Consider the following 56,308-nt stretch of genomic DNA (forward strand, 5'->3'; position numbering starts at 1 on the left):
GCCACACCGAGGATTGAACGCTCGAGACCCAGATATATGCCCCGGAAGCATATACTTTCCTGAAACCTACAGGTCAATCCCTAAAAATCCGCGATTCTGGACACACTTTTTGACCCTTAACCCGGAATAGCGACCGCCCCGTTCAACGTTCTTACCGTTGTTCAGAGACAACGATGTAAGGAGTAATGCGTTGACTACAGCCAAGCAATGGGTTCTCGCTTCTCGCCCGGAGGGCGCGCCGACCGCCGAGAACTTCCGCATGGAAGAGGTGGAGCTGCCAGAGCTTTCTGAGGGCCAGATCCTGGTCGAGAACACCTTCGCCAGCGTGGACCCGTACATGCGCGGGCGGATGAACGACGTGAAGTCCTACATCGAGCCGTTCCAGATCGATGAGCCGCTGACCGGCACTGCGGTCGGCACGGTCACGGAGTCCCGCTCGGACAAGTTCAAGGCGGGCGACACGGTCAGGCACTTCGCCGGGTGGCGCACCCACGCCATCCTGAGGGAGGACGAGGTGGAGCAGATTGACGCCTCCATCGCCCCGGCAGAGGCGTACTTGGGCATTCTCGGGCTGACGGGTCTCACCGCCTACGTCGGGCTTACAGCCGTCGGCGAGATGAAGGAGGGCGACGTCGTGTTCATCTCGGGTGCGGCTGGCGCTGTGGGGTCGGCGGCGGGGCAGATCGCCAAGCATCTCGGCGCGTCGAAGGTGATCGGGTCTGCTGGTTCCGCCGAGAAGATCGACTACATCACCGGGATCGGCTTCGACGAAGCCTTCAATTACAAGGACGGCGACGTCAACGGCCAGCTCGCCAAGGCGGCGCCGGAGGGCATCGACGTCTATTTCGACAACGTCGGCGGGGACCACCTCGAGGCCGCAATCCAGAACGCGAACACGTTCGGACGCATTGCCATGTGCGGTGCGATCGCCCAGTACAACGACACTGAGCCGGCACCCGGGCCGCGGAACCTGGGACTGTCCATCGGCAAGTGCCTCACCCTCCGCGGGTTCGTGGTGGGCAAGTACTCGCACCTGGCCAAGGAGTTCCAGGAGAAAATCGCGCCGCTCGTGGTCGATGGCTCAATCAAGTACGAATCCACGGTGCGCGAGGGCATCGACAACATGCCGGCCGCGTTCCTCGAGCTGTTCGAGGGCGGCAACACCGGCAAGATGATCGTCAAGTTTTAGGAGGACACAATGACCAAGGTACTCATGATCGTTTCGGCGGCGGATCACTGGACGCTTAACGACGGCACACTGCACCCCACCGGCTTCTGGGCCGAAGAACTGGTGACCCCGTACTCGGTCTTTACCGACGCTGGCTGGGACGTCGATGTGGCGACACCCGGCGGCAAGGCGCCAGTCGTCGATAAGGCGAGCCTCGACGAGAGCGCGGGCGACGCCGACACTCTGGCCGCGGTGAAGGCGAAGCTCGATGAGCTTGCGCCTGTTCTGGCGGAGCCGCTCAACCTCGCGGACGTCAAGGCCGCGGATTACGACCTTGTCTTCTACCCCGGCGGGCACGGCCCGATGGAAGACCTCGCAGTGGACGAGACTTCCGGGCACATCCTTACCGAGCGCATGGCGGACAACGCGCCTGTGGCTTTGCTTTGCCACGCGCCGGCCGCGGTCCTCGCAACGGAGAACGCCCCGGGCGGCTCCCCGTTTGCCGGCCGGAAGATGACCGGGTTCTCGAACGACGAAGAGAGCGCGGCGGGTCTCGCCGACAAGGCGCCGTGGTTGCTTGAGAGCCGGCTTGTCGCCCTCGGCGCCGAGTACGACAAGGCGCCGGATCCGTGGGCGTCCCACGTCATCGTCGACGGCAACCTCTACACCGGGCAGAACCCGTCCTCGTCCAAGGAGCTCGCGGAGCGCCTGGTAAAGGACCTCGCCTAGGGCTCACTTCAACGCCGCTGGGGCCTGGCTGGCAACAACCCGCGCCACCGCCAGGTCCTCCCACGGCATCCCGACGGTCTTAAACACCACCCGCCGCGCCGGACCCAGCGCCACCTCCCCGCGCACAACCTCAGCCATCGTCACCACGTCGTCCCACGCAAGAGCCCCCTTCTCCACCGCGATCGCCACATCGCCAGCCTCCCGCCGCGCAGCCCCCACATCCTCCACAATCACCTGCGCACCACGCAGCACATCCTCATGCAACTCCCGCGTATCCACGGTGTGCGCCCCCACAGCAAGCACGGTCGCATCAGGGCGCAACTGCCTATCGACGACCACAGGTTCCCCCGCAGAAGTCGCCACCACAACCAACCCGGCACGCCCCAACACCTCATCAGCCGCAGCACTCCCCGACTCCACCCACGGGTACGGCAAATCCGCCGGCTCACTCCGCGAAATGAACGTCAACGACACCTCCCGCACCCCTGCAAGCACGTCCTCAACCGTGCGCGCGTGCGCCCGCCCCTGCACACCCGCACCCACAATCACACACTCCAGCGGCTCGCTCGACGCCCGCAACCGGTCCAGCACTCCCGCCACTGCGACCGCAGGCGTGCGGATCTCCGTCAGCGCCGCAGCATCCATCACGACCTCCGGGGTGAGCGTCTCCCCGCCCATGAGCAGGTAGGACCCCTGCACCAGCGGCACGTCAATCTCGGAGCCCGCCGGCTGAATCCCCAACACCTTCACCCCGACCGCCCCATCAAGTGCAGACGGCAACAGGTGCATCTCCCCGTGCGGCAGCGCCACCTTCTGACGGTGCGGGTCGGTGGCGGGGTCGAACCCGCCCTTCAGTACCTCCCGCAACGTATCAACCGCCGCACGTGGAGCGACCGCGGACAAAACCTCGCCAGAAGATAGGTAACGCATGGCGCCAGTTTAGGCTGACACCAGCGGAGCTATTTGCGACCCGGCTCGTTACGGAAGTACTCCACTGTGCGCGCCACGCCCTCATCCAAGGACACCAGAGGAGTCCACCCCAGCACTCGCTCTGCCTTCTCATAGCTCAGCGACGAACGAGCGACATCGCCCAGACGAGCGGGCTCATTGTTTGGCGTATCCGGCGCGCCGACAGCCTTCGCCACCGCGGTATGAAGCGCCCTGTCAGTCGTCTCCACACCCGTGCCGATGTTGAAACGTTCACCGTCACCTGCCTCCGCGGAAGCGAGGTAAAACGCGCGTGCGACATCTCCCACGTACACGTAGTCGCGGGTATTCGTGCCGCCATCGAACACACAGGTCGGGTTACCGTCCAGCAGGTTGCGGGAGAAGATAGCCACCACGCCGGCCTCTCCAAACGGGTTCTGGCGCGGACCATAAACGTTCGCGGGGGCGATGAAGCTCGTCTCTAGCCCGTAGAGCTGGCGGTACACATTCAAGTACAGCTCGCCGGCAACCTTCGATGCCGCGTACGGCGACTTCGGGTCAACGTGCAGTTGCTCCGTCGCCGGCAGCAGCTCCGGCTCGCCGTAAATAGAGCCACCGGAAGACGTGTGCACCACTCGACGCACACCTGTACGCCGAGCTGCTTCAGCAAGTCGAATCGTCGCGGTGATGTTCATCTCGGCGTCAAGGAGCGGATCCTCAACCGAGCGACGCACGTCAATCTGGGCTGCCAGGTGGAACACCACCTCAGGTTCGACGCGACGGAAGATCGCTTCGAAATCGGCTTCGCGAATATCTTGCTCGAGGAGCTCAACCGCACCAGATTCAAGGTGGCTAGCGATGTTTTCGGTGCGCCCCGAGCTCAGATTGTCGATCACCGTGACTTGGTGGCCGTCCCCCACCAGCACGTCCACAAGATGAGAGCCGATAAACCCGGCACCGCCGGTGACAACCGCATGCATTGAAAGTCCTCCTGGAGCTGTAAGAGTCTAGCTTGTGCTGAGCTTAGTCCTGCGTCTTTGCGACAACCTCGGGGTGTTCTTCCTCGAAGTCTGCGATGATCTTCTTCACCGCGGTGTACAGCGCCGGGCCATACTTTTCATCCCGCAGACCGAAGTCCACATTCGCCGGGATGTACCCGCCCGGGTTGCCAAGGTCGTGGCGCTTGCCCTCGTGCACCACCACATGCACCGGGTGACCTTCAGAGATCATCAACTCAATCGCATCCGTCAGCTGCAGCTCACCGCCCTTACCCGGCTCAATACGGCGCAGCGCATCAAAAATCCCGCGGTCCAACAAGTACCGGCCGGTGGCCACCAGCGTCGACGGCGCGTCCTCCACAGCAGGTTTTTCCACCATGCCGCGCACCTTGAGCACCTCAACGCCGTCGATCTCAGCCTGGGCATCCTCGACGTCGAACACGCCGTAGTTGAACACCTCCTCACGCGAGACGTTAAACGCGCACAGCACCGAACCACCGAGTCGTTCACGCACCGCGACCATCTTCTCCATCACGCCAGCCGGCAACACCAAATCATCCGGCAGCATCACAGCAACCGCGTCCTCGTCGTCGTCCAACGCTTCCTCCGCACAACCAACCGCGTGCCCCAAACCAAGCGGCTCGTCCTGGGTGACCGCCACAGCCTCAATCAAACCGTTGGCGCGCGCCACCTTGTCCGCCTGGGCCTGCTTGCCACGGGCGACCATCAGCTCCTGCAAGTCCGAAAACTCGCCGAAATGCCGCATGATCTCTTCCTTATTCGGCGCGACCACCACAGCCAAACGCTGCGCCCCACAAGCAGCCGCCTCCTCAGCAATCAGCTCAATGCCCGGAGTATCCACCACCGGCAAAAGCTCCTTCGGCACCGTCTTAGTCGCCGGCAAAAAACGAGTCCCCATACCCGCCGCCGGAACCACAACAGTCTTCACGCAGGAAAGCGTAGTGCTGTGATTTTTCTTATCGCCTGTATTCACGGTTAAACAACCTTCATTTTCAAACCAGTAAGTTCAGTGAAAGCGGTGGAACGCCGTGCTCGCTACGCACCCAGCGTGGCGTAAACAACGGTTCAACGACGCTCAGGCAACAACCGCTAGCTAGGGAAAAGACTAACCATGAAGTTCTTTCGCCCACCGCAGAGCCTCAACGATTGCCCCGTCAAATTCTTGCGGCGTCGGGGGGAAGTGGCCGATTCGCTCCCCGTACTCATGCACGCGAACACGCGCCAGATTATCTCCTTTAGCACAAGCTGCGAGAAAAGGTAGGTAGTGCTGCTCATAGTGCCAGTCGGTTGGGGTTTGACAAAAAAGCACAAAATTTTCGCGCGGAGTGGCATAGCGTTCGAGCGCCGAAACTTTGTCGCCGACTTCGGAAGCCCAATCAATGTCGAACTGGTACTGTGTGGCGGGGACTGGCAATACCTCAGGACGAACTACTTCCAGATACTTTCTTTCAGTCCCATGCCCTCCTTCTTTCCCGTCAACGAGGTACCCTTGCACATACACTGACGGGTTAAAAACAACGGCCACGCTTTCTGGGATAAGAGCCGAAACTTGCAGAGCCGCGAAGCCCCCTCCCGAAGATCCACTTACGATTACCTTATTCGCGCCTGCAGCAATCTTCGCCTTCACGATAAGTGCAGCGATATCAGCCTGAACATCGACTTCCCCCCATCCTGTATACCAAGCGAGCTGCAGGCTATCGTCGAGCCACAATGTAGGGTCGCTGAAGTAAATCGAGCTGGTCCCGAATTTTGAGATGGACTTGAGTCGCTCATACCGCGGAAGTGAAAAACGCTTCCGGTTCAACGCACCATGAAACGATACGATTAAAGTATCTGATTCTTCTTTCAGAAATAGGCAGTCCAACGGCTTACCGTCATAGTCGTATCGGTACTGAGCTGCACCCTCTCTTTGAGAGAATTCGAACTCTTTTAAATTTGGGATGCCGTAGCGAGGAGCATTCAAGCCTCCCTCTCCCAGATCTTCAAACGGAAGTGCGCTGAACATACAATCTTTTCCAATCACTGCTTTGTAGCCTTTTTTGCTTCAGCGAATCGCTTTAATTCGTCCATCCATTTGTCACCTAGCGCATGATCATAATCCTCAGTGAATTTGAAATAGTGACCGTTGAACGGCGAACCAGGGGTCGGGGTAATTTCACCAAGACGGATTCCATTCGGAGTTAGGTAGAGATCTACTCGGCAAAAGGTCGCCCCTACTTTATCGGCAACCATGCTGGCAAACTCAAGCATTCGTTTACGCCACTCAACGGGGACATTTGGGTGGATCATCGGACGCGCATCCTTTTGATTCAACTGGAACATCGCGTTATGGACGGGCACATCGTTGAACTCTGAATCGTAAAAACAGATATCAATAGTGTCGTAGTCCCCACCCTCATTTGCGCGAATATATTCGACAGAGTTGCCGATCATCCAAAACTTGTAATCTGTTACAGGACCACCGGTGCCTCCCAGATCCACCACTCTCTCTTGAGCCATTACTCGATACTTTGGCAAACGGTGGGGCTCATGCTCCTTAATCCAATCAAGATGACGCGTTTGTTCCGCTACTACATCGTGCAAGGATGCGGTTCCACCGTTGTAATGGTCGTAGAACATGCCGTCTTCCTGGCGCTCCAGGACCATAACACCTTTAGAAGAATTAAGATTTGCTGGCTTGATCACAAACTCATTGGGCAATCCGTTGAGGTCAATTTCCGAAGGTTCTGACCAAGTCTGATAGACCTCTGGTCTAGGGATATCATTTTCGATGCAGAACTTTTCCAGCCCCAATTTGTCAACTGCCCAGTAAGGCACCTTAACTGGGACACCATCGACTACAAGCTGGTTACGGCGATAAATCTGAAAAATTTCACTGAATTTTTGACCCACTATGTATATCTCCTCTGTACCGATGCATCCTCAATTAAATGGGGTGCCCTTCCACTTCCTAATCACAATGCAAAGCTGCATGCATTAAGGCGTTTACGGCAGACTGCGAATTACCGTTCTTTGCCACAGAACGAGCAGTTGCGACACATTCATCGTAAGCATCTGAATTAGATATTCGACCCAGGTCCACCCCCACCTCAGTCGGAGTAAATCTGAAAATGCCGTGATCCCCAAAGTTGCTCCAAAGTCCCGCACGCAGATTATTTCCAGTTTGAATGCCAACCGAGGCTCGAGCGCCAGTCCCAAGCAACAGCGAACCAGAAGCGAGCGCCCGCATGCCGGCCATACCGGCAGCCACGGTTAAGTACGCGCGATTCATCATCAGAGGAATCTCTGCAGGTTCAACCCAACCATGCATAGTGTGAGAAACGTTAGGGACAGACATCTCCAACAAGTTGTAACGCTGGTCGAAGTAGTCCCGTAGCGGCCCATCACCACACACGTTAATTTCCCATTGCACGTCAGGGTACAACGCAGCTAGGGAACGCACTGCCTCTTCCACCGAATCAATCTGCACGACTTTGTCCTTGGACAAGCGCGAAGCCGTGACGATGTGCCCCACGCCCCCCTCAATTTTTTCATCGTGACTCATTATGGGCAGATCGAACACTTCATCAGGCGCAGCATTAGGCAAATTGGTCACTTTCCACGGAGCCACACGACCAAATTGCTGAACGAAATGCACCAGGGAAGGGCTCGCAGCTACAAATGCGTCCACCTGGTCCGACCACTCGTACACATAGTCGTGATAGGCGCCGTGCACCATCACGACATGTTCCTTCTTCGCCTGCTCATTCGCCAGCAAGCCGAACTGCCTGCCAGCTGGTGCATGCGAGAAAATGAGATCGAAATCAGCTTCCTCCCCTACCGATCGCGCAACAGATTCCCAACCCTTGCGCCAGTTCACGACACGGAAAGAGGCACCTGTAGCCTCAGCTCTCTCTTTAAAGACCACGCCACTGCCGACAAACGTGACTTCGTGCCCCGCTTGAATTAGCGCCGATGCCGCATCCACGGTCCATTCGTGCACGCCTCCCCATTCGGCAACGGTGCGAACGGGCATGAGAATCCTACGCTTGGCCATCTTGCAACATCCCTTCCATCTCGTGCCCGTCGACGAACAGAAGACGCACACCGATCGCGGCGCACAGCTCCTGCATCATGGCGGTTGAGAACAGGCCTTCCTCAGCGCCGGCTTCCTCGACGATGAGAGTCGAGGATTTCCAATCGCCTGCTAGCAAAAGACCAAGCGCGACCCTAAAGGCGGTCGGGCTCAGCTTTGTCTCGTTGAACGCTGAGACGTTTGACGCGACGACAACCCTATCTACAGAAAAGAGTTTTCCAGTCCATCGTGCACTGTCTAAGTATTGCACAAGAACATTGCGCCCCTTGCCATCTGGTTGAACTGCCACCTTGCCTTCACGGTATTCCCCTACCAGCAGCTGCGTGTGACTCTCCGGCGTCACCGATAACAAGGGGTCCACAGTGAGTTGAGGTGAATGCTCCGCGAGAACACGCCGTAGCGTGCGATCGAACTGCGTAGTCGAAGGAGGGGTAGTCAGCACGCCGTTACCCTCAGAAATTTGAAACAGAATCATCGCGGCCAAAAGAGCGTTCGCTGACTGTGTCTCGAGAAGCGTGACGTCCGCTAGAAATTCACGAGGAAAGCTAACAATGTCGCCTGTGGATTCAGTCTCCTGGCGAAGCGAAAATTTTCCGTTCGGTTTGTTCTCAAAAACAATGCGCATATCTACTCCCCGGCCAAACCGGAATCGTCTTCCGAATCAACCACTGCAGCGTGGAATTGCTCCAGTCGCAGTGCTGGAACGAATACGTGTGGATCTTCGTCCATCAATAGCACGTCGGCACTATCGCAACGTTCAGTCAACGTATCCATAGCCTGGATGGCGCGGGTCAGTGAAGAGTACCCGAGAAGATACGCAGTCGTGTTGAATCCAAATTGACCGGTGCAGATAACCCTTCGGACGACCTGTGGGTTCCCCTCGACCAAATCGCCCTCAGACCCCTTCAAACCGTCTTCAAAGAAGACCAGCACAAAATGCAGCCTCGATTCTTCAGTGATGTTGATCCTCGCAACCGTCACGTCGATACGTTTCATCACCATATCCCGTACGCGTGAGCGGATCGCACCCTCATCGGTGATGGAATTGCCATCGCTCTCGGGAGGCTTTGCTTCGCCGTCATTCCGAAGGTGCGACTTAACGGTGAAATCCGCCACGCCGAGCTGCCGGAACGTGACGAAGTCCTCAAATGTCACATCTTCAATCGAACCTTCTTCCGCCAAGGCCTTCCCGGTCAGAAGGTCACGCTCAGTCAGGATCGTTGAAACTCGATGCGGCGTGTCAGCCACACGAGACTTGTTCACCGTATCGCCGCTGAAGACGATGTCACGCTTTACCAAGTGGTCCGGAAGGTACCCCGAAAACGTGCTGCTAAGGGATTTCGATCCCGGTGTTCTGGGATAAGGAAGATCGCGCCCAAGCTGCACCATAGCTTCAAACCCTCGGGATGATGTTAGAAACCTATTGGCTAGCTTCGAAAGGGTATGACCAGCCTTTTGGTTATCTGTGTCCTGCGCTGTGATCTGGAGGTCATGCACCCTGCGGAGATACATGAATTTCTCTACATGCAGCCAGCGGACTCCTGCGTTCATTAGCCGTGACGCCAATTCGTGGTCGACGGACGAAGTCAGACGCTCGTCGTACTTGAACTTTTGAACCAGCCGAGTTGGCACAGTCCAAGTGCTATGCCCCGGGCCCGCGCCATTGAAGGCGATCATGTTTTCGTTAAAGCCAGTTTTGGTGAGAAAGCCTCGCAGCTCACCTGTGTCATGATCAAAGTTGATCCAGCTACCGTAAGTAGCGTCAACCTCACTGCTCAACGGCCTGAGTCCGTCGAGCAGACGATCCGGAAGCATAATGTCGTCATCGTCGTGCACTGCGGTGTATAGACAACGCGAGTACTCCGCAGCAGTGTTTCTCGCTGCGGCAACCCCACGACTCTCTGTGTGCTCGAAAAACTTGATTCTCGGATCGCCCAAATCTTCTACCGAGCGTTTCACTGCAGCTTGATCCGCCGACCCATCATCTACGACGATGATTTCAAACTCCTGAAAGCTTTGATAGCGAACCGAGTTAATGCTCTCGATCAGCATCGGTCCCCGGTCCTTCGTCGCGATAGCAACTGTGATCAACGGCTTTCGCTGTTCAGCCGGAACCGACCAGGACTCTAAGTTCCTGAAGAGGGTCAAATCCTGAAGGACCGCGCGTTTAATTTCCGTCTCATTGTCGAGCTGTATCGGCGCGTCACCACTTACTGCAACTGGCCCTCCGCCAAGAGACGGAACTTCAACCCCTAAACCACAACGACGTTGCCGCAACAGGAAGTCAAACCCCAGCGCACCACTGACCTCGTCACGTTCGTCGTAGCCACGCATTTCCAGGAAATGATCTCTCCCGACGATGAACGCTGCCCCTAAAGCATCATCACCAATAGGCAGTGTGTTTGAAAGAGCAACAGACTGACCTGTGTGCAATGAATTCGAGACGCGTCTTGCTAGAGAGCGGACGGTTCTCGGCGATCGGAGATCGTACCAGTCATTACCAAACTCACCGGTGATCCAATACGGACCTTCGAGCAACAGGAGTGACTGACCGGTAGCTGAAGCGGCGGATTGGTTGAGCCTCTCCGCATCGTTAAGCGGCTCGGCGAAGTATTCAAACCTAAAAAAATCGTCAGCAAAGGGGAAGATTCGTGAAGGGTCTACATCAGACGCATCAGTTAAGACGAGTCGGCACTCAGACACCCCCGGAATCTGACGGAAGTGGTCAATATAGGGACCCCACGTGTCGCTATCGCCAGGAAGCGAATGCAGAATTACCGAGACACTCATTTACTGCCAATCCTTCTTGTCCACACTTTGTCCTTTTCGGTAGATTTCACGCACACAAAAACACGCTTCTGCATATCTCTCGCTACATCAGTGCTTTTGTTCTTCCAGGGGCGAATCTCCACGCGTGCACTCGCCGCCGGGCGGCTTAGTCGAATTGGTATAACCGCATCGCTTCCAAGCTTGCCCAAGCTCGGCTTGAGGTATCGGTAGTAACCACCAAGGCCCTCAGAATAGGACGCATCAATCGCCGAGCTAGGTAGCTCACAACCCGTATCGTCAAAAAAGCTGAAAGAAACCGCGAAATCGCGATCTCCGAAAGATAACTCCTCATCGAAGATAAGTGTCATCTCGTCGAACTGACTCAGAAAAGCCAGATTAGGTTCTGCGCCAAGCATCTTTCAATAACCTTCTGGTATCGCAAGGTAGGCTACGACCGAATTCGCAGCCAGGTTTCATTGAAAAGGTAGTCTATTAGCAGTTCTTTTGCTGCACTACCCTCCCCCATTCAACGCTCGCTGCACTGAAGCCGACGCTGACAATGGCCAAAGACCGTACTGTTTGCGCACAAGTAATTCCTAATGTCGCCCAAGTTGTAGACTTGATTGCTATGCGGATGACTGTGATTGGCACTGGTTATCTCGGCGCGACGCATGCGGCGTGCATGGCTGAATTGGGCCACGAGGTGCTGGGTGTGGACGTTGACGAATCCAAAATCGAGGCACTGAAAAACTCCAAGGTGCCGTTCTACGAGCCGGGCTTGCCCGAGGTGCTTGAGCGCAACATCGAAGCAGGACGCCTTGGCTTTACGACGAGCTACGCCGAGGCCGCCGCCTTCGCGAACGCCCACTTCATCGGGGTCGGCACCCCGCAGCAGCGCGGTTCCTACGCGGCCGATACCCGCTACGTCGAGGCCGTCATCGACGATCTGGTGCCCCAGCTCGAGGGCGAGCACCTGATCCTGGGCAAGTCCACCGTCCCGGTCGGCACTGCTGCTGCCCTGCAGCAGCGCGCCGACAAGCTCGCTGCCGAGGACGGCAGCAAAGCCAGCGTCGAGATTGCGTGGAACCCGGAGTTCCTCCGCGAGGGCTACGCCGTGAAGGACACCATCGAGCCGGACCGCATCGTGCTAGGCCACCGCGCCGAGAACTCCCGCGCGGAGGAGATCGCCCGCGAGGTCTACGCCACCCCGCTGGAAAACAACACCCCGTTCATCGTGACGGATTTGCAGACCGCGGAGCTGGTGAAGGTCTCCGCCAACGCATTCTTGGCCACGAAGATCTCGTTTATCAACGCCGTGAGTGAGGTGTGCGAGAACGTTGGCGCGGACGTGACCCAGCTGGCGGACGCCATCGGCTACGACGACCGTTTCGGCCGCAAATTCCTCGGCGCGGGTCTCGGTTTCGGCGGCGGGTGCTTGCCCAAGGACATCCGCGCGTTCATGGCGCGCGCCGGCGAGGTCGGCGCCGACCAGGCGCTGACCTTCCTGCGTGAGGTCGACGCGATCAACATGCGCCGCCGCCAGCGCGTGATCGATCTCGCGCGCGAGGAGCTCGGCAGCGTTATCGGCCGCAACATCACCGTGCTCGGTGCCGCGTTCAAGCCGAATTCGGACGACGTGCGCGACTCGCCCGCGCTCGCCGTGGCCGGCCAGCTCTCGCTCGCCGGCGCAAGCGTGCGCGTCTACGACCCGCAGGGCATGGACAACGCCCGCAAGGTGTTCCCCACCCTCGACTACGCCGTCAGCCTCGAAGACGCTCTGCGCGGCGCGGAGCTGGTCATCCTGGCCACCGAGTGGAACGAGTTCGAGCAGATGGACCCGAAGTGGGCGGCAACACTCGTCGCCAAGCAACTGCTTATCGACGGCCGAAACGTCCTCAACGTCAACACCTGGCGCGACGCAGGCTGGTCCGTGCATGCGCTTGGCAGAGGGGTCTAGCATCAACCACTGCCGTTGGCATGTGTTGTGGGGCCAGCGGGGCTCGAACCCGCGACCAGCGGATTATGAGTCCGCGGCTCTAACCGACTGAGCTATAGCCCCAAGCGAATCGCCCCGACAGTATACCCAGGGGTCTCGCTACGCTTGAATTAGACCACCTAGCGGGAAGCTACGGAACCCAGATTGTCCGCAACCCACAGGTAGAAATCGTCCACATAGTGGTACTGCGCGATTCCCCACTGGTGTCCTTCCGTAGTCACACACAGCTCTGCGGGCACCTCAAGCAGAGCTATGCCGGCGTCCTCAGCCGCCGCGTAGTAGCGCTCGTACTGCTCATCCCACCAAGCTCCAGGTTTTCCTCGGGTTTCAGGAACCTGCAGCCCTTCAATCGACTCTGCCGCGAATTTAAACTTCAGCAAAACCGCATTGGTGCTCTCGAGTTTGTCCGCCACCTGTTGAGTTGCTTGTTCAAACAAAGCGAAATGTTCATCCGAACCAAACTCAATCATCGGGCCATGCGGTGTAAGAGGGAGCCAACCAGAGTGATTTAGCTCGTTCAACCACGTGACATAGCCAGCTGGCTGCACGGGGTAGACACCGAGGCGTTCATCCACGAGATCCAGCAATACTACGTCACCAGTCGAAGAAGCAGCTCCACGCAAGGCACGCGATTGATAGTCATACTCCACCATCCGCTGCTGGAATGCGCTCGATAGTTTAGAAGGCTGACTCGGTAAAGCAACCGGCTCAGTCGTGGACGAGATCCATGAACTCCGCGCGTAGTAGCTCTTCAGTTCAAGAGCCGATTCCGCAACCCTTACAACGTCCCGAGAAACGCAGCTTCCGTAAACCGAAACTTCAAGCTTTTTCACTTAAGTCCTCTCTATAGGGCCCTCAACTATTACGCAGATGCGGTGAGTTTTGGTGCCGCAACCCCTGGGAGACCAGCCGCATCTAGGAATTCGTTGAATCGACGAAAATTCTCCGGAACAGTGTCAAGGAACCGATCAAAATCAGCTTCCTCTAAGAGCTCCTCGACCGGTTTCTTCTCCACTTGGTCAATAGAGACCGCCGGCAGAGCAAGCGTTTCAGTCAGCTCGACTGTTCGTTCGTCATGGGTAATCCACACCGCTGGAACCCCGGAAAGCAACGACGCCATATTGACGTGAAACCGCGTACCAATAGTCTGGTCAACCATCTCACGGTTGAAATCAAGCCACGGTTCCATGTGCCTAAAGAGCCGGTATTTGGTGGCGAAGAACTGCCTCAATTCCTTCTTCCTCTGGTCTTCAGAGGTATCGGGGTGAACGAAATCTAGGATTCTCGGAACAGGCTTCTCGCTGTCGCCACGCACGACGTCGACGTAGTACCCATGAATATTTCTATTTTCAGGCTCCACCAGGAAGTAGCCCTTCTCAACTGCTTGTCGAACCAGGCTCTGGTCTGCGGACCTCGCGTAGTTGGTGACGTTAACCGCCGTTGTCGAAGGCGATACTCCCGAGTGAAGGTTCTGCGCGATCCGTTCAAACGCATCCGGCTTGCTGAAATAGCTCGGACAACCGGTAACGAAAACTTGACCCGAAGTATCGCCGACCACCGATTCCATGATACGTTTAGTAAACGGCCCACGCACGGAAACCGCCGCAGCTTTGTCCATGATGGTTTCGAGGCAGTTCTTGCCCTCGGGGGGCAGTGAGTCTGCCGTAATTTCGACGCCAGTTTTGGCCTGAGAACCGAGACCGAATAGCACGATCGGTTTCTCGTACCCCTCCAACGCTCGAGAGAAATAGTCATAACGCTGGCGCATAGTCGGTGAATGATCACCGAGTCTGAAAAAGTTGGCCATCGTAATCACAAGGTGAGAGCAATGTTGGTTTACGAAGTCTCGAAAGCTTCCCGACGGAGTAACTTTGCGCCAGGATGTCTCCAGGGTCGAGACGGTCGTACCAAAAAGATTTCGGGGAGCATTACCGTGAATGATGTTCCCAGAGTTCTCTGCAACCTGCGAAGGAAACTCGGTGGGGAGATCCAAACGAATACCGTTGGTCGCTATCATGGCTTCCATCTAATACTTCCTGCTCTTTAGGCTGTTTAAGTCAACGCGCCGAGTGTTGTAAATGTACGCTGGATCCTTTTCGCCAGCAGGCCTTTCAAACACCCTAAACACTAATTCTCCGGAAGAAATGTTCTTCCAGTTCCAAACGTTCGAGGCTTGGTACCAGTCCATCGAAAACTCCTTGCCGTCCTGATAGACGCGGACCGCCATCACCGAGCCTTCAGCAAGCGGCGAAGTGCTCAACCTGACTCCCTCGTCGTTTGCAGACAGGGCGTAGAAGAATCGATTCTCCGCATCATTTTGAAGTGAGAATGACCGCAGCATCGAAGCGTAAATCATCCCAGTCTCGCCGTGATTCGCATCCAAAACCGGCATTGTGATGGCATCCACACCACCACTCTTCAAAAACTTAATCAGCTCTGGAACGTGGGAATCCTTATGGGGATCATTGTCCCCGACCAATACTCGAACTTTGCCTTGGAACGTTGCCGGATCCAAAGTACGAGGAAAAACATGGTTCAACCAATCAATGTCTTCTTGACTGCGCCGCCCTGCCATATACTCCAAGACTCCGGGGTGCGGCTTCCTCAGAAAATCACCTACAAGAAACTGCGGTGCCGCAACAACAATGTTGCCAAAGCCAAGCTTCAGCCCATGCCACACTGCAGCGGTGCCGCCTTTAGATGAGCCAAAGAAGTAGACCCTGTCTTCGCTCACATTGAGCTGAGACACCTTTGCCTGAATGAATTTCTGGACCGATCTAGCAATCTGGAAATCTCGGTTCTCGCAGAGGTAATACGTTCCTTGCTCGCGAGAATCATCCAATATGAAATATTGTGTACCTTTGAATTCAGCGAGTGATGATTTGTAGTTGAAAGTCAAGTCACCGACAGCTGACATCGCCGAAAAGATGAATGCAACCTCATCTGTGGTGCCCTCGACCTTGAGGTATCGCACAGGTGTAGGAGCATCAAACTGGTCGACCTGCGTAAGAAGCTCGAAAGAACGGTCGTTCACGACAAACTCATTGTCTCGGAACCTAATACTTACTTCTATATCTAGGCTCTCTCCGAGGTGATAGGCAACCCACTCGGACGAGTGTGACTGCTCTTGAGAGAGGCGAGCTGAGCCTACCCCGATCAGTTCCAATTCACCGGCGCGTGCTCCGCCCTCGTCAACGAGGTGTATGAACCGCCCCTGACGCATCTGTTTGAATCCCGGAACAGATATGAGAATTGCAAGGTCGAGCGGCACCGCACTTGAAACAAAAACGTGCTTGAGACTTTTCCGTGCATCCCACTCTGTAATTCCCCCACGCAGTTGACCGTAACTAAACGGCCGGAACTCACCGTAAAGGTTGTCCCACCGCAGATCCTGCGGATCTACCGGTCCTTCTCGGTGCGCATCCTGCTCAATAACGCTATATCCGCCCGTCTCACCGGTACTATCAGCACGGCCAAGTCGCACTCGGACATCCATGGGCGTCAAGTTTGTGGGCTTTTGGTTCACTGCTCTACCTCCACCTGGAGTGACGCGATTCGTAATGGTGTGTGCGGCTTCTTCCATTCCCGGATCTCTATACCGTGGCACTCCAGTCCTGGTGGCAGGTCTACTGCTACACGTCCGCTTCCGCGTCCACGACGAAGTGGCAAGTACTTAAAGAATCCCACATCTGGGTTCGGCGAACGGGAAATGCCTTCAATCTTGGGCAAATCGCCTATATTTCTCGACGCGTCGTTCAAAACGCCGTTCCGCCCTCGCAGATCAAACTTGAGTAGGTAGTGACGATGATCAACGACACTGTCGCACCGATAGCTGTACCTAATCGCGAACTTCCGCGCAGGACTGTCGAAGTCGAACTGCTCAGGCTCCCCGGTGACGGTACGCCCCTTTTTAAACTCCAGTACGCGAGGAAACTTCACCTGAGTTACTTGAGGAAACAACGCCTTGAATTCTGTTTCATCGGCAAAATCATATTCTTTTAATTGATCAAGAACCGTCTGTTCCCGCTCACCCACCGGGACATTCACCAGCGAATCCTGGCCAGCAGAGCGCAGCCACAAAAAGCTTGGTTCACGAGAATCCAAGATAACTGGACTATTTTGATCCACCCGATTGTGCCCACCGCGCAAGCTGGGACCTGAAAATGTCTGATCGGGGTCTTTGCGGTAGATCCCGGTTAACCCAATTGCGATTTTCGGCCAAGTCAGCTGCCGCGGGTTCACCACTACACCGTCGCTGAGTACCGCGGTGTACCCATTAGCGAATGACACCCACATACCCGCAAAAGCAGGATCCAAATATTGGGACATCCTATCGAAGAAATCGCTCGCGAGAAGATCGTCGTCATCTAAGCGGTACGCACCTACAATGTCGCCAATCGCAAGGTTGGAGGGAACCAGCTCCATCCAACTCGACGCTTGCTCTCCCGGTTCTTTTTCATCCAGCACGATAAACGGATGAGCTAGCGCGGCAGACTTCAGTTGATCACGATACTTTTCAGGCAAATTGCTTGAATAGCTAATTATGTGCAGGAGCCTGTGGCGTTCGGCTGCTTGAGCCAACATAGGCAATGAATAGTTGAAGAAGATTTCTGCACGAGGGGCCAACCGCGAATCGCTGTATAGATACTCGGCAAAATCGTCTTCGGTATTGCTATCTGTCTTGGAGCTAGACTTCCAAGCACCAGATCCGGGGTTGTAAATGCTAAATCTTGTTTGGCCGACAAACATGCTAGCTCCTAAGCTTTTCGTAGTAGTGCAGTTTCGAATACTCTCAACAGAGCCGAATTGAATTGGCGCCAGCTTACTAACATGCCTTTCAATTTTACTGGTGCACGGTCAACGGTTCGTCTGCTCCGCCGTAAACAATGCGGAGCAGATGTTTACCAACGACGGCATCAGAATCTGGCTCGGTGAAAAGCGGAACTTCAAATTCAAGCAAGTAGGTTGGCTCAGAAGAGTAGTTCTTCGGTGCCAGGAATCCACGGGACGAACCCTCTCTGTCTGAAACACCTTTGGCCAGATTGACGTTTACGCGGCCGTCATTTGCGGCGATTGTCATCCAGGCGTGGTCTGTGTGAACAGCCACTACACCACTATCGAGAAAACGAACTTCTGCCTGCGGGTCAAGAAGGAACCTCGAAACTGCACGTCCGGACCCTCTGTCGGCACGAACAAGGTCGCGGAGCATAAAGGATCGCTCTCCTGTCCAGGTTACGCAGCGCTCTACCGCAACATTGCGAAATGCATAGCGCCCTACCGCTTGGAAAGAGTCCGCAGAACCATCCTTTCGCATCTCCATGCTCGCTGAAATCAATCGCGTACCCGATCCGTACGCAACAACCTTCTCCGCTCTCACTGAATCGAAGCTAGGAAAGAATAGGCCCGAGTGACCCAGTTGACCTCGGATACCGACGGCCACGGGATCGTTTCCGTCATACGATTTCAGACCAGCATCTTGAATGAGAGCATCTCCTTTGTGCCAAAGGAAAATGGAGGAATCGTCCAATTGCTTATGAAACACACCTCGGTAGCCACAAACAAACGAGAAGAAGGAGTCCGGGGTAGATCGAATCAAAAGCCCGTTTTCAACTGTGGCCCAAAGACCGGGCAAAGCTTTGAATTGACGCTGCATTGAGACGGAAGCGTCGCCCAATGGGGGAACCGCTCCGTTCGGAAGCAGCATGTGCCGATACGCAGTTGTAGCTCTGGAGTTCATCTCGGCAAACTCAGTATGAGCCGAGCCATAGGCCCATGTTTGAAAATCGGTTATGCCACTGAGCAGTTTCAGGTAGAACCCCTGGTAGATCGGCGTATTTTCATTTGCTACACCGTCTGTGCCCAATACCGAAAAGAGAGACTCCAACAAAAATTCTTCGACTTCATTCCGTCCAGACTCGCTAGACTGACCGGACGGATTCCACGGGACATCCTCAAACATGTAAAAGCTGTGCAGCAGGCTTATCCCCAGCATGATTCCATGGTTATTCGGACGAAGAAGACCTATGGATTGAACGTGGCCATAGATTAGCGCCACCGTTTTCTTCAATTCCGAGTCCATCTCCGCATTGTCGTCAGACTGAGGCCTCTTGAGCAGCCACGCCCTCATTTCACACAGCGTTCTTAATTGAAGGGCGAACTGGTGATCTAGGCTTCCGCTGAATCTCCCATGTGGGTCTTTCAAGTCCTGCGCCAAAATATCGTTTAGTTGTGCGAGGAGAGTCCAAGCGGTTTCATGGTCTCCCTCACCGAGCATCGGAACGATATAGCGCAGCGAATTTGCCCAAAGCCTCGACGAATCACGATCTTGAGGAAAATCGGCATCGTAGTGCAGTTTAGGTGCCTCAATGTCCACATCAATAGCTGCACCGTTCGGCATGGCAATATTCCAGTGCCTGTCGCGTTTTTCAACATGCCAGCGCTGGGGGGATCCGTCAGGGAATTTTTCCCAGTATTCCGATTTATTACTCATCAAGCACCTAGCATTCGATCCTTAAAGTTGATTCGGCCGGAGGCAACGCCCAGATCGAACCTCGACTCGGTACAGCTCGGCCCTGAAGAAAGGAGTTGCGCTGGCCAGCGCATATCTTCAGAAACTCCGTGCCAGCGATACCCTCCGTTTGCTATGCCCTAATAGCCTTCATCATTTCTTCGATTTGCTCCCCGACTTTGTCAGCCGAGTACAGTTCCTTGATCAAAGAAAATGCTTCCGCAGATTCCGCTTCGAGATCGATCTCTCCGTCAATGACGGAAGCGAGAGCTGTCCCCATATCCTCCGGAGTCTCGAAAACCCATTTACGTGGGTACCCCTCCAACGCCCCACGCCAGTTCAGGGTCATTCCCAAACCGCCTGAGCAGAACCCCTCAACCACAGCGACTTGCATCCCCTCGAAATCGCTCATGGAGATCACAGCAGCGTTCTTGCACAGCTCTTCTTTGGTGTCTACCCAGCCGTGGTAGTGAATGGATTCATTGAGACCTAACGAGTCAATTAGCTCATCGCATTCCGCATAATATTCCGCTTCGGCAGGCTTCGAAAGGACCCATTCTAAATCCTCCGGGCGTTTACCATAGACGTGCAATTCGACATTAGGATGCGTCTTTTTCAGCTCTCCGATCATACGGATTGCTTTCTTAAAGCCCTTGAGCCGGGGAACGATTCCCACCATCGCGATTCTCTTTAGGCGATCAGAAGTATAGGCTCCGCGGTCGTATTGATCGACATCCAATGCATTCGGAATCAACCAAAGCTTCTCACGCGGAATATCAAACTTATCGGCGACATCTCCAAGTACGTGCGGCGCAATGGAAACAATCGCACTTACTCGATCTAGGTTGAGTTCCGAACCGTAATCGACGGTTACCTCTGACCTGTGAACTCGGATCACCATCCGCTGATCCCCGCGCAGATGCTTCGAGTACCACACAGACGCCCCTAGCATCCATTCGACCCAAACGAAATCTGCCCATTGCAGGAGCCGCTTTGATTCGTTCTGGTCATGCTGCACATGCCCAGACCATTTATCCACCTTTACCGGATAGTTCTGTCGGAGACCTTCTTCGATAGCCCCCATGAACTTCAAGTCATGCCCAGCAATGAGAACTCGGAGCTTCACCGCTTCACAAAATTGCTCATAGTCGCCGGCCATTACATGGTCGACAATCTCGCGGTAGCGCGGTTGGAAGGGCGCTGCGCGAAGTGTGGCTTTGTGGCGTAGACAAAAATCGCTGAAAAGGGAAAAAGTCTCTGCAGTCAGATCCTCCGAGCCAAACCACACAAACTGACGCAGCGCGTATTGGACAGCAGCGAATCCATGTTCCGCGACGAACGAGATTCCGATCTCCGACAAGTTGCTTTCAACTTCGTTCCATGATTTGACAAAATCTGCGAACTGATCGGAATTGATTTTTTGTGTAACCGACTCCTCGCCCACCGCATTACGAACGTAGGTGCGAGACGGTAGGGCGCGATATCCGATTCTCTGGCAGTTCAGCAAAACCTCGGAGGTGAACTTAATGTCCTCACCGATGCGCCGATTTTCATCAAACCGAATGTCGTTTTCCAGCAAAATCGACCGCTTCATAAAAAAGCTGCAGGTGAGACTCTGATGGCGAGTGATCGCACGAATTCGGTCTTCTGGGGAGCGGAAACCATCCCATTTGGGAATCAAGTCCCCAGTTCTCTCTGTTCCATCGCCCATTCTCACCCGGAGTGACGTTCGTACAGCGTCGTACCGGTAGTTCTTTGCTGTACGAAGCGCATCCTCCACGCCGCGCGGTTCAAGGACGTCATCGGAATCAAGGAAGTAAATCCACTCACCCCTAGCACGCTCGATTGCGAAATTGCGCGGAGCAGCGGCCGACCCCGAGTTCTCTTCTAGCCTAAAAACCTGCCAGTTTTCATTTTTGTCGCACCAATCAGCTAGCTGATTGAAGGTCTCATCCTTAGAGCAGTCGTCGACAAAAACAACCTCACAGTTGACCAGACCGCAGACCTTCTCCAAAGATTTCAGCGTTTCAGACATCTTCGCGATTGAATTGTAGGTCGGAATCGCGATAGTTAGGTCAAAATTCGACATTTTTTACCTCTAAATACCAAGGGTTGGAAGGGTCAGGCCTTTGAGAGCGTCCTTGAAAAATTCGGTCGACACCAGAGAAGAGGACTTCAATACTTCATCCGAAGTCGAGTAACGCTCGCTCACATCATTCGCGAACATAATCTGCCCTTTGAAGTATGCAGTGTGCAGCAAAAGTTCTTCCAGTTCCTCCGAGGAGAAACTTTCTGTATCAGTTCCTCCTACCACGAAATGGCTACTGCTAATAAAGCTTCGTGTGCGGAACTCATCCTGATCCAGGCTTCGTTGATTGATGACCGTCACGTTCGGATGACGCTTTTGAAGAAGCTTGAATTCAAGACTTTGCTCAGCGGACGGTGCCACCACGACAATGAGTTGGTCGTAAGCAGCACTGTTCTGGAAGTGCTCTAAAGTTTCTTCATACTCCCGTAGACTCTCAATTTTCCGAACCAGCGCTGGCTTTTGCATGCGCGACTGGAAATGCACGCCCACAGCCTCGAGTACCTTCTCCGCCCTGTGACGATATGTATTGCGCAGCGCGATGTTCAATGCGCGTCGCTGCAGATCACGGTATTGGCTTTCCGTAAGGTTCGCGAGTGCCTTGGGATCTGTGTCTGCGTAAATCACCGAGTCGCCAAAGAATGCGCGCACTCCTTCGGCTTCGTTCGAGAGGACAACAGTTCCGGATCCGGCGAGTTCGAATGCTCGACGTGCAAACATCGTTTTGGAGTCCGCAACGGTATTGAGCGTGATACCGAACTTGGACTCTCGATACGCTTTGGCCGTCTCTTCATACTTAATGGGTTCGTGGGTATACGCCTCGAACCGAGCAGGATAGCGATAGATCGGATTCGGGCTGGACTTCATTCGATCAAAAATGACCAAGTCTAAGCCAGCATCGAGGGCCTGATCCATGATCTCCGCCTGCGCCGAGCAGCGTTCTGGATACATGCCGTACCAGGTGCCAGCAAAATTCACCGCATTTGTGGCATTGTCCCTACCGAGCGGATTGAAGAGTTTCGGCTGCACGGCAAAGGGAAGCACGTCAACATAGTTGCAACCAGCGTACTTCTTGTAATCTTCAACACATTCCTCGGCGGTCGTGAACACATAATCAAAAAGACCTGCGGTCCGAACAAAATCGTTGATGCGATCGGAAAAGTGCGTTGGATCTTCCTTGTTCCAAAAGACCGTAGGAATCTTGTTCTTATGGCAATAGTCGAGAATTTCAAGGAGTTCTTTGCGGTTCTCCCTCGGCCATCGAATGGACGCATAGATACGCCCTTGCCATGGATGCTCTTCAGGGCTGCCACCTTGCCATGCAGATTCACAGAAGAACACAGCCGGCTTGTGTTTCTCAAAGACCGTACGCCAGTTGGAAGGCGTAAGACGCAGTGTTTGAAACTCAGTTTGGAACGAGTAGTAGGTGAAGTCATCGGCGATCATCGCCACTGGCACTTCATCAGCAAAAGGAACAGGTGCCGCTCTGTAGACTGGGTCGGACTCACCCGGCTGATACGGTGTTCCGCCCGTCCTTGAGTCTACCCAGCTTTTAGCCTCAGCCCCTGTAAGCGCCATCCGAGCTCGCCCCTTGACGGCGGGGGGCAAGACGTTACTCGCAGGAGCGCCTGTGCGCCGGGTCTTCGGATCTGCAGCAGGGAAGCTTTCTACAGTGGCTTTTTGAACGGCTTTTTTAACCGCCTGGGTCGGCTTAGCTTGAATCTGACGCACCGCCCCTTGCAGCGCTTTCAGTTGGGTCTCAATCCCTGCGGCCGCATTCCAGTTACGAGCATCTCGAGCAACCCCCTCGGACACCAAACGCGCCTTACTTACTGCGCGTCCAAGGTGCACGTCGCCAATAAAAGATGATGCTTGGGCTGCCAATACCGCCGTTCCGGTAAGCGCGGCTGTGCTGAGCTTCTTCGTAGACACCCCCGCCGCCGTCGCCGCGAGAACAGAAGACCCTGTGGCTGCTGCCACTCTGATGAGACTGTTTTTAGATGGCCGGATCAATGCCTTGACTTTCACTCCGAGGTCAATCGAACTCCCGTAACCTTACCTTAGGGTCACACACCACACCGTCCTGACCGCTAAACACAAGTTTTAACTTGGTCCCCGCAGGTGTAATATCTACAAATCATTTCGTTGACCCCTGAGGAGCTTGTAATGGATCTGCCCGACCATCCAGATCAAGGCGCGCCAGCTGTGATCTTGATAGACGATGCAGACCTTACCCATACCCATCCTCGCCCCCCGTTGCACCACTACCTCAAAGCGCTTTGGCAGCGACGCTTCTTCATTTGGGAAGATTCAAAGAGCAAATCATTCAATGATGGCCGCGATACCTTCCTGGGTGGGGTGTGGATTTTCCTGAATCCGCTCCTCCAGGTCGCCATCTACGCGTTGGTATTCGGTCTTATTCTTAAGACATCCCGTGGCATGGACAATTTTCTCGGATTCCTTGTCATCGGAGTTATCTTCTTCGGATTCTTCTCCAAGGGCATCAATGGTGGTTCAGCTCTCATACAAAGCCAACGGAGCATGATCACATCATTTCACTTTCCTAAGGCAGCCTTAGTTGTTTCTTCGGTAACTAAGCAGTTTCTAGACAATCTCGTGCCCGCTCTTATGGCAGTAATTTTGGCACTTGCGTTTCAACCAAACGTGCCGCCGAGCTGGACTGTTTTGCTAGTGGTGCCCCTGTATCTCTTGACTCATGTCTTTATCGCCGGTTTTGAGTTTTTCATAGCGCGCGCCACTGCATTCGTTCCTGATCTAAAAGGCCTGGTAAATTTACTGGTTAGAGGGCTCTTCTTCATTTCCGGCGTTTTCTTCACCATTGACCGATTCGATACCGCTCCATCGCTGAGAGCTTTCGTTGAGCTCAATCCCATCTATCAGTTTTTGTCTGCGGTAAGGTCCTGCGTAATCGACGGACAAGCCCCTTCAATAGAAGTTTGGCTGTACCTTTCGCTTTGGTCCCTCCTGACATTTGTGGTCGGGTTCGTTTATTTCTGGAAGGCAGAGGCGAGATATGCAAGCGTCCGCTAATCCCACGGTCGTGGTCAGGAATGTTCGCAAGACCTACGCCATTTATCCTGGTGGATCGAATAGGTCCCTGTTTCGGCGCAAGAAAAGAATTGATGTCGAAGCTCTGAAGGGAATTAGCTTCGTAGCTTCGGAGGGTGAGGCAATCGGTGTACTGGGCAGAAATGGCTCGGGAAAGTCGACACTTCTCTCCATTATTGCGGGAAATGAATCCCCTACTACCGGCGAGGTATTGGTATCTGCTCAGCCAGCGCTTCTTGGGGTTTCCGCCGCACTGCAGGCTCATCTGCCCGGTCGTAGCAATATTCGCCTCGGTCTTCTAGCAATGGGACTAAGCCCCGAGGAGGTTGACGAACTAGAACAACCCGTTGCGGATTGGGCGGATATCGGCGATGCCATTGACCGTCCCCTGAAGACCTACTCTTCCGGTATGCGCGCCAGGCTGCGTTTTGCTATCTCCACGGCTGTGCAAAGAGAGATCTTGCTTGTCGACGAGGCACTTTCGACCGGTGATGCCACCTTCGCCGCGCGTGCGGAAGAACGAATGAATGACTTTCTCAGTCAGTCCGGGACCATCTTCTTGGTGTCACACGGCCCGACAGCAATTAAGAATTATTGTTCTCGTGCCTTGTGGATCCACGACGGAACCTTTATCGCCGACGGACCATCCGACGAAGTAGCAGATGCTTACAGGGCTTGGAGCCATTTTGCTGCGGAAAAGCGTCCTGACAAGATGGACAAGATTATGGACCGAGTTCAGAAAAAGTTCGAGCCGAACACAGAAATCGTTCTGCTATCTGAAAGAACTTAACCGCACAAGTTGCTTGTAAATGTGGCGATAGGTTTCTGACACGAAGCCCCAACTGTGCTGCTCAGCAAAGTCCTCCGTGCTTCGCTGATCGGGCGGGTCGGCAAGCTCTTCTGAAATCGCATCCGCGAGAGCCCCTGAATCGCCCGGAGCAACATAACGTGCGAGGCCCCCTGTTATCTCACGCAGTGGCGGCAAATCGCTTGCAATTACCGGGCAGCCGATAGCCAGCGCCATCACTGGTTTGATCGGTGTTACGGACCTCGTCACATCTGTATCTTTCCGGGGGACGACAAAAAGGTCCAAGGCCGCATACCATTTCCCTATTTCTTCTGCCGGCTTCCGCCCTACAAAAGTCACATTAGAACCTAGACGGAGATCTTTCGCTTTCTTCTCCAGCTCAACGCGTGCTTCACCATCCCCCACAACAACCAGACTCACGTCTGTCGGGAGCTTTTCAAATGCCTCCAGGAGCACGTCAACTCCCTCGTAACCCACCAACGACGAAATGATGCCGACTAGTTTGCGTTCTCGCGGTAGACCGAGCTCTTCACGGATCGAAGTCTTGGAGCGAGTGGCGCTCAGCTTCTGCAGATCTGCCAATTCTCGGTCGTCCACGGCGTTGGGAGCCACAAAAATCTTGTTTTCTTTGATCCCCCTGCGTATCAAACCTTCCTTCTGCACTTTGCTCAGAACGATAACCGCATCTGCGGATTGCATCGCAGCAGTCTCTTGATTGCGAGAATGCAGGTAGAACGCTGAGTTCCTCGCATCCTTCTGGCCTTCTTCCTCCCGCTTGGACAACCACGTGTCTTCTGGCTGGCCTCGCACCTCATAGATCCACGGGATACCCCAATGATCGGCAACCTCGGCAACAACGAGAGCATTGCGAAACGGTGTCGTAGTATGGAGGACGTCAACAGGGGTGTGTGCGATCTGCTCATTCAGCATCTCGACGGCTTTCGACCGGATTCTTGATGGATAGAACGGCATAACTCTCGGAATAAGACGCCGATAGTTTAATCCTTGCGAAGATTCAAGCGGCGACGAGGCAAGTCGACCAACTGAAGCCGGGTATCCCAATCGCGTAACTGGGTATATCTCTAAACCACCACAGTCTAGACTCTTCAGAAGCCCACTGGACCTCACGGTGTAGCCCGATTTGGTATGTGGCTCGCTGTTATTGAGATAGTAAAGAACGCGAATTTCACCATCTGAACCCCGCGGTGAGTATGTCTTTCTAGACCTGTACTGAGGGAAGTCAGCGTCAAACTCTCTGCGTGAATCTTCGTAGTATTTCTTTCGAAGAACACCGACATTAGAGTCGGACGGTGCCGCCCAAAGCAAATCTTCGCGGTTCTGGTTGTCCAAGCCTTTCGAACTCCACGCGACAATGGAGGCGATTCTTCCAGAAAGTGGAATGTTGGACTGACGTATCCGTTCGCTCAAAAGCGACATGAATTGGGCCGGATCAATTGCAACCCTCTGTATCGAGACAGCCACCATCACGCCAATCTGCCGCATTCTGAACCGAAAGTCAGCCACTGCACGTCTCCTTATGGATGCTTCTTTTCCCTGGCTGTTGCGATCGAGTCGATTAACAAGGGCGGCACCACTTCGTTTCTTTCACGCCGCACCCAGCTTGCACCATCCCCGCTGACAATTAGCCGGTCGGGGTTCATAGCTAGGGCACACCACAAATCGGCAAGAGCTGATGGGGACTCAGGCTCGACAACATCTCCGGCACCCAGCCTTTCAATAATCTCGGCGGTCTCTCCAGCTACGACACCTGAAATATGGATGCCCAATTCCATTAGCTCATATGTCTTGGATGGAACGGCGCGAGATAGAGGCTCCCAATCCGTGAGATGAACAAGTGCTGTATCAGCCCACTGATAGCAATCCCCCAATGCGTCAGCGTCCCGACGGTCCTCGATCGAGATATGCGCTCGCGATTCGGCAATCAATCCGGAGAGGGTCTTGCGCGCCACGCCTGCGCCAACCAGGCGAAGGTTGATTTCGATGCCCCGCTCAGCCACCAGGTTAGCTGCAGTGATCGCGTTTCCGAGGTTTTGCGCTCGACCGAGCGTCCCTGCGTACAGAACATTGATGCGCCCCCCTTGAGGCGCACTCCATCCATCACGAACTAATGGAGTTTCGGGTGGGAATACGTTCCTAATCGTTGTTACATCTCGTCGGCCCGAACCAAGCTGCTGCAACAGTTGCTCTCTAAGAAACTCGGAAGTTACAAAGATCCCCTGAGCGCGCTCCAGAACACGATTAATTACATTTCGAGCAAGCCAAAGCATGGCCTGCAGGGGTCCCTGGCTCAGAACCTTTTCATGGAGGGAACGCTTGCCTAGATCACGATTCCAGTTGGTCGCTTCCTCCAAAAGGTCAGGCCAAGCGTCGCGCAAATCTATCAGATAAGGAGCGTCAAAAAGCCTAGCCACCGTTGCAGCCACCGCAGCCGTAGGTAGGGCGGGCACAGTACCTATAACCACGTCAATGTCCCGAAGATCTCGCGACGATCGGATTGCCACCCATATCATTCCGAACGCCACAAACGCCTGATTGAACACCCTCGAAATCAACGACTGACCTTCGGGCAAGAACGCACTGCGATAGATAGACTCGCCTGACGCTCCCTTGCCAAGGAGAGGGGTGAGTGAGTGCTTCCGTCTCGCCCAGTCTCTGAAAGTGACTTTCCTCTGATAGTGGGGTGGCGGCGCAATCACCACAACGTCATGGCCAGCCTCAGTCAGTATTTGGCTCAACCATTGCCAACGGCGTTGCGGCACGCCGTTCTCGGGGAACCAGTACTGCGAAACTATCAGAATCTTCAAGCCAAACTACTTACTTTTCTCTTCCAAAGACGAGTCAACCACTAGTTCCCTATGGTGGTGGACCCGCTCTTGGACCTACCGCCAGAGGCCTCGAGTATCAATTACGGTTTTGCCCTCAAGCAACTTGCGATCGATAGATGCAAACTCTGTGTGATCGACCAGAAGTAGTACAACGCCGGCAGCTGAGATCGCCTCTACCAGGGATTCTTTCTTAACGTTCTCAAGCTCCTTCAGCGAGGCAGGCAGCTCCGCAACGTTCGGCTCGACCACGCGAATGTCCAGGTTAGAGTTGCGGGACCCAAGCTGTTTCACAATGTCCAAGGAAGGCGATTCGCGAAGGTCATCGATATCCCGCTTGAAAGCGATACCCAGCGCCGCGACAACGCCGTGCGACTTGTCCCCGAGAGCTGCCTCAACTTGTTCGAGAACCCAGTCGGGCTTCCCATCATTGATTTCGCGGGCTGCACGAATAATTCTGGCTTCTTCAGGCACCGAGGAAACAATGAACCAGGGGTCGACAGCAATGCAGTGGCCACCAACCCCAGGCCCTGGCTGAAGAATATTTACTCGAGGATGGTGGTTCGCGAGCTCAATAAGCTCCCAGACGTCAATGTCCAAACGATCAGCGATGAGCGACAACTCATTCGCGAAAGCAATATTGACATCGCGGAACGAGTTCTCTGTTAGTTTTGCCATCTCCGCGGTGGTTGCGTCCGTTAACAGCAATTCCGCAGTACAGAAAGTCGAGTAAAGATCTCGGGCAAGCTCAGTAGCTTTAGGGGTCAAACCGCCGATGACCCGGTCATTGTTCTCCATCTCCTCCATAATCTGACCAGGGAGAACTCGCTCTGGGCAATGAGCGACAAAAATGGCGTTTTCATCGCCCTCATCGAGAGAAAGGTCGGGTCGCTTCTCGATGATGTATTCAGCCATGGCTCGAGTTGTGCCCGGAGGAGAGGTAGATTCTAAAACCACGAGAGCACCCGGTCGTAAGTGCTCCGCCATGGCGTCAACCGCTGAATTGATGAATTTGGTGTCAACCTCGTGGTTCTCACCCTTGAACGGCGTAGGCACACAGACGATATAAGCGTCTGCCTCAATTTGGTCGAATCGTGCGGTGAGTAAGCCTTTTTCCACTACGTCGCGAAGCAGCTCATCAAACCCCGGCTCCACGAAGGGGACCTCACCCCGGTTGATGGAATCAACGTAAGCAGGGTTGACATCAATGCCGGTTACTTTAATCCCCTTCGATGCGATGAAAGCTGCGGTTGGTAGCCCGATATAGCCCAAGCCGACTACACAGACATCCTTGAACTGGTGCTGTTGGACAACACTCACAAGTCTTTCCTTTCGTAGAGGTGATTTGAAACCTGTTGTACCCGCTACCGAGTACCGACGTCGATGTTTAGAGACTACCTTGCGCCCCATTGCTGTAGTTAAAACAGGGCGTAAATTAGGCCTTATTGATATCCGGTTCAAATTCGGCGATGCGCTCGCCTACCCCAGTTAGTTCAGCGATTGCCTCAACAGCTCGGTTAGCCGCCTTTCCATCTCCATATGGATTTACAGCGTTTGCCATCGCTGCGTACGCGGCATCCTGGTCGAGTAGATTCTTTGCTTCCGCAACGATGCGATTGCGATCTGTGCCAACGAGCTTCACTGTGCCTGCTACGACTGCTTCGGGCCTTTCAGTATTCTCACGCATCACCAAAACGGGCTTACCGAGCGACGGCGCTTCTTCTTGCACTCCACCCGAGTCAGTCAGGACCAGATAGGCCCGGCTCATTAAAGCCGTGAACTGGTCATACGGCAACGGGTCAGTGATTATGACGTTCGAGAGATTTTCTACTTCAGGAAGCACAGCATCTCGTACCTTCGGATTGAGATGCAGCGGAAGCGCGAAGATGTGATCTGGGTAAGTCTTGGCTAAGTCCTGGACTGCTCCGCCAATTTCCTTCATCGCGTCGAGGTTTTCGCGACGGTGTGTGGTGACAAGGACAACCTTTTCACCGCTGTTCCGGAGCTTTTCAAGTCGTGGATCGTCAAACTCGACGTCCCACTCTGAAGCTGCAAGCAGGGCATCGATGACGGTGTTACCGGTGACCACGATATCCTTGGACCGAAAATTTTCTCGGCGCAGATTTTCCCGCGATTCATCGGTCGGCGATAGGTGAAGACTCGCGATCTGCCCGATGATCTTACGGTTCGCCTCCTCCGGGAACGGAGAGAAGATATTGCCGGTTCGAAGGCCGGCTTCTAGGTGAACAATCTTCACCCCCTTATGAAAGCCGGCCAAGGCAGCCACCATCGCAGTCGAAGTGTCACCCTGGGAGATGATTACGTCAGGCTGTTCCTCTTCGATGATCGGATCGAGGCCCTGGATCGCGCGAGCTACCAGCTCGTTCAGCGTCTGGCCCGGCTTCATCAACGCCATGTCATAATCCGGGGTAATACCGAAACGTTTGTTTACCTGCTCCAGCATCTCCCGGTGCTGGCCGGTCGACACCACCACGGATTCAAAACGATCGTCATTCTGAAGTGTGCTGACAACAGGGGCGACCTTGATCGCTTCTGGGCGAGTGCCGTAGACGGTCATGATTTTCGGCTTACCCGGCATGATTTCCTTATTGGGTCGACAAACACAGGGATACTCACTACAACTTAATACAACTCGCCGAGCTCTGGAGCGTGAGGGCATCAAGCTCCGCAACACTTCTCGCTGTACCCTAGCCACCATGTACCAATACGTTGTCGGGGCCGCCGCCGGGTACGTGCTCGGCACGAAAGCCGGCCGTAAGCGCTACCACCAGATTGTCAACGCTGCGCAGGCAGTGGCTAACTCGCCGGTAACCAAGCAGGTGACCACCTCGGCGCGTCGCGCGATCGCGAACAAGATCGATCCGGAACCGCGCATGCGCGAGGTGAAAGACCTTCGCAAAGGAAAAAAGCTGCGCGGCAAGTCCGCCAAAGAAATCGAGGACACCATCTACGAGCCGGATCAGGACTAGCGTCCCGCGACGCTAGTCCTGGGGCACGTCCGGCTCCTGGACAAGTCCGGTGACAATGCCGTCGAGGATGTCCTTTTCGCTGATGATGAAGCTGGTGGCGCCGGCTTCGCACTCGAAGGCGTCCATGAGCTGCTCGACCACGGTCGAGCCCGAGCCGATGACATCTGCGCGCCCTGGGTGCACCACGGGGTTCTCGCGACGCTGAGCGGCGGTCTTTGAGCGCAGGTCCGCAGTCACCTCACGCAGCCGCTCGAAGGGGATCTCGGACATGTGGATGCGGGTGGGGTCGTAAGACTCCAGCCCCTGCGCCAGTGCCGAGAGCGTGGTGAAGGTGCCGGCACAGCCGACAAAGGTTTTTGCGTCTGCGAATGGCACGGTGGCGGAGGCGGCGGTGACGTTGTCGTCGATAAGCTTTCGCGCCTCGGCGGTCTCCTCCGCCGTGGGCGGGTCGGTGCGCATGATGCGCTCGGTGATGCGCACGCACCCCATTTGGGTGGACACGGCGTGGTCCTCCATGACGAACTCGGTGGAGCCGCCACCGAGATCGATCACGCAGAACGGCCCGCGGGCGGGGTCAATGTCCGCGGTGGCGCCGGCGAACGAGAGCGCTGCCTCCTCCTCACCGGAAATCACCTCCGCGACTGCACCAGGCTGGATCTGGCCGAGCAGGTCGCGGGTCATGGCGAAGAAGTCCTCACGGTTGGCGGCGTCGCGGGTGGCAGAGGTGGCCACCATACGCACACGGGTGACGTGCTCGCGTTGCATCTCTTCGACGTAGTCGGCAAGCGCTGCACGGGTGCGCTCGATGGCCGCAGGCGCGAACTGGCCAGTCTCGTCGACACCTTGCCCAAGACGGACGATCGTGTTGCGGCGGGAGACCTCGCCAGTGTCCGTGTCGTGGATGAGCAGGCGGATGGAGTTTGTGCCGCAGTCCACGGCAGCGACGCGCGTCATGCCAGCCCCTCCCCTGCTTCAGCGAGGGTGATGCCGAGGTCGTCGAGCGTGGGCCAGTCGGCCGGAATCGCGGTTCCGCGAAGATCACCATGCTCGGCGGCGAGAGCGACCGCCTCGGTGCCGAAACGGACGCGCTCCGGACCTTCGGCAAGCGCGTAGGCGATGAGCACGTGGAGGCACTTCACGCGCTCCGGCATCCCACCGCCGGAGAAGTCGGTGCCCAGGTCCTCGATGGCATTACGCTCGGCGAGGAAGTGCTCGTGAGCGGCGAGGTAGTCCGCACGCAGGTCTTCGCCTTCGTCGCTGTCGGCATTGAGGCGGTTTTCCATCCACTTCATCACCTGGGCTACTTCGAGACGGGAGGCCTCGGCGGTCAGGCGCGGGTCGGTGAGGTAGTAGAGAGTGGGAAAAGGGGTGCCGTCGTCGAGCTTGGGCGCGGTTTTCACCACTGCGGGCTGATTGTCCGGGGTGGTGTACGCGATGGCGAGCACGCCGCGCGGGGTGCGGCCGAGCTGCTCGGCGACGATGGCGAGTTGGTCGTCTGATGGCTTCATGCGTCTATTGTCCCATGACATCTCGCCCGTTCGAGCATCATGTAGTTGCTTGCCAAACCAGCTAGAATCCTTGAATGCGTGGCCGACGGTTGACGCTGCTGCCCCACAATCGAGTCGAAGGGCACCATCTTTGGGTTCCACACAAGCCCCACCCGTCGGCCACGCCTTTCGCGTATCAGGGCGCATCCGGAGCATCTAGCGCAGGGGCAGGCGTTTCCGGTGCCGGTGCTTCGGGCGCGCCAGGCTCGGGCGCAGGCCCCTCCGGAGCCGGAACTTCTGGCGCTGGGGCTTCGGGCACGGGGGCGGGTGGAGCGTCGTCGATAGGCGGAAGCTCCTCCCCCGGAACTTCGCGCAGGGAATCCCACATCACCTGCGGCCAGGTGCGGGTGTCGGGGATGTCGTCCTTGCCGGTGGTGATGGCCTCGGGGGCGGTCATGCGGGGGTCGATGATGCGCCAGGCGGTCTCGCCCTCTTCCATGACGCCGAGGCGGCGGCGGGCTTCCTGTTTGAGGAAGGCGTCGTCGTCGTACATGGCGATGTCGTCCTCGAGTGCCTTTTTCTGGGCCTCCAGGCGCGCGATGGATTCGTTGGCGCGGGCGATCTCGGCGCGGCCCTCGTAGAAGTTGCGCAGCGGGGCCGCAATCGCCAGCAGCACGAGGATGAGCACGGCGATGAGGATGACCACGCTGGCCATGTCCTGCTTCGGAAAGGCGATGGCCCTGCCGCGCTGCTTGCGGCGCGCGGCGCGCTCGGCGTTTTCCCGGTCGCGGCTGGCAACGGGGACCGTGCTGGGGCGGCGGGTGCGGGAGCGCTTCGTCATAATCAGCAGATGATACGCCAGAGGTGAGATACGTTCGGGGACCTCACCGACACGACGGCGGCCCCGCGCTGGAAACGGGCGGGGCCGGAGGTGCGTCGATAGGCAGGTGCTTACTTGAAGCGCGGGAACGCGGAGCGGCCCGCGTACTCGGCGGCCGGGCCGAGCTCCTCCTCGATGCGCAGAAGGCGGTTGTACTTGGCCACGCGCTCGGAGCGGGCCGGCGCACCGGTCTTGATCTGGCCGCAGGACAGGGCCACGGCCAGGTCGGCGATGGTGGTGTCCTCGGTCTCGCCGGAGCGGTGCGACATCATGGTGCGGTAGCCGTTGCGGTGGGCCAGCTCCACGGCGTCGAAGGTCTCGGTCAGGGTGCCAATCTGGTTGACTTTGACCAACAGCGCGTTGGCAGCGTTTTTCTCAATGCCCTCGGCCAGGCGCTTCGGGTTGGTGACGAAGAAGTCGTCGCCGACGATCTGCACCTTGTCGCCCAGCTGCTCGGTCAGTGTCACGTAGCCGTCCCAGTCGTTTTCATCCAGCGGATCCTCGATGGAGACGATCGGGTACTGCTCCACCAGCTCGGTGTAGACCTTGGTCATCTCCTCGGCGGAGTGCTTGCCGCCCTCGAAGTTGTAGGCGCCGTCCTCGAAGAACTCGGAGGAGGCGACGTCCAGGGCGAGCGCGACATCGTCGCCGAGCTTGTATCCGGCCTTCTCAATGGCCTCCACGATCAGGTCCAGGGCCTCCTTGGTGGAGCCGACGGACGGGGCGAAGCCGCCCTCGTCGCCAAGGCCCGTGGACAGGTCCTTGGACTTCAGCACGCTCTTGAGCGCGTGGTAGACCTCAGCGCCCATGCGCAGCGCCTCGGTGAACGTCTCCGCGCCGACCGGGGCGATCATGAACTCCTGGACGTCCACACCCGAATCCGCGTGCGCGCCGCCGTTGAGGATGTTCATCATCGGCACCGGCAGCAGGTGCGCGTTCGGGCCGCCGATGTAGCGGTACAGCGGCAGCGCAGCCGAATCCGCCGCGGCCTTGGCCACAGCCATGGACACGCCCAGAAGGGCGTTCGCGCCCAGCTTCTTCTTGTTGTCGGTACCGTCGAGCTCGAGCATAAGCGTATCGACGATCCGCTGGTCGTCCGCCTCAATCCCCGCCAACTCGTCCGCAATGGTCTCGTTGACGTTCTCGACAGCCTTCAGCACACCCTTGCCGGCGTAGCGCTCGTCGCCGTCGCGAAGCTCGTGCGCCTCGTGCTCGCCCGTGGACGCGCCGGACGGCACGCCAGCGCGGCCGTGGGAGCCGTCCGCGAGCAGCGCCTCCACCTCCACAGTCGGGTTGCCGCGGGAATCCAGGATCTCGCGGGCGAAGATGTGCATGATGTCGGCCATGGTGACTCCTTGCGTGGGTCGAGTGCTGTCTTACCGCGTACCAGCTTAGCCCGGGTTTGGCTAGCGGTGTGCCGGCTGGTTCAGCGCGTAGTTCGCCGCGGCGTCGCGGACTCGGGCCACGTAGTCGTTGGACTGGTTGTAGGCGAAAATCGCCTGGCGCCAGCCCTCCTCCGTGGCCAGGTCGCGCGTGGCGCCGCCGGAGTTGCACAGCAGGTTGGCGGCGCCGAGAGCGGCGTCGTCGATCTGCTGCGGGTCCGGGTGGCCGTCGCCGTTGGCGTCGCGTCCGTATCGCGCCCAGGACTCGGGGATGAACTGCATCGGGCCGACGGCGCGGTCGAACTCGGGGTCGTTGTCGAAGGCGCCTTGATCGGTGTCGGTGACGTGGGCGAAGCCGTCGCCGTCGAGCTTCGGGCCGATGATCGGCGGCTCCGGGTAGCCGTCTTGGTTTAACTGGGAGTTGTTGAAGTGGCCCGTGTAGGTGCCGTGGCGCGTTTCCACCCAGCCGATGCCGGCGAGCGTGTTCCACTGCAGGTTGCAGGCCGGCCAGGATTCGTTGGCGATCAGCGCAGCGTTGGCGTAGGCGCGGATGGCTTGGCCGGAGACGTTGGTGGCGTTGCCGATGTCCTGCGACCAGTCAAAGAGCAGGTCGGAGGTGCGGCCGGGGCCGTGGACGTCGATAGGCGGGGGCGCTTGGGCGGCTGGCGGCGGCATGGTGGTGGGCACCGGCTGCAGCGGCTCGTGGCGGTCGGGGGCGGAAAATGCGGCGATGAGCCACGCCACCAGCGCGACCACCATCACCACGGCGGCGGCCGCGACGAGGACACCCGCGCAGCCGCACCCGCGCGCTACTCGCCTGGCTGCTGACATGACCGGAGAGTGTACCGCGCGGGTGGTGGCGAATGGTGAACGCGCCGGTCGCACATACCCGCGTTGGGTTTTGTCACTTTCACCACTTTCGCCACACGTGTCACTTGTTTAACATGTATGATTCTCCGCGACCTAGTTCCTTCCCCGAAAGGACCCCTCCCAATGCGCCGTATCGCAACCCTTGCCGCCGCTGGCCTGATGGCCGCGGCCGCCATCGCCTCCCCCGCCACCGCTCAGGCTCAGACGCAGTCGCTCGAGCTGATCAAGCTTCTCAACGGCAACATCGCCACCGCCAACTGCGACGCCCTGCGCGTCGGCCTGACCTCCACCAACATGGTCGGCCCGGACACCACCCGCTCCCAGCTGGTGTCCAACGTGAACAACGTTGTGGGCAAGGACGCCACCCTGCGCCTCGCCTCCGCCTCCACGGTCGGCGCGCTTGCGGACCGCGCGCTGGAGTGCGGCATCGTCAAGCCGGACCCTGCCACCCCGCTGGACCAGTTCTTCGCCATGAGCTCCCAGATGTCTTCGCAGGCCAACCTGCCGGACATCCGCAACTACATCGGCGCGCTGCGCTAGCGCTTCTCGGCTAGCTCTTCTCGGCGGTTTTGCCTTCCTCCCACAACCGGTCCTGGGTGGCTTTGTCCACGGGGCCGGTTGAGCCGTCGAAAAGGTAGGGCGCGCGGCGGCGCATCTTCTGCACGAACGCGTCGGCCACGTCGCCGAAATCGAATGCTCCAGTCTCCTGCGCGATTTCGGCGTGGAACAGGATTTGGAGGAGGAGGTCGGACAGTTCGGACTTTAGATCGTCGATAGGCAGCTTGCGCTCGATTGCCTGCGCGACCTCCTCCGCCTCCTCCCGCAGAAACGGCAGGAGGCTTTCGTGCGTCATCGCCTGCTCCCACTCGCCGCGGCGGCGCGCGGCGTGCATCGTGCGGGTGGCCTGGAAGACCGGGTCGTCGAGGCTATCGACTTTTTCTGTTGCGGCGCCCTCCTGCTGCCAGCGCAGGACCTCCGGGTCGTCCGGATCGGTGGAAATCAGCCAGCTGTCCATGCCGCCTTCGACGTTGAGGGCCCAGCGGACGTCGACAGGCACCTCAGGTGTGAAGGCGACATCGCCGCTGATGCGGCTGGCGAGGTGGAGGGGGATGAGGGAGGGCCAGCGGGGGTCGAGAAGCAGGACGGTTGCGGTCATGGTGGGCAAGTCTAAGGGCTCTAAGATGGAGCGCATGACTCAGATTGCTGAAGCCCTCGAGACCGTCAAACCCACCGCGCAGGACGCGCTCGGCGACTCCGTGACCTTCTCCCCCATCCGCTGGAAAACCGGGTGGCCGCACCACCTGCGCCGCGTGCCGCCGTTCCGCGACGACGCCACCGCCTCCATCACCCGCTCCGAAGTGTTCGCGTTCGGCGAGGACGTGCGCGAGTCCGGTTTCGCGCGCGAGCAGATCATCGACTTTCTGGGAGCCTGCTTCGCCTACGTTGCCGGCCAGTCCAACCAGGTGATGCAGATGCAGGCGTTCCTGCGGAACAAGGGAAAGGCGTCTCAGCTCCTGGCGGCGGTGCGGAAGCTTGACGGTGTGGGTGCCGTTGACGCTTACGGCGCTCTGGTTGCGACTGGCCTGCCACCGAAGTTCGCGTCCGCCGTGGCGTACTTCCTGGCCGGGGAGCAGAAGTCTGGTGAGGCTTCGAAACCGGTGATCATTTGCTCCAACCGCGCTCGTTTGGCCGGGCTGGCGTCGGAGGGCGACTGGTCTGCTGAGGAGTACGGCGAGTACCTCGAGGCGTTGAAGGCCGCGCGCGACGCTTACGACGCATCGCTGCCGTTGGACGCCGTCGAGTGGGCGCTTCGGGAGTTCGCCCGCCGCTCCGAGTAGGAAGAATGTGTGCGATCCGGCGAGCTCAGGGAAAACCTGAATTCGCCGGGTTTTGTTTTAGTGGTCAGTGGCAGGTAGCACATCACCAACCCCTTCCGTTTAGCCCCCTACACTTGATTAAGTCAATCCCGCTAAACTAGCATCGTGACCAAACGCAAGGACATCCTCAAAGCGATTTCCCACTACGCAAAGACAACCGAGCAGGAACTCACCATCAAAGAAGGCGGAAACCACACACGCATATGGGTCGGTGACCGCTACACGACTGTTCCCCGGCATCGAGAAATTCCCGATCTCGCCGCCCAAAAGATTTACAAGCAGATTGGACTGAAATGACGATGAACTGTTTTACCGCGACTGTCGAACGTGACTCCGGCTGGTGGGTCGGCCAACTCGATCAAGACCCTGGTGTCATTGTCCAAGCGCGTCGCCTTGATCAGATTGAAAACGAGTTCAAAGACGCCCTTGGACTTTTTCCCGAGCTGACCCACGATGCAGAGTCCGCCCAGATCGAACTCGCCATCGGTGGCGAAGCGGAAAAGGCGGCGCTTTCGGCACGAGACGAGCTCGAAGAGCTGCGTCGGCGAGAACACGATCAACTGGGGAAGATCGCCCAGCACGCGAAAGACCTCTCTGAACGCGGTTACAACTACCGTGACATCGCCTACCTCCTGGGCATCAGCTACGGCCGAGTCGGGCAGATTCTCAAACAGCACTCCGCAGCGTAAAGCCAATGATTGACCCGGTTTCGGGGGTTTCGCCCGACCTGCCGCGGCCGCACGCAAACCGGCTACCTACAACCGGCTACCAGCAGTTTTTCTGCATGGTAGCCGGTTGTAGGTAACCGGTTTCCTCATGTGTGCCGGCTCCTTGCGAAGGGCCCACCCAATTTTTCGTCCGGCACCACTCGCACACGGATGGTGTGTTTTTGGAATGTGGCAAATATTTGCCACATTCCAATTTCGGTATAACCGCGCCCCTACCGGTTGCCGCGGAAAGCGCGGTCGTTGAGGTCGCGGCGGGCCTGCTCGAGGGCAACGAGGTCGGAGAAGAGGGCGTTGTAGGCCTCCTCGTCGTCGGAAGGCCGCATGCGCTGGAGCTGCGACTTCAGCTGCGCGATCTGCTGGCCCACGCGGGTTTCCTGCAGGCGCGAGAGCACGGAGTCGGCGTATTCGTACAGGTCGTCGGCGTGGATGGGCTCGACAGCCAGTTCGGAAACGAAGTTGCGGCCGGCGTAGTCGCGCATCTCGCCGGCGACCGCGGCGAGGAAATTCGACGCATCGGGGGCGCCAACGGCGGCGCTCTCGGGGGTGGCGCCCGGCGCGGTGCTGGTGCTCGGCGCGCCCGTGGCGGCTGCGGCAGCCCCGGCGCGGGCGCAGCCGCCGGCGGCGGTGATGGCCTCGCGGACCTGGTGGTACGCGTCGTGGGTGAAGGCGTCCGGGTTGATGCCGTCGAAGTAGTTGCCGGCCGCGGCCGGGTGCTGCAGCGCGAGCTTCAGGGCCTCGCGCTGGGGCCACAGCACTGGGTCGTCGGGGCGCGGCGGGATGAGGATCTCGGACTGCGCGCCGGAGCTGTCGGGGCCGACGGCCGCACCAGCGCTACCGCCGGCACCGCCAGCACCAACGCCGGCCTCGCGCGCCGGATCTTTCGGTGCGCGCTTCTGCTTCTTCGGCTTCTTGGCCTCGGCGCGGACCTGCTCGAGCACCTCGTCCGGGTTCGGCCAGCCGACCCAGCCGGCAAGCCTCCGGGCGTACTCCTGCTGGAGCACTTTGTCGGAGATGGTGGCGACGACGGGGACGGTGCGTCGTAAGGCTTGCACGCGCCCTTCGGCGGAATCCAACGAGTAGTCCTGCAAAAGCGACTCGATGACGAACTCGTACACCGGCACGCGCGAAGCGACGAGGTCGCGCAGGGCACCGTCGCCGCGCGCGAGGCGCAGGTCGCAGGGGTCCATGCCGTCGGGGGCGACCGCGACGAAGGACTGGGCGCCGAACTCGGCATCGGTCTCAAAGGCGCGCATGGCGGCCTTGCGGCCGGCCTCGTCGCCGTCGAAGGTGTAGATCAGCTCGCCGCGGAAGAAGCTGTCGTCGAGCATGAGGCGGCGGATCAGGCTCATGTGGTCGCCGCCGAACGCGGTGCCGCACGTGGCCACCGCGGTGTCCACGCCCGCGGCGTGCATGGCCATCACGTCCGTGTAGCCCTCCACCACCACCGTCTGGTGCTTCTCCGCGATGTTCTTCTTCGCCTTATCGATGCCGAAGAGCACCTTGGACTTGTGGTACAGCAGCGTGTCCTGGGTGTTGATGTATTTGCCCAGGCGGTCGTCCTCGAACAGCTTGCGGGCGCCAAAGCCGATGACGTTGCCGGCGGTGTCCTTGATCGGCCAGATCAAACGGCCGCGGAACTTATCTAACGGGCCGCGTTTGCCCATCGAGGACAGGCCGGCGTCGATAAGCTCTTGCACCTCAAAGCCCTTGCGTAACAGGTGCTTCGTCATCGGGTCCCACGCGTAGGGCGCGTAGCCGCATTCGAAGTCGTAGATGAGCTCGCGGGAGAAACCGCGCTTGAGCAGCATCTCGCGCGCCGGGGCGGCGTCCTCGGTCTCCAGCTGCTCGCGGAAGAACTCGTGCGCCGCCTTGTTCGCCGCCAGCAGGCGTTGGCGCGTGCCGCGGTCCACCTTGCGGGCGCCGGTGGATCCGCCCTGGTAATTGATGTGGTAGCCGATGTGGTCCGCCACCGCCTCCACCGCCTCGGGGAAGCTCAGCTGCTCCATCTCCATGAGGAAGCTGAAGACGTCGCCGCCTTTGCCCGTGGAAAAGCAGTGGTAGTAGCCGTGCGCGGGGCGGACGTGGAAACTCGGGGTGCGCTCGTCCTTGAACGGGCTGAGACCCTTAAGCGAGTCGTGCCCGGCAGGTTTGAGCTGCACGTACTCGCCGACGATCTCGTCGAGCGGCGCGCGCTGACGGATAGCCTCAATATCGCTATCCGGAATTCTGCCCCTAGCCATGGCGCTCACTCTAGCGCGTGGCACGATATTGCCCATGAAGCGCCTATCCGTCCTGCTCGCGTGCCTGTTTTTGAGCAGTTGCCTATCGACGCCACCTCCGGCCGAGCCTGCGTCCGCTTCGGGGTTGCCCGCGTGCGGCTCGCTTCCCGACGAAGCCTGGGACACCGTCGACCTCATCGAAGCCGGCGGCCCCTTCCCCCACCCCGACAACGACGACCGACGCTTCGGCAACTACGAACGCATCCTCCCCGAGCAGCCGCGCAACTACTACCGCGAGTACACCGTAGACACCCCGGGCGTGAACCACCGCGGCGCGCGCCGCATCGTCACCGGCGGCGGGGCGGACGGCCACGTCGACGAGTGGTTCTACACCGCCGACCACTACGAATCCTTCTGCGAAATGGAGGTCAACTAATGCCCGCTGTATTTGTGATGCGCCCGGTGCGCTCGATTGAGGACCTCGGCGCCGCCATCATCGCCGCCGTCTACGGCGCTGGTGCGTCGGAGGCCGCCGCGTCCCCTGCCCCCGCGTCCCCTGCCCCCGCGTCCCCCGACGCCCGACCGGTGCCGCGCAACCTCGACGCGCTGGCCGACCTTTTGCGCGAGGCCCGCGTGAAACGTGTGGTGGTGACGGATTGGGGGATGCCGGAGGCGTCGATAGGCGGGCTGCTCGAAGTCCTCGCCGACGAAGGCGTCGAGCTTTCCCGCTAGACCCCTAGTAAGAAACCCCTATTAAGGCCCAAAATGGCGCATACTCGGGCTTTGTTACTAGGGGTTTGTGGGTGGGAGTGGCTACTTCGTCTCGTTCGGGTGTCTGGTGTGCACGGCCTCGAGGAAGACCGTGCGGTCATCGACGTAGAACCAGATCCGCGCCGAGCCCTTCAGCGTCGGTTTGTGCTGCCACCGCTCGAACGAGCGCCCGCCGCGTTGCACGGTCCCCAGCTCCCCCTTCAGCCGGTAGTTAGTGGAAGTGGTGGACGTCGGGGTCCTGGTGAGGAAATCCCATGCATCGGCCATCGGGTTCCGCATGGTCGCCACCAGGTCACGCCACCCCTTCTTCGCCCCGGACGAGGCGAAGCGGATGTCGTACTCGACCTTCTTTGCGGGGCGTGGGACCAGCTCCCCCTTCCTCCCGGCCGCCATCGTCAGGGCCGCTCCACCGGTTCACTGTCGTCGAGCCAGTCGGTTTCGACGTCCCCGAGACCTGCCGCGATGGCGGTCGCAGTTTCCTTCCAGGCGGTGAACTCTGCGAGGGCGAGGTGCGGTTGTTCGGTGGCGAAGGAGGCGCGTGCTGCGTCGATAAGCTCTTGCGAACATAATTCCCTGTCCGCCTGCGAAAGCGCCATCATCCAGGGGAACGCTCGGGCCATTCGCTCACTGAGGCTGCCGACGCCTTCCGTGGCGACGGTGAGCAGTTGCGCCGCGAGCTCCAGCAGCTGTGCCCGCCCCTGCGCCTCCCGCGCTGACATGAGCACCAACGACTCCCCGTCGCGGCGCGTGACCGTGACCGGGTGCTTCTCCGCTTCGGCGAACACCTCGGCGGACCGCTTGCTCAAGTCGGATGAGCGGCGGGTGTGCGGTGGGGTTCCTGCTGCGAGTGTCATGGCTCTGAGAGTATTCGGAATGTGTTCGGAAGTCGAGGCGTCAGGGTCTGCGTAGCATGTCGACGGCCTCCTGCAGGTCCGACGGCAGCGCCACGGCGCGCCCTGGGCCGGTCGGCGTGTAGCCCTTCGGCTTGACCTGCACGGGCAGCAAGCTCCGGGCACCAGGCCAGGCGTTGCGGATGCGTTGGATCAAGTCGGCTTCGTCGCCCCAGAAGTCCTCGGTGTAGAAGTGCAAGACCTTGTAGCCGCGCTCGGCGAGCCAGTCATCGCGCACACGCTGCTTGCGCAGTACTTCGTGGGGAACGTCTTCGTACTTTTCCCAGCCGTCGACCTCCACGACGAGGTTGTCGCCGATGAGGAAGTCCACCCGGTACCGCCCGATCGCCGCCTGGGTGCGGTACGGCACCCCGTAGGCGTCGAGGATCAGGCGCAGGAGTGACTCATAGGGCGAATCCGAAAGTCTGCTGGCCAGCGGGAGTGCTTTCCGGGCGTTGGCGATGCCTTTCGTGCCGGCCAGCCGGGCGATGGTGGCGCGGAACTGGTACAGCAGTTCCTGATAAAGGTGGTCGCCGTGGCCGGAGAGCACGCTGTCCATCGCAATGACGCCCTCGCGCACGCCGCGTTCACGGGCAATGTCGACGGCGGTGCGGATCGCGTCGGTGTAGCGCACGGGCCCGTCGTGGATGATGTCGGCTTCCGGGATTTTCCGGTGCCGGTACTCGTACCCAGTCCAGCTACCATTGATGGAGGCTGGGCGGCCGTTGGGCACCGCGAGTGTGACGGGTTCGTTGCGTGCGATTGTCCACACGCCGTTAAGTCGCGCTGCCGAGCAGTCGACGAGCACGGCTTTCCTGCTCTGGCACCCCGCTGCGTAGCACCTCAGGAAGGCTTTCTCGTACTCCTTGAGCCTCTTCCACGTCTCGGCGCAGAAGTACATCGACTTGGTCAGCTGCACCAGCTCGCCTTCACTGATGCGCCGGTGCGTCTCAGTGTCTACGGACGACACCCTCCGCACGTCGACCAGCTTTTCCCGCAGCTCTTTCTTGCGCGTGTCTTTCATCAGTCCCCCCTTGACTAGTTACCCCGCTGCGGAGACTACCGCAGGCGCGTTGTTCTTGCCGGGTTTCGGGGCCGGCCGCCGGGGCCGCTCGGTGCCCGGCCCCCTGGCCCGCTGCCCGCAGACCCCTAGGAACAAACCCCTAGTAAGGCCGAAAATCGGGCATTCTCGGGAGGGCTTACTAGGGGTTTGCGGGTTTGGCCGAGATGCAGGGACCGCTGGCGACGCCACAAGCGCAAGCCAAGCGCGCCGAAGAATAGAAACCCCCTGAGAAACACCTAGGAAAGTGCCGTATGCCATAATCCCAAACAATGTGACACAGACCATGTGAAGCACGACACGATCGGAGAAGACCCATGAGCTCACTCATCCTGGTGCTCGTCGGCCTGGCGATGATGGCTGCCGGCTACCTGCTGTACTCCAAATTCCTGGGCAAACGCGTCTACCAGCTCTCGGACGCGTACACCACCCCGGCGCACACGATGGAAGACGGCGTGGATTTCGTCCCCACGAACAAGTACGTCCTGTGGGGCCACCACTTCACGTCCGTGGCGGGCGCGGCACCGATCATCGGCCCGGCCGTTGCGGTGATTTGGGGCTGGATGCCGGCGTTTCTTTGGGTCACGCTCGGCACCGTGTTCTTCGCGGGGATGCATGACTTGGGGGCGCTGTGGGCGTCGCAAAGGCATCGCGGGCAGTCGATCGGCACACTGTCGGGCCGCTACATCGGCGCGCGCGGGCGCAACCTGTTCCTCGTGGTGATCTTCCTGCTGCTGCTCATGGTCAACACGGCGTTCGCGGTGGTCATCTCCAACCTGCTCATCTCCACGCCGACGGCGGTGATCCCGACCTGGGGTGCGATCGTCGTCGCGCTGCTGATCGGCCAGGCCATCTACCGCTTCAACTGGAACCTGCCGCTGGTGTCCGTCGTGGGTGTCGCAGCGCTGTACGGGCTGATGATCCTGGGCGACCAATTCCCGCTCGCCCTGCCGGAGACGATGCTGGGCATCCCGGACCGCGGCTGGTGGATTATCTTCCTGTTCGCCTACGCGTTTGTCGCCTCGCTGCTGCCGGTGTGGGTGCTGCTGCAGCCGCGCGACTACATCAACGGCCTGCAGCTTTTCGTGGGCCTGATCATCCTCTACGGCTCGTTCTTCATCGTGCGGCCGGAGGTTGTGGCGCCCTCGCTTCGCGACGCCGTGCCGTCCGGCACCCCCGGCATCTTCCCGCTGCTGTTTGTCACCATTGCCTGCGGCGCGATCTCGGGCTTCCACGGCGTCGTCGCCTCGGGCACGTCGTCGAAGCAGCTGGACAAAGAGACGGATGCGCGCTTCGTCGGCTACTTCGGCGCGGTCGGCGAAGGCCTGCTCGCACTTGGCACGATCGTGGCCACCACCGCCGGCTTCAAGTCGCTGGCGACGTGGGAGGAGATCTACAACGAGTGGAACGCCGGCGGCGTCGATGCGTTCATCCAAGGCGGCGGCGACCTCATGAACGAAGGCCTGGGCATCCCGACCTCCCTGTCCGCCACCATCCTGGCCACCATGGCCGTGCTGTTCGCCGCCACCACGATGGACTCCGGCATCCGCCTGCAGCGCCTCGTCGTCGCGGAAATGGCGGAGCTGGCCGGCGTGAAGCTCTCCGGCGCGGTGGCCACCATCATCGCGGTGGGCTGCGCGCTGGGCCTGACGTTCTCCATGGGCCTGGACGGCTCCGGCGGCATGCTGATCTGGCCGCTGTTCGGCACCACCAACCAGCTCATGGCGGGCCTGACGCTGTCTGTCGTGGTGATCATTCTGACGCAGCTGCGCCGCCCTACCTGGCCGGTGATGATCCCGCTGGTGTTCGTCACCGCCATGTCGCTGTGGGCGGCGGTGCTGCAGCTGCGCACGTTCCTCGAGGCGGGCAACTGGCTGCTGCTGGTGCTGGACGTGATCATCATCTGCTGCGCCATCTGGGTCATCGTGGAGGCGTTCACGGCGATCTCGAAGGCACGCAAGGAGCCGGCTGTGACCTGGCGTGACGATGAGACGATTCCGGGTGAATTGGCGGATGCGCGAACGTCTTAAAGCATTTGCCCGCGGCCTCGACGAGTTCTACAAAGCCCCGTACCGCCGCGAATTCGCCCGCGCCGCGCGCGAGGAGGACGACCTGTTCACGCTGCTAGTCGCCTCGGAAACGCTGGGCATCCCCAACCCCACAAGCTTCTACACACTCGAACTGATGCCATTGCTTTACGACGAATTCCACGCCTGGCACACCCGCATGGGCATGGAGCGATCCCCGCTGGACGGCGTGCGATGCTGCTAGAGGCCGCGCCCGTGATGTTCTTCGGCGGCAAGGGCGGGGTGGGCAAAACCACCGTCTCGGCCGCGGCCGCGGTGCGTCTTGCCGAGGCCGGCCGGCGGGTGCTGCTGGTGTCCACGGACCCGGCGCACAACCTGGGCCACATCTGGGACGCGCAGCTTTCCGACGACCCCACGCCACTCGAGCCCAACCTCGACGTGGTGGAACTCGACCCCGCCGCCACCACCGAGCGGCACCTCGCAGACGTGGAGCGCTCCATGCGCGCGATGATGCCGGAGCGCATGCACCCCGAGATCCGCCGCCACCTGGACCTGGCGCGGCACTCGCCCGGCATGCATGAGGCGGCGATGTTGGAGGCGGTGGCGGAGCTCGTCGATAGGCCTGGCTACGACCACATCATCTTCGACACCGCCCCTTCCGGCCACACCTCCCGCCTGCTCGCGCTGCCGGAGCTGATGGCCGCGTACACCGGCGGGCTGATGCAGCGGCGCGAGCAATCCGACAAGTTCTCCCGCGCCGTACGGGGCCTGGGCGGCACTGTGGATGACCCAGTGGAGCGCCGCAACCAGGAAATCCGCGCCACCTTGCTGCGCCGCCGCCGCAAGTTCGAGCGTCTGCGCGACATCCTCACCGACCCCGCAGCCTGCACGTTCCACATCGTGCTCACCGCGGAGCGCCTCCCGGTCCTTGAGAGCTGCGAGCTTTACGACGACCTCACGTCCAACAGCATCCGCGTCGGCTCGTTGGTGATCAACCGCCGCAGCCCCGCCGATGCCGGCGAGTTCATGGCCCCGCGCCGCGCCGTGGAAAACTCCGCGCTTGAGCTGCTCGACTCGCAGCTTGCCGACGTCCCCCGCGTCGAACTGCCCTGGCTCCCCGGCGAGATCGGCACCCGCGCCGCGCTCGCCGCCATCGCCGAGCGGTTGTAATAAAGAAACCCCTCCACAGCCATGCCGTTAAAACGGGGGACCACTACGGGAGGGGATTACAGCGCCTATCATAGTTGAGCACGTGAGAAATACAACTGCGGGGGATCTCATGCAACAGGTTGCCAAAGTCTGGATTTCAGAGGACAGGCTCAAGCCATATCTATCTGCCACCTACCAAAATGAATCCAAAGCTCTCGCTCTCTACGAGCTGGATCGGCGACTGAGTGCTGCCATCTTCCACGAGATCGCCTACATCGAAGTGGCACTCCGCAACGCGATAGTGGAGTACCTACAGAAGACATACGGCGAAAGCTGGTATGCGGATACGACTGTGGGATTCGATCTGCGAGTTCGAGAAAACCTCATTGAAGCGTGGGAAAGTCTTCCGAGTCGATACACCAAGGATGCAGAACGGAACCGGAAGCTCGGTGGTCGACTGGTCGCTGCCTCAATGTTTCGGACCTGGACCAACATGTTGGACAAAGGGGGTGAAACAGGACTGAAACCACCTTTTGAGACTGCGGACCATGACAAAATCTGGACCCCAAAAGCGCTGGAAGTCACCTTCAGAGGTGCGAAGCCATTGGGAAAGCGCCTACAGGATCCAGAATTTCGTACATACGGGATTACGAGGGAATGGATTTTCAGGAAAATCTCGCCGATTCGTTACATCCGCAACAGAATTGCCCATCACGAATCCATCGCCCCCAATGGGGTACCGGTAACTGGCACAAACCGACGATTGACGCCACGAGAGTGCCACGAGCTGTGCCTCGAAGTCGCAGAGATCATCGACCGCGACCTTGCCGCGTTCCTACGCTCCAACATCCCAGTCGCCGAGATCCTCGACGAGCTGGACGCCTTCAAAGAATCCTTGGATGAATGGCCCTAGAAGTACCCCTCGAAGGCGGCGGCCTTCTTCGCGGTGCGCTCCAGGCGCGACTCGGTCATGGACGCGATCTGGTCCACGATCACCCGCTCGCGCTCCAGGTCCGTCTCGGCGGCGTTGAACCACGCCTGGAACATCGTGTCCAGGCTGCCCGGCGCGCCAGCGCGGAGGTACTCGTAGACGCGGTAGATGCGGTCGCGCTGCCGGTCCTGGCGCGCCTGGTGGGCGGGCTGGTCCATGACGTAGAGCACCGCGACCGTCTTGAGCAGGCGCACCTCGGCCTCCACGTCCGGCGGGACCACGAGGCGCCCGTGCTGCCGGCCCAGGCCGAGGTTCGAAGCGTCCGCGAGGGCACGGTTGCCGTCGTCCTCGCGGGTGGCGCGGGTGACGGCGCCGACGTAGCGGCCCACCAGCTGCGACGTCAACGCTTTCAGCCCCGTCCACGCGCCGAGTGAGTAGTCGAACTCGCTGGCGGCGGCGATGGCGGGTAGGGAGCGTAGTCGGTCGGCGGCGTCGACAAGCGAGTCCGCATCCCCGCCGAACGCGGCCGCGCCCTTCTCGGCCAAAGCTGCCAACTCGACGAAGTCCCACAGCACGCGCAGCGACACGCGACCGGAGACGATGCCGTCCTCGACGTCGTGGACGGAGTAGGCGATGTCGTCGGAGAAGTCCATCACCTGTGCCTCCATCGGCGGCGCGCCGTCGCTGTGCCCGAGACGCACCCACTCCAACACCGACGCGTCCTCGTCGTAGGCCGAGTACTTCCGGTTCACAGAACCGTCCGCGTTCGTGCGCGTCAGCGGGTACTTCACAGCCGCGTCCAACGATGCGCGGGTGAGGTTGAGGCCGAAGGACGTGGCGTCGATAAGCACTTTGGGCTCCAGGCGCGCAAGGATCCGCAACGTTTGCGCGTTGCCCTCGAAGCCGCACGGCGCGACCTCGTCGAGCGCGACCTCGCCGTTGTGGCCGTACGGCGGGTGCCCGATGTCGTGGGTGAGCCCGGCCATCTCGCACAGGTCGGGGTTGAGGCCCAGGCCCTCGCCGATGCCGCGCGAGATCTGCGCGACCTCCAGCGAGTGCGTCAGGCGCGTGCGCGGGGTGTCGCCGTCGCGCGGTCCGACCACCTGCGTCTTGTCGGCGAGGCGGCGCAGCGCCGCGGAGTGCAGCACGCGGGCGCGGTCGCGGGCGAAATCCCCGCGCGAATCCGGGGCGAGTTGCGCGCCCTTCGGCGCCTCGTCGGCGCGGCGCTGCGTATCGGCGGCGTTGTAAACGTACACGTCGCGCTACCCTAGTCGGCATGACTAGCCGTTACTTGCGCATCCTCGCCGTGTCCGGCGGCCTTTTTGTCGCCGCCGCACCCAGCTTTGCGACGGAAGCTCCGCCCACCCTCGTTCAAGCCCAAGCCACCGCTACGAAGGCATCCCTCGAGCCCGGTCGGCTGACGCAGCCGGTGACCGACGACGCCGCAGTGCTCACCGCAAGCGAGCTGGCCGAGATCGAAGACGCGATCCAAAACGTCAGCAAGACCCAGGGCAAGTCCGTGCGCGTGGTGTTCTTACGTTCATTCGGGCAGTACACCCCGTCGGAGTGGGTGGACAAGGCCGTGACAGCGAACGGCTCCAACACCGCCGTGGTGGCGATCTCGCCGGACGAGCGCCTCTACAACGTCGGCGGCGGCGAAGAGTGGACGCAGTCCGAGATCGACCGCATGAACGACGCCGCCTACGCGCAGCTGTCCGAGATGAACTGGTCTTCCGCCGCGTTGAATGCGGTGAATGCGGTGGCGGGCGGGAGCTCGTCGTCAGGCGATGGCGCAGGTGGGAGCGCAGGCTGGCTCGCAGGTGGCCTGGGTGTCGCCGCGCTGGCTGGCGGCGGCGTGTACGCGGCGACGCGCAAGGGCTCGAAGAAGCAGCAGGCCAAGCAGATCGAATCCGCGAAGGCCCTCGACCCGGCGGACACCGACTCGCTCGGGCGCCTGCCCACGCCGACGCTGGAGGAGGTCGCGCGCGACGCGCTGGTCTCCGCCGACGACTCGATTACCCAGGGCAAGCAGGAGCTCGAGCTGGCCACCTCCGAGTTCGGCGCGGACCGCGTGCGCCCGTTCACCTCCGCGATGAACGAGGCCACCACCACCCTGCAGCGCGCGTTTGCCACGCACCAAAAGCTTTACGACGCCATCCCCGAAACCGAACCCGAAAAACGCGCGATGCTGGTGGACATCATCTCCTCTTCGGGACGCGCCGAGCAGGCGCTGCGCGACAAGACCACCGAGTTCAACGAGATGCGCGGCGTGCTCATGCGCGCGCCCGAAGAGGTGGAGAAGGTGCTTGCGCGCACCGTGGACATCCGGGCGCGACTGGAGCCCGCGCGCGCGACGCTGGCGCAGCTTCAGGGCGAGTACCCGGCGCAGATCCTGGAGTCCATCGTGGACAACGTGGACCTGGCCGAGGCGTCGTTGGACGAGGCAGAAAAGGCGCTCGGCGAGGCGCGCACGCTGGCGGACAAGCCCGCGGGGCGCCAGGGCGCGCTGTTGGACACGCTCGCCGCCGCCACCCGAGCCGTCAACGTCTCCGACACCAACCTCGCCGCCATCGAGCACGCCGAGGACAACATCCGCGCCGCGAAAGCGAATCTGCCCGCGCTGATCGACGAGATCCGCGGGGAGCTGCGCGAGATCGAGCAGGTCAAGGGGGCTCGCGCGCAGGGCGCGCCTATCGACGTCACTTCGCTCGACACCGTTTCCGCCAAGGCCCAACGCATGCTGGGCGAGATCGGCGACCGCGACCAGTCCGACCCCCTGGCCCTGTACCAGGAGCTGACCAGCATGGACGCCGAAATCGACGAGGCGCTGGACCGCGCGAAGGGCATCGCCGGCGACCAGTCCCGCGCGCTGCAGCTTTTCGACCAGCAAATGCAAGTCGCCGGCGCCCAAATCCAGCGCGCCGAGGACCTGATCCTGTCGCGCGGCCGCATCATCGGCTCACACGCACGCACCCTGCTGGCGGAGGCCAAACGCCAGTACGCGCAGGCCCACCAGCTGCGCGTGCGCGACACTCGCACGGGCATCGACGCCGCACGCGCCGCCACCGACACCGCGCGCCGCGCCGAGGCCGCCGCGAACGACGACCTGCGCCGCTACCAGGCCCAGCGCAACCGCCAGACCGCCGACTCGCTGGCCAGCGCCGTGCTGTGGGGCTCGATGCTCTCCGGCGGCTTCGGCGGTGGCGGCCTTGGTGGAGGCGGTTTCGGTGGCGGTGGCGGGTTCTCCGGCGGGCGCCCCTCCAACCGCGGCGGCACCTTCTAGGCGGCCCCAGCGCCCCAGGCGCCGCGCGGGTGCTCAGTAGCGCGTGCGGCGGGCTGGCGCGTCGACGAACGTCAGCGCCCAGGACATGAACGCGAGGTCGACGAGCTGGATCTCGTCAAACCCGTCGGCGCGAAGCCTCGGCTCCGCAACGTCCACGCCCAGCTCGCCTGTGGGGAAGCCCCGGGTCACGGCGATGAGCTCGCCGGCGCCGTCACGGATCTCTCGCTTCGGGGTGATCGCGCCCGACAACAGGTCAAAGCCCGAGCGGTTCAAGGTGTAGCGGCGGCCGGCGCAATCCGCGGCGTAGCGCGACACCGTGAACCCGGCCTTGCGCAGCAGGTATTCCTCCGACGTCGCGACGTCGAAGGCGCGGAACTTCGCCGGGTTGTCGGACGTAATTCTCAAAACGGTCTCGCCCACCGTAACGGTGTCGGGGGTGGATTCGGCGATGGACCTTTGGTCGTCGATAAGCGAAGCTCCCTGCCAGATCACAGCACAGCCACCACCACGACAAACAGCGACAGGAACACCAGCGTGGCAATCAGCGCGGTGGAATTGGCCATCTTGCGGGCCTCCAGCACACAGCGCGAAAGCCACGCCAGGCCGGCAACCTGCACGGGCGGCAGATGGGTCTCCCCCTCGAACTCGAGGATGGCCTTGCGCACCCCGTTGTGGTCCTGGGTGAACTGGGCGACCTTCTCGCCGTCGGGGCCCTCGACCACCCAGTTTTTGGACGTCTCCGGGATCAGGGCGAAAGGCGTGCCGTCCACGACAGCGTCGATGCGCTTCGCGCGCTTCAGGCTGTCGGAGGTGCGCACGACGTCCTCGCCGCCGCACGTGGCCGCAGCGCCCGATTCGGCGTGGGCGGTCAGATCCCAGCTCTGGCCGCACACGATCGCGCGGTCGTGCTCGAACACGCCGAGGACGTCCGGGCCGTCCTCAGCCAGCAGCTTCGGCGCGTCCCGGTTCGTGCGGTCCCAGCTCACGTAATGCATGAGCGAAAATTTAGCAGCCGATCAGGCGGGCGGCCAGGTAGGACTCCAGCTCCGCCAGCGGCACGCGCTCCTGCTCCATCGTGTCGCGCTCGCGCACCGTGACGGCCTGGTCTTCCAGAGTGTCGAAGTCGTAGGTGACGCAGAACGGGGTGCCGGTTTCGTCCTGGCGGCGGTAGCGGCGGCCGATCGCGCCGGAGGTGTCGAAGTCGACGTTCCAGTGCTGGCGCAGCTTGGCCGCGAGTTCCTCGGCCGGGCCGGACAGCTCCGGCTTCTTCGACAGGGGCAGCACGGCCACCTTCACCGGGGCGAGGCGGCGGTCCAGGCGCAGCACGACGCGGGTGTCGGTGCCGCCCTTGGCGTTGGGGGCTTCTTCCTCGTCGTAGGCGTCGATGAGGAACGCCATCATCGCACGACCCAGGCCCGCGGCGGGCTCGATGCAGTACGGGATCCAGCGCTCGTTGTTCTCCTGGTCGAAGTAGCTCAGGTCCTCGCCGGAGGCCTCGGCGTGGGTCTTCAGGTCGTAGTCGGTGCGGTTGGCCACGCCCTCGAGCTCGCCCCACTTGGAGCCGGTGAAGCCGAAGGCGTACTCGATGTCCACGGTGCGCTTGGAGTAGTGGGAAAGCTTCTCCTGCGGGTGCTCGTAGAGGCGCAGGTTGTCCGGGTTGATGCCCAGGTCGACGTACCAGTTGTAACGGTTGTCAATCCAGTACTCGTGCCACTTCTCGTCCTCGCCGGGCTTGACAAAGAATTCCATCTCCATCTGCTCGAACTCGCGGGTGCGGAAGATGAAGTTGCCCGGGGTGATCTCGTTGCGGAAGCTCTTGCCGGTGTTCGCGATGCCGAACGGGGGCTTCATGCGTGACGACGTCATCACGTTCTTGAAGTTCACGAAAATGCCCTGCGCGGTCTCCGGGCGCAGGTAGTGCAGGCCTTCCTTGTCGTCCACGGGGCCCAGGTAGGTCTTCATCAGGCCGGAGAACGCCTTCGGCTCGGTCCAGTTGCCGGGCTGGCCGGTTTCCGGGTCGTTGATGTCCGCCAGACCGTTTGCCGGCGGGTGGCCGTGCTTTTCTTCGTAGGCTTCGAGGAGGTGGTCGGCGCGGTAGCGCTTGTGGGTGTACAGCGACTCAACGAGCGGGTCGGTGAACACCTCGACGTGGCCGGAAGCTTCCCACACGCGCGTGGGCAGGATGACGGAGGTGTCCACGCCGACGGTGTCGCGGCGGGATTGCACCATGTGCTTCCACCACTGGCGCTTGAGGTTTTCTTTCAGCTCCACGCCGAGCGGGCCGTAGTCCCACGCGGAGCGGGTTCCGCCGTAAATCTCGCCGGCCGGGTACACCAGTCCGCGGCGCTTGCACAGGTTAACGACGGTCTCAATCTTTGATGCGGGCATCAACATCTCCTGGTGGGAAAGTGCGTGCAAAGTACGCAAAACAGCATAGCCCGCCTTACGACGCCTCCGGTCACCCGCCCAGTTTGGACATAAGTCCCACTCTGTTTAGGCATTCTTGTATTCTGAACGAATCATCTGTTTCCCATTGGCGCTGAGGAAAGGGGACGCCGTGAGCGAACGTTACGTTTTGGCGGACCTTCCAAAGCTGGCGGACGAGGACGTGGACCGCACTGCCGCGCTCGTCAAAGTGTTGGACTCGAAAACCCGGCTGGAGATTCTGCTGCTTCTGGCCGAGGAAGAGAAGGTCGTCCACCAGCTGGTCACCGAGTTGGAGAAGTCGCAGCCGCTGATTTCCCAGCACTTGCGGGTGCTGCGTTCGGCGGGCCTGGTGTCGTCGTCGCGCAAGGGCCGCGAGGTGCTCTACGCGCTGGACCAGCCGGACATCATCGGCATCATCCACGAGCTGGCGTCGCTGGAGAAACTCACCGAGGCGCAGGACGAGCTGGCCGAGCTGCGCAAGCGCAGGCGGGAAAACAGCGGGAGCTCCGGCGGCTCCGTCGGCGCGGCGATCGTCGACCCGCCGGCGAACGTGCGTCCCGAAGTGGATCCCGGCCTCGCCCCGCAGACTCCAAAGCCTGTGCGCGACTAGCTAGACTGCAATGGTATGACGCAAACGAACCGCCGGGCGCAATCCCGCCCCGTGCCCAAGCTGGGCCCGCGAATGACGCGCCAGCGCGCCGCCGTCGTGGAGACGTTGCGGGGGCTGGACAAGTTCGCGTCCGCGAAAACCATCCATGAGCAATTGCTTGACGACGGCGCGTCCGTCGGCCTCACCACCGTCTACCGCACCCTGCAATCGCTTGCCGAGGTCAACGCCGTTGACGTGCTGCAATCCCCCGACGGCGAAACCCTCTACCGCGATTGCTTGTCCGGCCACCACCATCACCACTTGGTGTGCACCGAGTGCGGCCGCAGCGAGGAGATCGAGGGCGGGCCCGTGGAGAAGTGGGCCGAGGTCATTTCCTCGCACTACGGTTACGAGCTGGTCGGCCACGACGCCGAAATCTACGGCGTGTGCCGCGCCTGCCAGGCCAAGCGCTAGCTGTCGAACTTGTCCACAGCGCCGCCGAAACGGCGGTCGCGCTTGGCGTACTCGAGCACCGCGTCCCACAGATCTTCCTTTGTGAAGTCCGGGAACAGCACGTCCTGGTACACCATCTCCGCGTAGGCGGACTGCCAGATGAGGAAGTTCGACGTGCGCTGCTCGCCCGACGGTCGCAGGAACAGGTCCACGTCCGGCATGTCCGCGCGGTACAGGTAGCGGGCGATGGTTTTTTCGTCGACGGTGGACACGTGAGCGTCGATAAGCTTTTGCACCGCATCTGTGATCTCCGCGCGCCCGCCGTAGTTGACGCACATGGCCAACGTCAGGCCGGTGTTGTGTTTGGTCAGCTCCTCGGCGACCTCGAGCTCTTCGATGACGCTGCCCCACAGCTTCGGGCGGCGCCCGCACCACACCACGCGCACGTTTTTCGCGTGCAACTCGTCGCGCTGGCGGCGCAGCACCTCGCGCGTGAAGTTCATCAGAAAGTGCACCTCGGAAGGGCTGCGCTTCCAGTTCTCAGTGGAGAACGCGTACGCCGAGAGCCACTCGACGCCGCCGAGCTCGATGCACGCGTCGACGGCCTCCATGAGCTTCTCCTCGCCCACCTTGTGCCCCTCGGTGCGCTTCAGGCCGCGCTGCTGCGCCCAACGGCCGTTGCCGTCCATCACCAGCGCGATGTGCTTCGGGATGAACTTTGTGTCAATTCTCGGTGCGCCCATGGGCCTCAATTATGCCTGCTCCATAATCTTGAAGCTTTTCAGCCCGGTCTCCAGGTTGAATTGCAGGTGCGCGACGGTTGCGCGGTGAATCTGCGCCACGCGTATCGACGGCACTTCGCTACCCCTCTCCATCAGCCACATCTCGTGCAACGTTTCGGGGTGGACGTCCATGGAGCCCGGCGGGCGGCAGTTGTTGCACACCGCCCCGCCGACCGTGGCGTTGAACGCCTTGTGCGGGCCGGGTACCCCGCAGTTCGCGCAGTTGAAGAGGCTTAAACCCCAGCCGGCGTGCTCGGTGGCCTGCAGGATGAACGCGTCGAGGACCATCGTGGGGTGCTGCTCCGTTTGCAGGTTGCGCAGCGCGTCCTGAACCAGGGCGAACAGGGTGGGGTCCGCTTCGTCGAAGCTGAGCTTTTCCGCCGTTTCCATCACGGCGCAGGCGGCGGCGTAGCGGTCGAAGTCGTCGATGATGCGGGCGCCGTAGTAGGAGACGGTGTCGGCGGAAGCGATCGTCGAGAGGCCTCGGCCCGGGTAGATCAGCGCGTCGACCTCCACGAACGGCTGCAGCCGTGAGCCGAAGCGGCTCTTCGCCTTGCGCACCCCCTTGGCCACGCCGCGGATAAGCCCGTGGTTCTTGGTGAGCAGGACCACCACCCGGTCCGCCTCCCCAAAGTCGTAGGTGCGCACGACAAACGCGCGGTCGCGCCAGCTCGGGCGCGGCGCCTTAGAAGCCAAGCCGGCCCAGCGCCTTCGGGTCCTGCTGCCAGTTCTTCAGCACTTTGACGCGCACGTCCAGGTACACGTTTTGCCCGGTCAGCTCGATGATCTGCTTGCGCGCGCGGTGCACGATGCCGCTGAGGCGCCGCCCGTCCGGGCCCTCGATGATGCGTTTCTGGCCCGGGCGCTCCAGGTAGAGCACCGCGTAGATTTTGACGCGGCGGTCCTCCTGGATCATCTCGTCGATTTGGACGGCGACGGAGTGCGGCAGCTCGTCGCGAAGCCCCCGCAGCGCCTCCTCGCGGATGAGCTCCGCGATGCGCGTCTCCGTGTCCTCGTCCGTGGTGTGGTCCTCGGGGTAGAAACGCGGGCCTTGCGGGAGCTTATCGACGAGCACGTCAAGCAGCGTATCCACCTGAACCTTCTGGGTGGCCGACACCGGCACCAGCTCCGCGTCCTGGCCGAGCAGCTCGTGCAGCTCCAGCAGGCGCTCGCCGACAGTGTCCTTGCCGGTTTTGTCCAGCTTGGTCACGATGCCCACGATCGGCGTGTTCGGCTTGGTTTCGCGGATCTGCTCCAGGATGTAGCGGTCGCCGGGGCCGATCTTTTCGTCCGCAGGCACCGTGAAACCGATGACGTCCACGTCGGCGAAGGTGTCCTTGACCACGTCGTTGAGGCGCTCGCCCAGCAGCGTGCGCGGGCGGTGGATGCCCGGGGTGTCCACGACGATGACCTGCGCGTCGGGGCGGTTAATCACGCCGCGGATCGGGTGACGGGTCGTCTCCGGCTGGTCCGCCATGATCGCGATCTTCTCCCCCACCAGCGCGTTCGTCAGCGT

The 56,308-nt window shown here is 59.9% G+C and carries 56 protein-coding genes and 1 tRNA gene (1 of these 57 cut by a window edge); 19 read left to right on the forward strand and 38 right to left on the reverse strand.

Annotated elements, in window-relative coordinates; genetic code table 11:
* The first annotated feature begins 190 nt into the window (after positions 1-190).
* The gene (locus tag O5O53_RS07520; RefSeq protein WP_269510547.1) at positions 191-1,189 is read left to right on the forward strand and encodes an NADP-dependent oxidoreductase; all 999 of its coding nucleotides are present in this window, start codon (positions 191-193) and stop codon (positions 1,187-1,189) included.
* 9 nt (positions 1,190-1,198) lie between these two features.
* On the forward strand, positions 1,199-1,897 hold the full coding sequence (locus O5O53_RS07525; RefSeq protein ID WP_269510550.1) for a type 1 glutamine amidotransferase domain-containing protein: 699 nt from the start codon (positions 1,199-1,201) through the stop codon (positions 1,895-1,897).
* Positions 1,898-1,900: 3 nt separating this feature from the next.
* Here the strand turns inward: O5O53_RS07525 and O5O53_RS07530 are convergent, their stop codons facing one another.
* The 9 genes from O5O53_RS07530 to O5O53_RS07570 all read right to left on the reverse strand — a co-directional run bounded on the left by O5O53_RS07530 (position 1,901) and on the right by O5O53_RS07570 (position 11,103).
* Positions 1,901-2,827, reverse strand: a complete 927-nt coding sequence (locus tag O5O53_RS07530; protein WP_269510553.1) for an ornithine cyclodeaminase family protein — start codon at positions 2,825-2,827, stop codon at positions 1,901-1,903.
* A gap of 29 nt (positions 2,828-2,856) precedes the next feature.
* Entirely contained in the window at positions 2,857-3,804 is a 948-nt protein-coding gene (locus O5O53_RS07535) for an NAD-dependent epimerase/dehydratase family protein (protein ID WP_269510556.1), read from the reverse strand.
* A 43-nt stretch (positions 3,805-3,847) separates the two neighbouring features.
* Positions 3,848-4,771 carry a UTP--glucose-1-phosphate uridylyltransferase gene (locus O5O53_RS07540; protein WP_269510559.1) on the reverse strand — a complete coding sequence of 308 codons (924 nt, stop codon included), beginning with the start codon at positions 4,769-4,771 and terminating at the stop codon, positions 3,848-3,850.
* Between the two features lie 177 nt (positions 4,772-4,948).
* A complete protein-coding gene (locus tag O5O53_RS07545) occupies positions 4,949-5,866 on the reverse strand; it encodes a hypothetical protein (protein ID WP_269510562.1) in 918 nt (305 codons plus the stop codon).
* Complete coding sequence (locus O5O53_RS07550; protein ID WP_269510565.1) at positions 5,863-6,735, reverse strand: ATP-grasp fold amidoligase family protein; 873 nt, start codon at positions 6,733-6,735, stop codon at positions 5,863-5,865. Before O5O53_RS07550 ends, O5O53_RS07545 begins: the two co-directional genes overlap by 4 nt.
* 58 nt (positions 6,736-6,793) lie before the next feature.
* Positions 6,794-7,858: a glycosyltransferase gene (locus O5O53_RS07555; protein WP_269510568.1), complete on the reverse strand. Its 1,065-nt coding sequence runs from the start codon at positions 7,856-7,858 to the stop codon at positions 6,794-6,796.
* A gap of 7 nt (positions 7,859-7,865) precedes the next feature.
* On the reverse strand, positions 7,866-8,543 hold the full coding sequence (locus O5O53_RS07560; protein WP_269510571.1) for a hypothetical protein: 678 nt from the start codon (positions 8,541-8,543) through the stop codon (positions 7,866-7,868).
* Positions 8,544-8,545: 2 nt separating this feature from the next.
* A complete protein-coding gene (locus tag O5O53_RS07565) occupies positions 8,546-10,708 on the reverse strand; it encodes a glycosyltransferase family 2 protein (protein ID WP_269510574.1) in 2,163 nt (720 codons plus the stop codon).
* Positions 10,705-11,103 carry a hypothetical protein gene (locus O5O53_RS07570; protein WP_269510577.1) on the reverse strand — a complete coding sequence of 133 codons (399 nt, stop codon included), beginning with the start codon at positions 11,101-11,103 and terminating at the stop codon, positions 10,705-10,707. The genes O5O53_RS07565 and O5O53_RS07570 overlap by 4 nt, the downstream gene beginning before the upstream one ends.
* 212 nt (positions 11,104-11,315) lie before the next feature.
* On the opposite strand from O5O53_RS07570, the gene O5O53_RS07575 reads away from it, so the two are divergent.
* The gene (locus O5O53_RS07575) at positions 11,316-12,644 is read left to right on the forward strand and encodes a UDP-glucose dehydrogenase family protein (protein ID WP_437177851.1); all 1,329 of its coding nucleotides are present in this window, start codon (positions 11,316-11,318) and stop codon (positions 12,642-12,644) included.
* Between the two features lie 28 nt (positions 12,645-12,672).
* Here the strand turns inward: O5O53_RS07575 and O5O53_RS07580 are convergent.
* From O5O53_RS07580 to O5O53_RS11745, 8 genes are all read right to left on the reverse strand, one after another.
* Positions 12,673-12,746: transfer RNA gene (locus tag O5O53_RS07580), tRNA-Ile, on the reverse strand.
* Positions 12,747-12,802: 56 nt separating this feature from the next.
* On the reverse strand, positions 12,803-13,516 hold the full coding sequence (locus tag O5O53_RS07585) for a DUF6270 domain-containing protein (protein ID WP_269510581.1): 714 nt from the start codon (positions 13,514-13,516) through the stop codon (positions 12,803-12,805).
* A gap of 29 nt (positions 13,517-13,545) precedes the next feature.
* The gene (locus O5O53_RS07590) at positions 13,546-14,709 is read right to left on the reverse strand and encodes a polysaccharide pyruvyl transferase family protein (RefSeq protein ID WP_269510584.1); all 1,164 of its coding nucleotides are present in this window, start codon (positions 14,707-14,709) and stop codon (positions 13,546-13,548) included.
* The gene (locus O5O53_RS07595) at positions 14,710-16,266 is read right to left on the reverse strand and encodes a hypothetical protein (RefSeq protein WP_269510586.1); all 1,557 of its coding nucleotides are present in this window, start codon (positions 16,264-16,266) and stop codon (positions 14,710-14,712) included.
* Complete coding sequence (locus O5O53_RS07600) at positions 16,206-17,432, reverse strand: glycosyltransferase (RefSeq protein WP_269510590.1); 1,227 nt, start codon at positions 17,430-17,432, stop codon at positions 16,206-16,208. Before O5O53_RS07600 ends, O5O53_RS07595 begins: the two co-directional genes overlap by 61 nt.
* Before the next feature lie 94 nt (positions 17,433-17,526).
* On the reverse strand, positions 17,527-19,173 hold the full coding sequence (locus O5O53_RS07605) for a heparinase II/III domain-containing protein (RefSeq protein WP_269510593.1): 1,647 nt from the start codon (positions 19,171-19,173) through the stop codon (positions 17,527-17,529).
* A gap of 151 nt (positions 19,174-19,324) precedes the next feature.
* Entirely contained in the window at positions 19,325-21,280 is a 1,956-nt protein-coding gene (locus tag O5O53_RS07610) for a glycosyltransferase (RefSeq protein WP_269510596.1), read from the reverse strand.
* Between the two features lie 9 nt (positions 21,281-21,289).
* Positions 21,290-23,257 carry a CgeB family protein gene (locus O5O53_RS11745; RefSeq protein WP_269510599.1) on the reverse strand — a complete coding sequence of 656 codons (1,968 nt, stop codon included), beginning with the start codon at positions 23,255-23,257 and terminating at the stop codon, positions 21,290-21,292.
* Positions 23,258-23,443: 186 nt separating this feature from the next.
* Here O5O53_RS11745 and O5O53_RS07620 point away from each other — a divergent pair, with 186 nt between their 5' ends.
* The gene (locus tag O5O53_RS07620; RefSeq protein ID WP_269510602.1) at positions 23,444-24,328 is read left to right on the forward strand and encodes an ABC transporter permease; all 885 of its coding nucleotides are present in this window, start codon (positions 23,444-23,446) and stop codon (positions 24,326-24,328) included.
* Positions 24,312-25,136: an ABC transporter ATP-binding protein gene (locus tag O5O53_RS07625; protein ID WP_269510605.1), complete on the forward strand. Its 825-nt coding sequence runs from the start codon at positions 24,312-24,314 to the stop codon at positions 25,134-25,136. Before O5O53_RS07620 ends, O5O53_RS07625 begins: the two co-directional genes overlap by 17 nt.
* Here O5O53_RS07625 and O5O53_RS07630 read toward each other — a convergent pair.
* The 4 genes from O5O53_RS07630 to wecB form a co-directional block, all read right to left on the reverse strand.
* Positions 25,119-26,678 carry a glycosyltransferase family 4 protein gene (locus O5O53_RS07630; protein WP_269510608.1) on the reverse strand — a complete coding sequence of 520 codons (1,560 nt, stop codon included), beginning with the start codon at positions 26,676-26,678 and terminating at the stop codon, positions 25,119-25,121. The genes O5O53_RS07625 and O5O53_RS07630 overlap by 18 nt on opposite strands.
* Positions 26,679-26,689: 11 nt before the next feature.
* Positions 26,690-27,979: a glycosyltransferase family 4 protein gene (locus O5O53_RS07635; protein ID WP_269510611.1), complete on the reverse strand. Its 1,290-nt coding sequence runs from the start codon at positions 27,977-27,979 to the stop codon at positions 26,690-26,692.
* 75 nt (positions 27,980-28,054) lie between these two features.
* Positions 28,055-29,317, reverse strand: a complete 1,263-nt coding sequence (gene wecC / locus O5O53_RS07640) for a UDP-N-acetyl-D-mannosamine dehydrogenase (protein WP_269510614.1) — start codon at positions 29,315-29,317, stop codon at positions 28,055-28,057.
* Positions 29,318-29,432: 115 nt separating this feature from the next.
* The gene (gene wecB / locus O5O53_RS07645; RefSeq protein ID WP_269510617.1) at positions 29,433-30,596 is read right to left on the reverse strand and encodes a non-hydrolyzing UDP-N-acetylglucosamine 2-epimerase; all 1,164 of its coding nucleotides are present in this window, start codon (positions 30,594-30,596) and stop codon (positions 29,433-29,435) included.
* 118 nt (positions 30,597-30,714) lie between these two features.
* On the opposite strand from wecB, the gene O5O53_RS07650 reads away from it, so the two are divergent.
* Positions 30,715-30,987, forward strand: coding sequence for a hypothetical protein (locus O5O53_RS07650; protein ID WP_269510934.1), 273 nt, complete (start codon positions 30,715-30,717; stop codon positions 30,985-30,987).
* Positions 30,988-30,999: 12 nt separating this feature from the next.
* Here the strand turns inward: O5O53_RS07650 and O5O53_RS07655 are convergent, their stop codons facing one another.
* The 5 genes from O5O53_RS07655 to O5O53_RS07675 all read right to left on the reverse strand — a co-directional run bounded on the left by O5O53_RS07655 (position 31,000) and on the right by O5O53_RS07675 (position 35,567).
* Positions 31,000-31,941 (reverse strand): Ppx/GppA phosphatase family protein, encoded by a 942-nt coding sequence (locus O5O53_RS07655; RefSeq protein ID WP_269510937.1) that lies wholly within the window; start codon positions 31,939-31,941, stop codon positions 31,000-31,002.
* Complete coding sequence (locus O5O53_RS07660; protein WP_269510940.1) at positions 31,938-32,495, reverse strand: DUF501 domain-containing protein; 558 nt, start codon at positions 32,493-32,495, stop codon at positions 31,938-31,940. The genes O5O53_RS07655 and O5O53_RS07660 overlap by 4 nt, the downstream gene beginning before the upstream one ends.
* 175 nt (positions 32,496-32,670) lie before the next feature.
* Positions 32,671-33,315, reverse strand: coding sequence for a septum formation initiator family protein (locus tag O5O53_RS07665; protein ID WP_269510942.1), 645 nt, complete (start codon positions 33,313-33,315; stop codon positions 32,671-32,673).
* 110 nt (positions 33,316-33,425) lie between these two features.
* A complete protein-coding gene (gene eno, locus O5O53_RS07670) occupies positions 33,426-34,700 on the reverse strand; it encodes a phosphopyruvate hydratase (RefSeq protein WP_269510944.1) in 1,275 nt (424 codons plus the stop codon).
* A gap of 60 nt (positions 34,701-34,760) precedes the next feature.
* Positions 34,761-35,567 (reverse strand): lytic transglycosylase domain-containing protein, encoded by an 807-nt coding sequence (locus O5O53_RS07675; RefSeq protein ID WP_269510946.1) that lies wholly within the window; start codon positions 35,565-35,567, stop codon positions 34,761-34,763.
* 162 nt (positions 35,568-35,729) lie between these two features.
* Here O5O53_RS07675 and O5O53_RS07680 point away from each other — a divergent pair, with 162 nt between their 5' ends.
* The gene (locus O5O53_RS07680; RefSeq protein WP_269510949.1) at positions 35,730-36,146 is read left to right on the forward strand and encodes a hypothetical protein; all 417 of its coding nucleotides are present in this window, start codon (positions 35,730-35,732) and stop codon (positions 36,144-36,146) included.
* A gap of 10 nt (positions 36,147-36,156) precedes the next feature.
* Here the strand turns inward: O5O53_RS07680 and O5O53_RS07685 are convergent, their stop codons facing one another.
* Complete coding sequence (locus O5O53_RS07685) at positions 36,157-36,762, reverse strand: MazG nucleotide pyrophosphohydrolase domain-containing protein (protein WP_269510952.1); 606 nt, start codon at positions 36,760-36,762, stop codon at positions 36,157-36,159.
* A gap of 34 nt (positions 36,763-36,796) precedes the next feature.
* Here O5O53_RS07685 and O5O53_RS07690 point away from each other — a divergent pair, with 34 nt between their 5' ends.
* The 3 genes from O5O53_RS07690 to O5O53_RS07700 all read left to right on the forward strand — a co-directional run bounded on the left by O5O53_RS07690 (position 36,797) and on the right by O5O53_RS07700 (position 38,172).
* Positions 36,797-37,444: an 8-oxoguanine DNA glycosylase OGG fold protein gene (locus O5O53_RS07690; protein ID WP_269510955.1), complete on the forward strand. Its 648-nt coding sequence runs from the start codon at positions 36,797-36,799 to the stop codon at positions 37,442-37,444.
* A gap of 144 nt (positions 37,445-37,588) precedes the next feature.
* The gene (locus O5O53_RS07695) at positions 37,589-37,780 is read left to right on the forward strand and encodes a toxin HicA (RefSeq protein WP_181193099.1); all 192 of its coding nucleotides are present in this window, start codon (positions 37,589-37,591) and stop codon (positions 37,778-37,780) included.
* Positions 37,777-38,172: a hypothetical protein gene (locus O5O53_RS07700; RefSeq protein WP_269510958.1), complete on the forward strand. Its 396-nt coding sequence runs from the start codon at positions 37,777-37,779 to the stop codon at positions 38,170-38,172. Before O5O53_RS07695 ends, O5O53_RS07700 begins: the two co-directional genes overlap by 4 nt.
* A gap of 251 nt (positions 38,173-38,423) precedes the next feature.
* Here O5O53_RS07700 and dnaG read toward each other — a convergent pair whose 3' ends face one another.
* The gene (gene dnaG / locus O5O53_RS07705; RefSeq protein ID WP_269510961.1) at positions 38,424-40,451 is read right to left on the reverse strand and encodes a DNA primase; all 2,028 of its coding nucleotides are present in this window, start codon (positions 40,449-40,451) and stop codon (positions 38,424-38,426) included.
* Positions 40,452-40,485: 34 nt separating this feature from the next.
* Between dnaG and O5O53_RS07710 the strand changes: the two genes are divergently transcribed.
* Together O5O53_RS07710 and O5O53_RS07715 are read left to right on the forward strand one after the other, a co-directional pair.
* On the forward strand, positions 40,486-40,866 hold the full coding sequence (locus O5O53_RS07710; protein WP_437177852.1) for a guanyl-specific ribonuclease: 381 nt from the start codon (positions 40,486-40,488) through the stop codon (positions 40,864-40,866).
* The gene (locus O5O53_RS07715) at positions 40,866-41,162 is read left to right on the forward strand and encodes a hypothetical protein (protein WP_269510966.1); all 297 of its coding nucleotides are present in this window, start codon (positions 40,866-40,868) and stop codon (positions 41,160-41,162) included. Before O5O53_RS07710 ends, O5O53_RS07715 begins: the two co-directional genes overlap by 1 nt.
* Before the next feature lie 81 nt (positions 41,163-41,243).
* On the opposite strand, the gene O5O53_RS07720 is transcribed toward O5O53_RS07715, so the two are convergent.
* From O5O53_RS07720 to O5O53_RS07730, 3 genes are read right to left on the reverse strand one after another with little or no spacing between them, the layout of a single operon-like run.
* Positions 41,244-41,594, reverse strand: coding sequence for a hypothetical protein (locus tag O5O53_RS07720; RefSeq protein ID WP_269510969.1), 351 nt, complete (start codon positions 41,592-41,594; stop codon positions 41,244-41,246).
* Positions 41,595-41,596: 2 nt separating this feature from the next.
* Positions 41,597-42,055 (reverse strand): prevent-host-death protein, encoded by a 459-nt coding sequence (locus O5O53_RS07725; protein ID WP_269510972.1) that lies wholly within the window; start codon positions 42,053-42,055, stop codon positions 41,597-41,599.
* Positions 42,056-42,095: 40 nt separating this feature from the next.
* Positions 42,096-43,115 (reverse strand): DUF559 domain-containing protein, encoded by a 1,020-nt coding sequence (locus O5O53_RS07730; RefSeq protein ID WP_269510974.1) that lies wholly within the window; start codon positions 43,113-43,115, stop codon positions 42,096-42,098.
* 353 nt (positions 43,116-43,468) lie between these two features.
* Between O5O53_RS07730 and O5O53_RS07735 the strand changes: the two genes are divergently transcribed.
* The 4 genes from O5O53_RS07735 (at position 43,469) to O5O53_RS07750 (ending at position 47,240) form a co-directional block, all read left to right on the forward strand.
* Positions 43,469-45,181: a carbon starvation CstA family protein gene (locus O5O53_RS07735; RefSeq protein ID WP_269510977.1), complete on the forward strand. Its 1,713-nt coding sequence runs from the start codon at positions 43,469-43,471 to the stop codon at positions 45,179-45,181.
* Positions 45,165-45,422, forward strand: coding sequence for a cory-CC-star protein (locus tag O5O53_RS07740; protein WP_269510980.1), 258 nt, complete (start codon positions 45,165-45,167; stop codon positions 45,420-45,422). Before O5O53_RS07735 ends, O5O53_RS07740 begins: the two co-directional genes overlap by 17 nt.
* Positions 45,413-46,348: an ArsA family ATPase gene (locus tag O5O53_RS07745; RefSeq protein ID WP_269510982.1), complete on the forward strand. Its 936-nt coding sequence runs from the start codon at positions 45,413-45,415 to the stop codon at positions 46,346-46,348. The genes O5O53_RS07740 and O5O53_RS07745 overlap by 10 nt, the downstream gene beginning before the upstream one ends.
* A gap of 82 nt (positions 46,349-46,430) precedes the next feature.
* Positions 46,431-47,240, forward strand: a complete 810-nt coding sequence (locus O5O53_RS07750) for an Abi family protein (RefSeq protein WP_269510985.1) — start codon at positions 46,431-46,433, stop codon at positions 47,238-47,240.
* Here the strand turns inward: O5O53_RS07750 and O5O53_RS07755 are convergent.
* Positions 47,237-48,514 (reverse strand): deoxyguanosinetriphosphate triphosphohydrolase, encoded by a 1,278-nt coding sequence (locus O5O53_RS07755; RefSeq protein WP_269510988.1) that lies wholly within the window; start codon positions 48,512-48,514, stop codon positions 47,237-47,239. The genes O5O53_RS07750 and O5O53_RS07755 overlap by 4 nt on opposite strands.
* Before the next feature lie 20 nt (positions 48,515-48,534).
* Between O5O53_RS07755 and O5O53_RS07760 the strand changes: the two genes are divergently transcribed.
* Entirely contained in the window at positions 48,535-50,541 is a 2,007-nt protein-coding gene (locus O5O53_RS07760; protein ID WP_269510991.1) for a TPM domain-containing protein, read from the forward strand.
* 33 nt (positions 50,542-50,574) lie between these two features.
* Here O5O53_RS07760 and O5O53_RS07765 read toward each other — a convergent pair whose 3' ends face one another.
* Genes O5O53_RS07765 through O5O53_RS07775 form a run of 3 tightly spaced genes read right to left on the reverse strand, consistent with a single transcriptional unit; the run spans position 50,575 to position 52,929 of the window.
* Positions 50,575-51,033, reverse strand: coding sequence for a hypothetical protein (locus O5O53_RS07765; RefSeq protein ID WP_269510994.1), 459 nt, complete (start codon positions 51,031-51,033; stop codon positions 50,575-50,577).
* Positions 51,030-51,536, reverse strand: a complete 507-nt coding sequence (locus O5O53_RS07770) for a hypothetical protein (RefSeq protein ID WP_269510997.1) — start codon at positions 51,534-51,536, stop codon at positions 51,030-51,032. The genes O5O53_RS07765 and O5O53_RS07770 overlap by 4 nt, the downstream gene beginning before the upstream one ends.
* A gap of 10 nt (positions 51,537-51,546) precedes the next feature.
* Positions 51,547-52,929, reverse strand: coding sequence for a glycine--tRNA ligase (locus tag O5O53_RS07775; protein ID WP_239306282.1), 1,383 nt, complete (start codon positions 52,927-52,929; stop codon positions 51,547-51,549).
* Positions 52,930-53,098: 169 nt separating this feature from the next.
* Here O5O53_RS07775 and O5O53_RS07780 point away from each other — a divergent pair, with 169 nt between their 5' ends.
* Positions 53,099-53,578, forward strand: a complete 480-nt coding sequence (locus O5O53_RS07780) for an ArsR/SmtB family transcription factor (RefSeq protein WP_269511007.1) — start codon at positions 53,099-53,101, stop codon at positions 53,576-53,578.
* 15 nt (positions 53,579-53,593) lie between these two features.
* Positions 53,594-54,031: a Fur family transcriptional regulator gene (locus O5O53_RS07785; RefSeq protein WP_269511010.1), complete on the forward strand. Its 438-nt coding sequence runs from the start codon at positions 53,594-53,596 to the stop codon at positions 54,029-54,031.
* On the opposite strand, the gene O5O53_RS07790 is transcribed toward O5O53_RS07785, so the two are convergent.
* The 3 genes in view from O5O53_RS07790 to era are tightly spaced (at most 9 nt apart) and all read right to left on the reverse strand, a layout consistent with a single transcriptional unit that may run on beyond the window.
* Positions 54,028-54,753 (reverse strand): isoprenyl transferase, encoded by a 726-nt coding sequence (locus tag O5O53_RS07790; protein WP_269511013.1) that lies wholly within the window; start codon positions 54,751-54,753, stop codon positions 54,028-54,030. The two genes, O5O53_RS07785 and O5O53_RS07790, sit on opposite strands and share 4 nt — an antisense overlap.
* 9 nt (positions 54,754-54,762) lie before the next feature.
* A complete protein-coding gene (recO, locus tag O5O53_RS07795) occupies positions 54,763-55,488 on the reverse strand; it encodes a DNA repair protein RecO (protein ID WP_269511015.1) in 726 nt (241 codons plus the stop codon).
* On the reverse strand, positions 55,478-56,308 hold the 3' portion of the coding sequence (gene era / locus O5O53_RS07800; RefSeq protein WP_269511018.1) for a GTPase Era. It continues 153 nt past the right edge of the window; 831 of the gene's 984 nt are visible here — the last part of the coding sequence; its start codon lies beyond the right edge, outside the window; it ends in the stop codon at positions 55,478-55,480. The genes recO and era overlap by 11 nt, the downstream gene beginning before the upstream one ends.

The organism is Corynebacterium faecium (assembly GCF_027257105.1).
GTDB lineage: Bacteria > Actinomycetota > Actinomycetes > Mycobacteriales > Mycobacteriaceae > Corynebacterium > Corynebacterium lehmanniae.

What these genes read in the sequence shown, in the direction of transcription:
- O5O53_RS07680 (WP_269510949.1), top strand. Translation starts at nt 35,730, where the DNA reads ATGCGCCGTATCGCAACCCTTGCCGCCGCTGGCCTGATGGCCGCGGCC.
- O5O53_RS07685 (WP_269510952.1), bottom strand. Translation starts at nt 36,762, where the DNA reads ATGACCGCAACCGTCCTGCTTCTCGACCCCCGCTGGCCCTCCCTCATC.
- eno (WP_269510944.1), bottom strand. Translation starts at nt 34,700, where the DNA reads ATGGCCGACATCATGCACATCTTCGCCCGCGAGATCCTGGATTCCCGC.
- O5O53_RS07785 (WP_269511010.1), top strand. Translation starts at nt 53,594, where the DNA reads ATGACGCAAACGAACCGCCGGGCGCAATCCCGCCCCGTGCCCAAGCTG.
- O5O53_RS07525 (WP_269510550.1), top strand. Translation starts at nt 1,199, where the DNA reads ATGACCAAGGTACTCATGATCGTTTCGGCGGCGGATCACTGGACGCTT.
- O5O53_RS07655 (WP_269510937.1), bottom strand. Translation starts at nt 31,941, where the DNA reads ATGACGCGCGTCGCTGCCGTGGACTGCGGCACAAACTCCATCCGCCTG.
- O5O53_RS07595 (WP_269510586.1), bottom strand. Translation starts at nt 16,266, where the DNA reads ATGGAAGAAGCCGCACACACCATTACGAATCGCGTCACTCCAGGTGGA.
- O5O53_RS07700 (WP_269510958.1), top strand. Translation starts at nt 37,777, where the DNA reads ATGACGATGAACTGTTTTACCGCGACTGTCGAACGTGACTCCGGCTGG.
- O5O53_RS07690 (WP_269510955.1), top strand. Translation starts at nt 36,797, where the DNA reads ATGACTCAGATTGCTGAAGCCCTCGAGACCGTCAAACCCACCGCGCAG.
- wecB (WP_269510617.1), bottom strand. Translation starts at nt 30,596, where the DNA reads ATGCCGGGTAAGCCGAAAATCATGACCGTCTACGGCACTCGCCCAGAA.
- O5O53_RS07555 (WP_269510568.1), bottom strand. Translation starts at nt 7,858, where the DNA reads ATGCCCGTTCGCACCGTTGCCGAATGGGGAGGCGTGCACGAATGGACC.
- O5O53_RS07740 (WP_269510980.1), top strand. Translation starts at nt 45,165, where the DNA reads ATGCGCGAACGTCTTAAAGCATTTGCCCGCGGCCTCGACGAGTTCTAC.
- O5O53_RS07665 (WP_269510942.1), bottom strand. Translation starts at nt 33,315, where the DNA reads ATGACGAAGCGCTCCCGCACCCGCCGCCCCAGCACGGTCCCCGTTGCC.
- O5O53_RS07660 (WP_269510940.1), bottom strand. Translation starts at nt 32,495, where the DNA reads ATGAAGCCATCAGACGACCAACTCGCCATCGTCGCCGAGCAGCTCGGC.
- O5O53_RS07650 (WP_269510934.1), top strand. Translation starts at nt 30,715, where the DNA reads ATGTACCAATACGTTGTCGGGGCCGCCGCCGGGTACGTGCTCGGCACG.
- O5O53_RS07560 (WP_269510571.1), bottom strand. Translation starts at nt 8,543, where the DNA reads ATGCGCATTGTTTTTGAGAACAAACCGAACGGAAAATTTTCGCTTCGC.
- dnaG (WP_269510961.1), bottom strand. Translation starts at nt 40,451, where the DNA reads ATGGCTAGGGGCAGAATTCCGGATAGCGATATTGAGGCTATCCGTCAG.
- O5O53_RS07535 (WP_269510556.1), bottom strand. Translation starts at nt 3,804, where the DNA reads ATGCATGCGGTTGTCACCGGCGGTGCCGGGTTTATCGGCTCTCATCTT.
- O5O53_RS07735 (WP_269510977.1), top strand. Translation starts at nt 43,469, where the DNA reads ATGAGCTCACTCATCCTGGTGCTCGTCGGCCTGGCGATGATGGCTGCC.
- O5O53_RS07710 (WP_437177852.1), top strand. Translation starts at nt 40,486, where the DNA reads ATGAAGCGCCTATCCGTCCTGCTCGCGTGCCTGTTTTTGAGCAGTTGC.
- O5O53_RS07625 (WP_269510605.1), top strand. Translation starts at nt 24,312, where the DNA reads ATGCAAGCGTCCGCTAATCCCACGGTCGTGGTCAGGAATGTTCGCAAG.
- O5O53_RS07605 (WP_269510593.1), bottom strand. Translation starts at nt 19,173, where the DNA reads ATGAGTAATAAATCGGAATACTGGGAAAAATTCCCTGACGGATCCCCC.
- O5O53_RS07745 (WP_269510982.1), top strand. Translation starts at nt 45,413, where the DNA reads ATGCTGCTAGAGGCCGCGCCCGTGATGTTCTTCGGCGGCAAGGGCGGG.
- O5O53_RS07760 (WP_269510991.1), top strand. Translation starts at nt 48,535, where the DNA reads ATGACTAGCCGTTACTTGCGCATCCTCGCCGTGTCCGGCGGCCTTTTT.
- O5O53_RS07770 (WP_269510997.1), bottom strand. Translation starts at nt 51,536, where the DNA reads ATGCATTACGTGAGCTGGGACCGCACGAACCGGGACGCGCCGAAGCTG.
- O5O53_RS07530 (WP_269510553.1), bottom strand. Translation starts at nt 2,827, where the DNA reads ATGCGTTACCTATCTTCTGGCGAGGTTTTGTCCGCGGTCGCTCCACGT.
- O5O53_RS07675 (WP_269510946.1), bottom strand. Translation starts at nt 35,567, where the DNA reads ATGTCAGCAGCCAGGCGAGTAGCGCGCGGGTGCGGCTGCGCGGGTGTC.
- O5O53_RS07590 (WP_269510584.1), bottom strand. Translation starts at nt 14,709, where the DNA reads ATGGAAGCCATGATAGCGACCAACGGTATTCGTTTGGATCTCCCCACC.
- O5O53_RS07575 (WP_437177851.1), top strand. Translation starts at nt 11,316, where the DNA reads ATGCGGATGACTGTGATTGGCACTGGTTATCTCGGCGCGACGCATGCG.
- O5O53_RS07720 (WP_269510969.1), bottom strand. Translation starts at nt 41,594, where the DNA reads ATGGCGGCCGGGAGGAAGGGGGAGCTGGTCCCACGCCCCGCAAAGAAG.
- O5O53_RS07775 (WP_239306282.1), bottom strand. Translation starts at nt 52,929, where the DNA reads ATGCCCGCATCAAAGATTGAGACCGTCGTTAACCTGTGCAAGCGCCGC.
- O5O53_RS07610 (WP_269510596.1), bottom strand. Translation starts at nt 21,280, where the DNA reads ATGTCGAATTTTGACCTAACTATCGCGATTCCGACCTACAATTCAATC.
- O5O53_RS07570 (WP_269510577.1), bottom strand. Translation starts at nt 11,103, where the DNA reads ATGCTTGGCGCAGAACCTAATCTGGCTTTTCTGAGTCAGTTCGACGAG.
- O5O53_RS07790 (WP_269511013.1), bottom strand. Translation starts at nt 54,753, where the DNA reads ATGGGCGCACCGAGAATTGACACAAAGTTCATCCCGAAGCACATCGCG.
- O5O53_RS07730 (WP_269510974.1), bottom strand. Translation starts at nt 43,115, where the DNA reads ATGAAAGACACGCGCAAGAAAGAGCTGCGGGAAAAGCTGGTCGACGTG.
- O5O53_RS07565 (WP_269510574.1), bottom strand. Translation starts at nt 10,708, where the DNA reads ATGAGTGTCTCGGTAATTCTGCATTCGCTTCCTGGCGATAGCGACACG.
- O5O53_RS07620 (WP_269510602.1), top strand. Translation starts at nt 23,444, where the DNA reads ATGGATCTGCCCGACCATCCAGATCAAGGCGCGCCAGCTGTGATCTTG.
- O5O53_RS07715 (WP_269510966.1), top strand. Translation starts at nt 40,866, where the DNA reads ATGCCCGCTGTATTTGTGATGCGCCCGGTGCGCTCGATTGAGGACCTC.
- O5O53_RS07725 (WP_269510972.1), bottom strand. Translation starts at nt 42,055, where the DNA reads ATGACACTCGCAGCAGGAACCCCACCGCACACCCGCCGCTCATCCGAC.
- O5O53_RS07600 (WP_269510590.1), bottom strand. Translation starts at nt 17,432, where the DNA reads ATGTTTGTCGGCCAAACAAGATTTAGCATTTACAACCCCGGATCTGGT.